The 57671-nt window shown below is 60.7% G+C and carries 42 protein-coding genes (1 of these 42 only partly in view); 35 read left to right on the forward strand and 7 right to left on the reverse strand.

Features of this window, described 5'->3' with window-relative positions; genetic code table 11:
- Positions 1-46: 46 nt before the first annotated feature.
- Positions 47-1282: a phenylacetate--CoA ligase family protein gene (locus ACOYJL_RS00505; protein WP_433568235.1), complete on the forward strand. Its 1236-nt coding sequence runs from the start codon at positions 47-49 to the stop codon at positions 1280-1282.
- A gap of 155 nt (positions 1283-1437) precedes the next feature.
- Complete coding sequence (locus tag ACOYJL_RS00510) at positions 1438-2289, forward strand: DUF368 domain-containing protein (RefSeq protein WP_433568236.1); 852 nt, start codon at positions 1438-1440, stop codon at positions 2287-2289.
- Between the two features lie 58 nt (positions 2290-2347).
- Here the strand turns inward: ACOYJL_RS00510 and ACOYJL_RS00515 are convergent, their stop codons facing one another.
- Complete coding sequence (locus tag ACOYJL_RS00515) at positions 2348-3919, reverse strand: PucR family transcriptional regulator (RefSeq protein ID WP_433568237.1); 1572 nt, start codon at positions 3917-3919, stop codon at positions 2348-2350.
- Between the two features lie 697 nt (positions 3920-4616).
- Positions 4617-6191: a PucR family transcriptional regulator gene (locus ACOYJL_RS00520; protein WP_433568238.1), complete on the reverse strand. Its 1575-nt coding sequence runs from the start codon at positions 6189-6191 to the stop codon at positions 4617-4619.
- 346 nt (positions 6192-6537) lie between these two features.
- On the opposite strand from ACOYJL_RS00520, the gene ACOYJL_RS00525 reads away from it, so the two are divergent.
- The 3 genes from ACOYJL_RS00525 (at position 6538) to ACOYJL_RS00535 (ending at position 11995) form a co-directional block, all read left to right on the forward strand.
- Entirely contained in the window at positions 6538-7962 is a 1425-nt protein-coding gene (locus tag ACOYJL_RS00525; RefSeq protein WP_433568239.1) for a hypothetical protein, read from the forward strand.
- A 19-nt stretch (positions 7963-7981) separates the two neighbouring features.
- On the forward strand, positions 7982-9184 hold the full coding sequence (locus ACOYJL_RS00530) for an MFS transporter (RefSeq protein WP_433568240.1): 1203 nt from the start codon (positions 7982-7984) through the stop codon (positions 9182-9184).
- A gap of 1302 nt (positions 9185-10486) precedes the next feature.
- Positions 10487-11995, forward strand: a complete 1509-nt coding sequence (locus ACOYJL_RS00535) for a B12-binding domain-containing radical SAM protein (protein WP_433568241.1) — start codon at positions 10487-10489, stop codon at positions 11993-11995.
- A gap of 91 nt (positions 11996-12086) precedes the next feature.
- On the opposite strand, the gene ACOYJL_RS00540 is transcribed toward ACOYJL_RS00535, so the two are convergent.
- Complete coding sequence (locus tag ACOYJL_RS00540) at positions 12087-12827, reverse strand: UTRA domain-containing protein (protein ID WP_433568242.1); 741 nt, start codon at positions 12825-12827, stop codon at positions 12087-12089.
- Positions 12828-13177: 350 nt separating this feature from the next.
- On the opposite strand from ACOYJL_RS00540, the gene ACOYJL_RS00545 reads away from it, so the two are divergent.
- The 18 genes from ACOYJL_RS00545 to ACOYJL_RS00630 all read left to right on the forward strand — a co-directional run bounded on the left by ACOYJL_RS00545 (position 13178) and on the right by ACOYJL_RS00630 (position 38658).
- Positions 13178-14509, forward strand: a complete 1332-nt coding sequence (locus ACOYJL_RS00545; RefSeq protein ID WP_433568243.1) for a 6-phospho-alpha-glucosidase — start codon at positions 13178-13180, stop codon at positions 14507-14509.
- Between the two features lie 176 nt (positions 14510-14685).
- Positions 14686-16149 (forward strand): PTS transporter subunit EIIC, encoded by a 1464-nt coding sequence (locus tag ACOYJL_RS00550; protein ID WP_433568244.1) that lies wholly within the window; start codon positions 14686-14688, stop codon positions 16147-16149.
- Between the two features lie 122 nt (positions 16150-16271).
- On the forward strand, positions 16272-17735 hold the full coding sequence (locus tag ACOYJL_RS00555; protein ID WP_433568245.1) for a serine hydrolase domain-containing protein: 1464 nt from the start codon (positions 16272-16274) through the stop codon (positions 17733-17735).
- A 149-nt stretch (positions 17736-17884) separates the two neighbouring features.
- Positions 17885-20701, forward strand: coding sequence for an FAD-dependent oxidoreductase (locus ACOYJL_RS00560; RefSeq protein WP_433568246.1), 2817 nt, complete (start codon positions 17885-17887; stop codon positions 20699-20701).
- A gap of 247 nt (positions 20702-20948) precedes the next feature.
- Complete coding sequence (locus ACOYJL_RS00565) at positions 20949-21380, forward strand: zinc ribbon domain-containing protein (protein ID WP_433568247.1); 432 nt, start codon at positions 20949-20951, stop codon at positions 21378-21380.
- Positions 21381-21920: 540 nt separating this feature from the next.
- A complete protein-coding gene (locus ACOYJL_RS00570) occupies positions 21921-22856 on the forward strand; it encodes a LysR family transcriptional regulator (RefSeq protein ID WP_433568248.1) in 936 nt (311 codons plus the stop codon).
- A gap of 192 nt (positions 22857-23048) precedes the next feature.
- Positions 23049-24509, forward strand: a complete 1461-nt coding sequence (locus ACOYJL_RS00575; protein ID WP_433568249.1) for a hypothetical protein — start codon at positions 23049-23051, stop codon at positions 24507-24509.
- A 405-nt stretch (positions 24510-24914) separates the two neighbouring features.
- Positions 24915-25781, forward strand: a complete 867-nt coding sequence (locus ACOYJL_RS00580; RefSeq protein ID WP_433568250.1) for a LysR family transcriptional regulator — start codon at positions 24915-24917, stop codon at positions 25779-25781.
- Between the two features lie 153 nt (positions 25782-25934).
- Positions 25935-27344 carry a hypothetical protein gene (locus tag ACOYJL_RS00585; protein ID WP_433568251.1) on the forward strand — a complete coding sequence of 470 codons (1410 nt, stop codon included), beginning with the start codon at positions 25935-25937 and terminating at the stop codon, positions 27342-27344.
- A gap of 381 nt (positions 27345-27725) precedes the next feature.
- A complete protein-coding gene (locus ACOYJL_RS00590) occupies positions 27726-28595 on the forward strand; it encodes a LysR family transcriptional regulator (RefSeq protein WP_433568252.1) in 870 nt (289 codons plus the stop codon).
- Positions 28596-28777: 182 nt separating this feature from the next.
- Positions 28778-30118 carry a hypothetical protein gene (locus ACOYJL_RS00595; RefSeq protein WP_433568253.1) on the forward strand — a complete coding sequence of 447 codons (1341 nt, stop codon included), beginning with the start codon at positions 28778-28780 and terminating at the stop codon, positions 30116-30118.
- An 826-nt stretch (positions 30119-30944) separates the two neighbouring features.
- Entirely contained in the window at positions 30945-32618 is a 1674-nt protein-coding gene (locus ACOYJL_RS00600) for a formate--tetrahydrofolate ligase (RefSeq protein ID WP_433568254.1), read from the forward strand.
- 207 nt (positions 32619-32825) lie between these two features.
- Positions 32826-33461, forward strand: a complete 636-nt coding sequence (locus ACOYJL_RS00605; RefSeq protein ID WP_433568255.1) for a cyclodeaminase/cyclohydrolase family protein — start codon at positions 32826-32828, stop codon at positions 33459-33461.
- Between the two features lie 2 nt (positions 33462-33463).
- A complete protein-coding gene (locus ACOYJL_RS00610) occupies positions 33464-34318 on the forward strand; it encodes a bifunctional 5,10-methylenetetrahydrofolate dehydrogenase/5,10-methenyltetrahydrofolate cyclohydrolase (RefSeq protein ID WP_433568256.1) in 855 nt (284 codons plus the stop codon).
- A complete protein-coding gene (locus tag ACOYJL_RS00615) occupies positions 34315-35130 on the forward strand; it encodes a formate/nitrite transporter family protein (protein ID WP_433568257.1) in 816 nt (271 codons plus the stop codon). The genes ACOYJL_RS00610 and ACOYJL_RS00615 overlap by 4 nt, the downstream gene beginning before the upstream one ends.
- 38 nt (positions 35131-35168) lie before the next feature.
- Positions 35169-35756, forward strand: coding sequence for a GTP cyclohydrolase I FolE (gene folE / locus ACOYJL_RS00620; RefSeq protein WP_433568394.1), 588 nt, complete (start codon positions 35169-35171; stop codon positions 35754-35756).
- A 732-nt stretch (positions 35757-36488) separates the two neighbouring features.
- The gene (locus ACOYJL_RS00625) at positions 36489-37862 is read left to right on the forward strand and encodes a hypothetical protein (protein WP_433568258.1); all 1374 of its coding nucleotides are present in this window, start codon (positions 36489-36491) and stop codon (positions 37860-37862) included.
- Between the two features lie 31 nt (positions 37863-37893).
- A complete protein-coding gene (locus ACOYJL_RS00630; protein WP_433568259.1) occupies positions 37894-38658 on the forward strand; it encodes a hypothetical protein in 765 nt (254 codons plus the stop codon).
- Positions 38659-38716: 58 nt separating this feature from the next.
- Here the strand turns inward: ACOYJL_RS00630 and ACOYJL_RS00635 are convergent, their stop codons facing one another.
- On the reverse strand, positions 38717-39817 hold the full coding sequence (locus tag ACOYJL_RS00635; RefSeq protein ID WP_433568260.1) for a lipocalin-like domain-containing protein: 1101 nt from the start codon (positions 39815-39817) through the stop codon (positions 38717-38719).
- Between the two features lie 162 nt (positions 39818-39979).
- Between ACOYJL_RS00635 and ACOYJL_RS00640 the strand changes: the two genes are divergently transcribed.
- Complete coding sequence (locus tag ACOYJL_RS00640) at positions 39980-40564, forward strand: TetR/AcrR family transcriptional regulator (protein WP_433568261.1); 585 nt, start codon at positions 39980-39982, stop codon at positions 40562-40564.
- 81 nt (positions 40565-40645) lie between these two features.
- Here the strand turns inward: ACOYJL_RS00640 and ACOYJL_RS00645 are convergent, their stop codons facing one another.
- Positions 40646-42313, reverse strand: a complete 1668-nt coding sequence (locus ACOYJL_RS00645; RefSeq protein ID WP_433568262.1) for a PucR family transcriptional regulator — start codon at positions 42311-42313, stop codon at positions 40646-40648.
- Positions 42314-42481: 168 nt separating this feature from the next.
- Between ACOYJL_RS00645 and ACOYJL_RS00650 the strand changes: the two genes are divergently transcribed.
- The 11 genes from ACOYJL_RS00650 to ACOYJL_RS00700 all read left to right on the forward strand — a co-directional run bounded on the left by ACOYJL_RS00650 (position 42482) and on the right by ACOYJL_RS00700 (position 55572).
- Positions 42482-43885 carry a hypothetical protein gene (locus tag ACOYJL_RS00650; protein WP_433568263.1) on the forward strand — a complete coding sequence of 468 codons (1404 nt, stop codon included), beginning with the start codon at positions 42482-42484 and terminating at the stop codon, positions 43883-43885.
- A gap of 753 nt (positions 43886-44638) precedes the next feature.
- Positions 44639-45928: a PucR family transcriptional regulator gene (locus ACOYJL_RS00655; protein ID WP_433568264.1), complete on the forward strand. Its 1290-nt coding sequence runs from the start codon at positions 44639-44641 to the stop codon at positions 45926-45928.
- Between the two features lie 188 nt (positions 45929-46116).
- The gene (locus ACOYJL_RS00660; RefSeq protein WP_433568265.1) at positions 46117-47553 is read left to right on the forward strand and encodes a hypothetical protein; all 1437 of its coding nucleotides are present in this window, start codon (positions 46117-46119) and stop codon (positions 47551-47553) included.
- A gap of 58 nt (positions 47554-47611) precedes the next feature.
- A complete protein-coding gene (locus ACOYJL_RS00665) occupies positions 47612-49015 on the forward strand; it encodes a hypothetical protein (RefSeq protein WP_433568266.1) in 1404 nt (467 codons plus the stop codon).
- Positions 49016-49268: 253 nt separating this feature from the next.
- Entirely contained in the window at positions 49269-50024 is a 756-nt protein-coding gene (locus ACOYJL_RS00670; RefSeq protein ID WP_433568267.1) for a response regulator transcription factor, read from the forward strand.
- 22 nt (positions 50025-50046) lie between these two features.
- The gene (locus ACOYJL_RS00675; RefSeq protein WP_433568268.1) at positions 50047-51717 is read left to right on the forward strand and encodes an Hsp60 family chaperonin; all 1671 of its coding nucleotides are present in this window, start codon (positions 50047-50049) and stop codon (positions 51715-51717) included.
- Positions 51714-52148, forward strand: coding sequence for a hypothetical protein (locus ACOYJL_RS00680; protein ID WP_433568269.1), 435 nt, complete (start codon positions 51714-51716; stop codon positions 52146-52148). Before ACOYJL_RS00675 ends, ACOYJL_RS00680 begins: the two co-directional genes overlap by 4 nt.
- Before the next feature lie 209 nt (positions 52149-52357).
- Positions 52358-53260 carry an SDR family NAD(P)-dependent oxidoreductase gene (locus ACOYJL_RS00685; RefSeq protein ID WP_433568270.1) on the forward strand — a complete coding sequence of 301 codons (903 nt, stop codon included), beginning with the start codon at positions 52358-52360 and terminating at the stop codon, positions 53258-53260.
- 83 nt (positions 53261-53343) lie between these two features.
- Positions 53344-53559 (forward strand): hypothetical protein, encoded by a 216-nt coding sequence (locus ACOYJL_RS00690; protein ID WP_433568271.1) that lies wholly within the window; start codon positions 53344-53346, stop codon positions 53557-53559.
- 50 nt (positions 53560-53609) lie between these two features.
- Positions 53610-54491: a 3-methyl-2-oxobutanoate hydroxymethyltransferase gene (locus ACOYJL_RS00695; protein ID WP_433568272.1), complete on the forward strand. Its 882-nt coding sequence runs from the start codon at positions 53610-53612 to the stop codon at positions 54489-54491.
- A 73-nt stretch (positions 54492-54564) separates the two neighbouring features.
- Complete coding sequence (locus tag ACOYJL_RS00700) at positions 54565-55572, forward strand: SDR family NAD(P)-dependent oxidoreductase (RefSeq protein WP_433568273.1); 1008 nt, start codon at positions 54565-54567, stop codon at positions 55570-55572.
- A 181-nt stretch (positions 55573-55753) separates the two neighbouring features.
- Here ACOYJL_RS00700 and ACOYJL_RS00705 read toward each other — a convergent pair whose 3' ends face one another.
- Together ACOYJL_RS00705 and ACOYJL_RS00710 are read right to left on the reverse strand one after the other, a co-directional pair.
- Positions 55754-57121 carry a hypothetical protein gene (locus ACOYJL_RS00705; protein ID WP_433568274.1) on the reverse strand — a complete coding sequence of 456 codons (1368 nt, stop codon included), beginning with the start codon at positions 57119-57121 and terminating at the stop codon, positions 55754-55756.
- 85 nt (positions 57122-57206) lie between these two features.
- On the reverse strand, positions 57207-57671 hold the 3' end of the coding sequence (locus ACOYJL_RS00710; protein ID WP_433568275.1) for an MFS transporter. It continues 720 nt past the right edge of the window; the window shows 465 of its 1185 coding nt (coding positions 721-1185); its start codon lies beyond the right edge, outside the window — the gene reads right to left on this strand; it ends in the stop codon at positions 57207-57209.

Consider the following 57671-nt stretch of genomic DNA (forward strand, 5'->3'; position numbering starts at 1 on the left):
CGCCCGCCCACGACGCCTTTGAACGAAAACACAGAAAGGGGTTCCCATGCAGATCTCAGACCAGCAGCTTGAGCTTGTCAACCGCCAGATCGAGCGCCTTCGCGCCTCGAACAACTTCTACGGCCAGCGCCTGAAGGAGGCTGGCATCACGGGCGTCTCCTCCAAGGAGGAGTTCCTGAAGCTGCCCTTCTCGCAGAAGCAGGACCTGCGCGATGCCTACCCGCTGGGCCTTGCCGCCGTGCCCGAGGAGAAGATCGTGCGCATCCACTCGTCGTCGGGCACCACGGGCACCCCGGTCATCGTTCCCTACACCGCCAAGGACGTGGAGGACTGGGCGGAGCAGTTCAAGCGCTGCTACGAGTTCGCCGGCGTCACCAACCGCGACCGCATCCAGATAACGCCCGGCTATGGCCTGTGGACCGCGGGCATCGGATTTCAGGCTGGCGCCGAGCGCCTGGGCGCCATGGCCATCCCGATGGGTCCTGGCAACACCGAGAAGCAGCTGCAGTTCATGGTGGACATGCAGTCGACGGTCATCTGCGCCACGTCCAGCTACGCGCTGCTTCTGGCTGAGGCCGTCGAGGCGCGCGGCCTTCGCGACAAGATCGCGCTCAAGCATGGCGTGATCGGCTCCGAGCGCTGGGGGGCGAAGATTCGCAAGCGCATCGAGGACGGCCTTGGCATAGACACCTACGACATTTACGGCCTGACCGAGGTCTACGGGCCGGGCATTGGCATCAGCTGCAAGTACGACTGCGGCATGCACATCTGGGACGACTACATCTACCTCGAGATCGTTGACCCAAAGACCGGGGACCCCGTCCCTGACGGCGAGTGGGGCGAGATCTGCATCACCACGCTGGTCAAGGAGGGCGCGCCGCTGATCCGCTTCCGCACGCATGACCTGTCGCGCATCATCCCCGGCGAGTGCGAGTGCGGCTCGAAGTACCCGCGCATAGACACCATCCAGGGCCGCTCGGACGACATGTTCAAGATCCATGGCGTGAACGTGTTTCCCAAGCAGATCGAGGAGGTGCTGGCCCTCTACCCGCAGCTCTCGAGCGAGTACCAGATTCGCCTGTCTCACCTCGAGGGCAAGGACACCATGCGCATCTACGTGGAGACTGACGGCACGCAGGACTGGGCGGACCTCTCCGAGGAGGTCGCGCACGAGGTCAAGAACCGCATCGGATTCACGCCGATGGTCAAGATCGTGGAGCTCGGCGTGCTCCCAAGAAGCGAGAAGAAGACCAAGCGCGTGATCGACGAGCGCTACGAGTAGGGCGCTCTAGAGCGTGCGATGCGGGGACCGCCTCATGGCGGCCCCCGCTCTTTTTGTGCGTACAAATAGCGAAGATGCCGCGACCATAGATTGTCTTTAGGCTTGCGGGGCAGAATTCAAATCGTTGGCAAATAGCTCGCGGACAGGATTCTGAATTGGAAGCAACAAAGAACAATAACTCGCTCAAGCATGACCTGATCCTTGCGGTGCAGGGAGCGATCGTCGGCGTCGGAGCCATCCTTCCAGGCGTGAGCGGCGGAGTCATGCTTGTTGCGTTTGGCATCTACGACCCGCTGATGGAGCTCCTCTCCCATCCCAAAGAGGCAATCAGGAAGCACGGGCGCATGTTCGTGCCCTTTGTGATCGGCTGGGTCTTGGGGTTTGTGCTTTTGGCCAATGCCGTGGAGCTCCTCTTTGAGACGTCCTCCGCAGTCGCGCTGATGCTCTTTGCTGGTCTCATCTGCGGCACCGTGCCGGCCCTTCTGAAGAAGTCCGAGCTCGCAGACAAGACGCAGGGCCGCACTGTCGGCTGGACGCCTTTGGTGCTCACGCTTGCGGGAGCGTATCTGTTCTTCTCGGTGCTCTCTAACTCTACCGGCGGCTCCATCCAGCCGAACACGTGGTGGTATCTCTTCTGCGGCCTCGTGTGGGGCCTCTCCATGGTGGTGCCTGGCCTGAGCTCGTCGTCGATCCTGATCTTCATGGGCCTCTATGAGCCGATGACCGCGGGCATCGCGCGACTTGACTTTGGCGTCATCCTCCCCTTGGTCATCGGCCTGGTCATCACGGTCGCGGCCACGGCTCGCTACGTGAACGGCCTGCTCCAGAGCAACTACGCGCTGGCTTCTCGCATCGTGCTTGGCTTCATGCTGGCGTCCACGCTGCTCATCTTCCCGACGTCGTTTCCCGACGCGCTCACGCTGGTCATCTCGCTTGCCTGCTTTGCTGGAGGCTTCGTGGTTGCCTATCGCATGGACCAGGCCGAGGAGCGTGACGGCATAGCGTAGGCAGGAGGAGCCGCAGGGCAGCTCCGCGGCCCCAAGCGTATTGACGCTCTGATTCGCCCTACTGCTCGCCCTTCTCGAGGAGCATCTGGCACGAGAACAGAAGCCTGAACTGCTCCTCCTCGCTCATGTGCGCCATGTCGAGACCGAGGTCGGCCTGCAGCGTCTTGATGCGATACTCAAAGGTGTTGCGGTTCACGAAGAGCGCGCGGGCCGTCTGCGTCACGTTCTCGCCGTGGAGGATGAACGAGGAAAGGCACGCGAGCGCGTCGCGGGCGTCGTCTCTGCGGGCGCAGCGGAGCGCTGCGGGATGGCAGGTCACGCCCAGCGGCTGCGCCTGCTCGACAAGTGCCAGGATGTAGCTTCTGAACGTGTCGGAGAAGAGCGCTATTCCCTTTGAGCTGCGCTTTGCTTCGCTGAGGGCGATGAGCGCCTGACGATATGCCGCGCGAGCGTCTGGCAGCTCGAACTCGTCGCTGATGCCGCATGGCACCTCAAGCGAGTGCTCGTCCTCAAGCTGATTTCTTAGGGCGAGAAGGTCGTCTCGAGAGCTTTCGCCCAGGTGCTTTGCCATCACCAGAAAGCCTTCGAAGGCGATTACGATGGCGTCGCGGTGCGATATTCTCATCTGCTCGGCGTAGGCTCCGCCGTCCTTTTGGTCCGTCTCCTTGGGAAGCGGCATGACTACCATGCAGAATTGGTCGCTGACGCTCCATCCGCGGTCGTTCATGTGGTGCTGCAGCACGAGCGACTCCATCTCGTCTCCGGAAAGCAGCAGCCGCAGGCTGTTGACCAGCGGGTCTTCCAAGTCTTGCGTGGTGAGCAGCGCCACCAGCGCCTGCTGCAGGCGGTCGCGGATGTGCATGGCGATCCCCAGCTGCGCGGGTCCGAGCGTACGCGTGAAGTCAACGAGCGAGATGGTGCCAATGACTTCGCCTTTGTGGCGAATGGTGAGCGCCATGTGCCTTACCCCGCGGGGGTGCGTGCTCACTACGATCACCGGCTCGCCCGACTCGTCGTGGATGCCGCGCGACCAGGCGTCGCGCTCCTTTGGCGTGAAGTAGCTCAGAAGCGGCAGGCAGCGCTGCTTGAGGACGCCGGCCCAGATAGTCTGCTGATAGCCATCGGGGAGCGTTCCTGCGTAGGCGATGAGCTTGGACGACCGGTTGCAGAGCGCGAAGGGGTTGTCCAGCCCGATCTCGGCGATGTCGAGAATCTTTTGCAGGGGGGACTTGTCCGCCATGGCGCATAGGAGCCTGTTGTCCCATGCGTCCAGGCGCTTCCGCACACCGAGAATTGCGTTTGCCAGCTCGGCTACGCCGCCCTTGCATGCGACGGCAAGGACCTCGGGGGCCTCGGCTGAGCTGGCAGATTCAGCAGCGAGCGCAAGGTCTTGCTCAGGCGGGCAAGCGATTGCCAGCGCGCAACTCTCGGGAAGGGCGACGGAGCGCAGGCCGTCGATGCGGCTTTGGTCAATGAGGACGAGCTCGCCCGGCGCGCCCGTCCCAGCTGCCTCTCCAAGGAAAATGTGCATTCCCGTGAGCGTGAGATGCGTCTCTAGCTCGCCTGCCGTTGCCACGTCCCTGCCTGCCCGCTCCAGCTCCTGAGCGAGCAGCGCGACGGAGAATTCCATGTTGTCCTGCCTTCGTAGTATTTTCTGAGATATTGCACGCCGAAGAACCATGATAGGCAATGCCGCGCTGTTTGTGGCGTCGTTCGGGACGGAATAAATCACCAATCAGCTTCAGGAGGCTTTGAGCTCTCTACGTAGCAGAGCTGCAGCCCCACACTACGCGCCCGTGCCAACTTCAGCGACTTCTGCGGCATCAGAAGTCGCAGAACCTGGCAGGCCGAGCATCAGAAGTCGCTGAAGTTGGCAATTCCGGCATCAGAACTCGCACAACCTGGCAGCGCCCGGCATCAGAAGTCGCAGAACCTGGCAGCGACAGCACGCTTCTCGTTGTGTGGGCATCAAAAGTCGCGCAAGTTGTCAAGTCGAGCATCACAACTCGCGCAAGTTGACAGGCAAGGGATCGCGCTGCCAGGTTGCGCGACTTTTGCGACATCAGAAGTCGCGCAAGTCGGCAATCCGGGCATCAGAACTCGCGCAAGTTGACAGGCAAGGGATCGCGCTGCCAGGTTGCGCGACTTTTGCGACATCAGAAGTCGCACAACTTGGCAGGTCGAGCATCAGAAGTCGCGCAACCTGGCAAAACGGGCATCAGAGGTCGCGTAACTTGGCAGCGCCCGGCATCAGAAGTCGCGCAACCTGGCATCGGGCGCGACGCGCCGCACCGCACGGAAAGGCGCCTATCGCACGGGCGCTTACGCTAGCTCTCCAGGCTTACCTCCATCAGCAGGCGGCAGGAGAGCGCAAGGCGCAAGAGCTCGTCCTCGCCCATCGAGTCCATGTCCAGGCCCCAGACCTTGCGGATGGCCCCCATGCGGTATTCGAGGGTATTCCGGTGCATATAGAGCGCCCGCGCCGCCCGAGAGACGTTGCACCCGTTCATGACATAGGCAAAGATGCAGCTCAGAAGCTCGTCCCCTCGGTCGCTTTGGGAAATCCGTAGCGCGGTTGGGTCCATCGTCACCCCAAGCGGCAAGTTCTGCTCCATCTGGTGCAGAAGGGTCGGGTAGAACATTTCCTCAAAGGTCGACACGCCGCCGCGCCCGTTGCCGCCGCCCTCGCGAACGGCAATTCTCGCTTGCCGCCATGCGTCGCGCGCGCGGAGAAATTCGAAGTCCTCGCTGACGCCGCACGGGATGTCCTTGTCGAGCCGCTGGCGTAGGGTCTCGATGAGCTTGTCGCGAGACTGCGTCGGCTCGCTCTGTTCGAGATGCACGAGCGCCACAAGGTACCCGTCGTGCTCGATGACCACGGGGTCTGGCAGCAGCATCTCGGCCTCTGCCTGGTATGGACCGCTATACGGGGTCTTTCCCTGCTTCTGGGGAAGCTGCGCAACTATCAGGCAATAGCGGTCGTCGATGTGCCAGCCTTTGCGCTCCAGCTGGTAAACGGCTATGTGCTCCTCAACGTCGTCGCCCATGATCAGCAGCCGCAGCGTGTGTCCGATGGGGGAGCGGTGGTGCCGTCCGGCGATGGCGGTGCGGAAGACCTCTGCCAGGCGGTCGCGCAGGTGCATGGCGAGAGAGATCTGCGAGCAGCTGAAAGGGGCGTCGAGGTCAACTTGCGCAATGGTTCCCAGAATTTGGCTGCCCTCGCAGATGCTCAGAGACAGATTCTCGTGCTCCGGCGCCCGCTTCGGACGGATGATTGTGGGCTCGACGGCGTCGCCGATCTTTGCGGTAATTTGTGCGCGCTCGCTGGCGCTGTAGTAGCCGACGGGGGCGCGGCCCTCGTCGAGCACGTCCTCCCAAATGGTTCCCTGGTAGTTTCCGGAAATGTCGCCTGCATATGACATGAGGCCGCTCGTCTCGTCGAAGACGGCGACGGGGTTAGCCAGAGGACGAACGCCAATCTCGAGAATATCTTGCAACGGCCGGCGGGCGATGATGGCGTCGACCAGCTGGAGGTCCCAGGAGTCAAGCCGCTCCTTCTGGCCCAAGAGCACGTTGGCGAGCTCATTTGCGCCTTCGGGGAATCGCACTGCCAGCACGTCGGCATGCTCTCTTCCTGCCGAGAAGAGCGAGTCTGCCAAAGCGTCGAGATCCTCGTCTGCCGAGCAGGCAACTGCAATGGGCACGCCTGCGCTTGCGAGCTTCGTGGCGTCGGGTTTCTCGCATGCCCAAAGAACGTCTTTGCGAATGTCCGCCGATGGCTCGTTGCCGCCCCAAAGGCGAACCCCGGCCAGATTCAGCGAGTGCCCTGCCGGCGACCGCCATGCAGCCGTCGTCTTGTCGTTCTCAAGCCCCTCAGCCAACACCGCAACGCTCGTATTCATCGAGTCCGTCCTGCCTTCCGTTGCTGTCACAACGACCTTCAAGAGAGATTGCGCCTTGCTTTTAGACTACAACGATGCCGAACTTCGGCTGGCCACCAAGCTGCAGACGGACCCCCTTATTCCGAGGGGAGCAATTGCTTGAACGACTTTGCGCCAGCTCATCAAAGCCGCGAGCAAGCCCGGAGGGAGTCTCCCCCAAGGTCGCAGGCCCTTCTCGCCATTGTGAAAAAGTGCCCAAAAAGCCGACAAGACCACGCCGACTTTTACCTATCGCGAAACGCTGCCGGACGACAGACTGCAATCAAGGAGACGGGCCCCGGAAGGGGGCACTATGAGAGGAGCAACTATGGCAGATCAAGAAATGAACATGGCGCTCGCGAACGCAACGCTGCTGATGCAGCCGGCACCTGGCGTGTACGTTCCCTTCGAGTACGATGGGCTGCCGGTTGAGAGCACGGCATACCGCACCTCGGCGATGATCAACGTGTCGCTGATGACCAGCCCCATCTACGACATCGTCGGTCCCGACGCGTGTGCATTCCTTCAGTCCATCTGCGTGAACGACTTCACCAAGCTCAAGTACACTGGCCTGCGCCACGCCGTCATCTGCAACGACAAGGGCCAGATCCTCTCCGACGGCGTCGTGATCCGCATCGCCGAGGACCGCTATCGCACCTACTGGCTGAATCCGCCAATCCAGTACCTGTGCGAGAACTCGGACCTCGACGTCCATGGCGAGGACATGTCCGGCACCGAGTTCTTCATCCAGGTCCAGGGCGAGAAGAGCCTCGAGATCCTTGAGGAGGCGTTCCAGGCTGACCTGCACGACATCAAGTTTGCCAAGCACCGCATCCAGGACGTCGAGGGTACGCCGGTGCAGGTCATCCACCTTGGCATGACCGGGAACCTTGCCTACGAGGTCCACGGTCCCATTGCCGACTACACCAAGATCTACAACAAGATTTGGGCCGCCGGACAGAAGTTTGGCGCAAAGCAGCAGGGACAGCATTGCTACTGCCTGTTCAACCACACCGAGGCGGGATTCCCGAACATCAACCTTCACTATCCGCTGCCTTGGTTTGAGAGTGGCGAAGGCCTTGCCAAGTGGTGCATGGAGCATCCTGGCCTTTCCTGCAACAACATGGGCCGCAGGCTCAACGGGTCGGTTGGAGACGACCTTCAGACCCGCTTTGTCACTCCTTATGACACCGGCCTTGGGTTCCTCGTGAAGTTCAACCACGACTTCATGGGCCGCGAGGCGCTCGAGAAGATCGCGAAAAACCAGACGCGCAACGTCTGCACGCTCGAGTGGGATCCCGAGTCAGTTGGGAAGGTATTCGCAGCGATGAATACCGCAGGCAACAACGTTGAGGACATCTCCGATCCCACCGACTGCCACTTCGTCTACAACTTCGCCAACCAGTGCTTTGAGTATCGCGCCGACAAGGTGCTGGACGAGACCGGCAGGATGGTTGGAATCTCAAGCGGGCGCATCCACTCCTACAGCTATGGAACCATGATCTCGCTTGGCTTCATCGACCCTGCCTGCATCCAGGAGGGCCGCGAGCTCACGCTGGTCTGGGGCACGCCCGGCACCGACCAGATGGACGTCAAGGTGCGCGTTGCTCGCTACCCGTACAACAAGGATTTGGTGCGCAACGAGGACCGCGACGTCTCCGAGATTCCGACGCTTGGCCATGGCCGCATGGTGGAGCAGGGCTCTGGCGACGGCTCCGACTGGAGCGAGTGGTACAAGGCCAACAACCAGTAGGCTCCAAGGGGTGACGTTAGTGGAAGACACTCGTAGAAAACGCTATGCGGGGATGGCCCTTGCGGCAATCTGCATCGGATATCTTGCTCCTAATTATGCGCAGTACCAGCTTTCTCCGCTTGCTGGCAGCTTGATGGAAGAGCTGTCAATCTCGGCGAGCCAGTTCTCCTCGCTCTTCACGGCTCCGATGATCCCGGCGATCTTTCTGTCCCTTGTGGCTGGGATCTTGGTCGACAAGCACAATCCGCGCCTGGTAGTTGGCATCGCGTTCGTGATTTCTACCATCGGCGCGGCGCTCAACTTGGCTGGCAACAGCTACGGGACGCTCTTTCTGGGATTTGCGCTTACGGGAGTTGCCGCTGCGTTCTTGAACTCCTGTGGCGCCAAGCTTCTGGGCTCGTGGTATCCGCCCGAGCAGCTGTCGTCCAAGCTGGGAATTGGGTTTGCATTCTCCACGCTTGCCATGACCGTGGCTCTGGCGACAACTGCGTACTTCCCCAATCGTCACTCCGCATTCGCCGTCGCGCTCGTGGTCTTTGTGGCCTCGACGATCGGATGGTTTGCGCTCTACAGGAACCCGGAGCCCGTTGCCGACTCCGGATCCAGCGCACCTGCGGCTGGCGAGAAGGGCGAGCAGCCTGGGCTCGGAGCCCTTCTCAAGCGCGTCATGTCAAGCAGCGGCGTTTGGCTTGTCGGCCTCGCTCTGTTCTGCGTGATGGGGGCAAACGTCGTGATGAGCTCGTTTGTCCCGACGATTCTGCAGTCCCGCGGCATAGACGCCGTCGCTTCTGGCTACTATTCCAGCGCGTATACTATCGGCAACCTTGTTAGCTGCATTGTTGTACCGATGGTCGCGCAAAAGGCGGGAACCAAGCGTACCGTGCTCGTGCTCGATGTTTGCGCATTTCTCTTGGTTGCGTTTGGGTGGATGGCACCTGACGGGTTCCTCCTGGCTGCAGCGCTGTTTCTGGCCGGATTCTTTCTGGGCGGGAACATGCCGATTCTCCAGTCAGTTCCCATCAAGCTGGCTGGCATTGGCCCCGAGCTGGCTGGCACGGCGGGCGGCCTCGTCGCGACCGTCGAACTTCTCGGAGCGGTTTTTCTCCCTAGCTACGTATTGATACCTGCAGCTGGTGGCAACCTCGCGACCGCGTTCGTGCTTGCAGGCGTCTGCATGCTCGTCTCGTGCGCGCTCACGCGTCCGCTGCCCAAGGAGGTATAGCGCTTCAGTCGTTGCGTTTCGGTTTTTCTGTCTGGCTTTGAGCGCCGGCTCCTCGAATGGGGTGCCGGCGCTCTGCACAACGGCTTGCCCGTGGTCCCTGCCAACTTTTGCGACTTTTGCAGCATCAGAGGTCGCGCAACCTGGCAGGTCTGGCATCAGAGGTCGCAGAACCTGGCAAAACGGGCATCAAAGGTCGCATAACTTGGCAGGCTCGAGCATCAGAAGTCGCAGAACCTGGCAGCGGGGCCGCCGCCCGGCGTTGACCGGGCATCAGAAGTCGCAGAACCTGGCAGTGGGGCCGCCGCCCGGCGTTGACCGGGCATCAGAGGTCGCAGAACCTGGCAGTGGGGCCGCCGCCCGGCGCTGACCGGGCATCAGAGGTCGCGAAACCTGCCAAAGAGCGCTTCTCGTCTCCGTTGTGTGGGACATTCCCTGAATTGTCCTGCTCGTCGTGTGGGGGTGCAGGGAGTTTGCGCAGATTACAAAGCTCATCGTGTGGACCTATGCGGCTCTTCTCGGTTGCATTCCCCATCGTGTGGGACCAAGACGAATGCTACTTTTTACGTGCCATTTTTCTACCTGCGGGTTTGCCGAGCTCCTCTTGGCAAGCTGCCGTTGCGGGGGCGGAAATCCCCACACAACGCGAAAGGCGGCCGACGCTCTCCCTCGCAATCCGCACATTGAGGCTCGAGTCGCAAAGAAACTGCAGGCAGGCGGTCTGGTCGAGAAGTGCGACCCACACGATGGGCATATCAATTCATTGCCAGCCCCACACAACGCGCCGCTGCCAGGTTGTGCGACTCTTCGGCATCAGAGGTCGCGCAACCTAGCAGCGTTCATGGTGCATAGGCACTTTCAGGGCAAACAAATACCGAAAAATATGTACAAAACAGTACTCTACACATTAAATGTATACAAGTATCAACAATTAGCTATTATACTGTCAAATAATCTACAATTATGACAATATGCAAAATTATGGCATTCATTTGGTAGAATTCGCCACATACTTTTCTCTGTGAGTGCAGGGAAGGTCCCGTCCCTGTAGGTGGTCACCGTGAGTGTGTGCAGCCAGCCCAGACGAGCGCCCCCGACGAGCGCGCGAGTGGCCAGCCCGGTGGAGGGCGACCGTCTCTTGCTGGAGGGAGTGTCCGGGAATATCGCCCCCTGAGGTCGAAGGCGTTGGCCCCTCTAGGTGATCGTCCTTACCGCCGGACCTCCCTGCACAGGCTCAATACTTTGCCGGCGGCGAGTCCAGCAACAAGCAGCCAGGCATCGCGAGTAACGTTCGAAGGGGAAGTCATGTTCGTAACGTTTATCACTCCTGCGGCTTGGCTCCGCAGGCTCAAGGTGTATCAGTACGGCGCGCAGGTCTATGGAACGCCCGACTCGATCACGGGTCCGCTGATCCTTGCGGGAATTGTGAAGCGCGCCGGTCACCACGTGGAGGCCTACGAGGAGCTCAATGGCAGCTTCGACTACGACCGGTTGCTCGAGAAGACCGACGTCTTGTGCCTCTACACCATGACCTCCAACGCGCCACGCGCCTACGAGCTGGCAGACCTGTTTCACGAGAAGGGTCACGCACGCGTGCTGATTGGCGGCATGCACGCAAGCGCGGTTCCGGAAGAGGCGCTTGCCCATGCTGACCAGGTCATGGTTGGCGAGGGCGAAAACACCATCCTCGACGTCGTCGAGGGGCGCCTCACCGACCCAATCGTCAAGTGCCGTCCCGTCTGCGACCTCGATTCCGTGCCGTGGCCCGACTACTCAGTGCTCAAGACTCCGGTCAAGGCCGCGAACATCATGACCAGCCGCGGCTGCCCGTATCGCTGCAGCTTCTGCACCACCAGCCGCATGTTCGCGCCCTACCGCCGCCGCTCCGTTGACTCCGTGATTGCAGAGATCAAGCACTATCACCGCATGGGCTTTGAGTACATGAACTTCGAGGACGACAACTTCACGGCTGACAAGGAGCGCGCCAAGGAGATCTGCCGTCGCATCATCGACGAGAACCTGCAGTTCAAGGAGACGTTCTTCTTCGGGCGCACCGACATGGCAAATGATCCCGAGCTTCTCGACCTTCTTGCAAAGGCTCACCTCAACTGGGTGCTCATCGGCATAGAGTCGCTCAACCAAGAGTCTCTCGACACCATCGACAAGCACCAGAGCGTCGAAGACATCCGACGCGCCGGCGAGGCGTGCCGCGAGCATGGCATCCAGCTGATTGCGAGCATTGTGCTCGGCATCGACACCGACACGCACGAGGACATCATGCGCGCCGTCCAGTTCGCAAAGGACATCGATGCCAGCAAGCTGCAGCCGGCCGTCCTTACGCCGTTCCCGGGAACGCCCGTCTACGAGCAGTATGAGCGCGAGGGACGCATGCTCAACGAGAAGGAAGAGGACTGGGAGGTGTTCGACATGATGAACGCCACCTTCCAGCCCAAGCACATGAGCCCGTGGGACTTGGAGATGACGTTCTTCGACGCCGCCAACAAGTTCTACGACCGCAAGAGCGCCTTCAGGATGGGAAAGCTCTTCGGCTGGCGCTTCGGCGTTACTCGCTATGTGCTTGGGATTCTCGCCCGCCTTGGTCGAGCAGCTACGTGGGAAGCGGGCGTTCTTGCCCCCAGCAGCTGGTACGGCAAGCTTCGCAACGCAAAGTGGATGTTTGGGGACGAGAAGGACGAGCGCAAGCGCCAGCGCCAAGTGCTCGGCGACGACTGGATGCGCGCATTCCAGGCCACGGTCGCGCTGATGCTGCCGGTTCTGGTTGCCGTCGGCGCACATGGGCGCAACAGCAAATAGCGTATTGAAGAAGGTCGCTAGCACCTGCCGAAATGGCGCCTGCCTGGATGACCGCGCCGGCGGTCTTTCCGAGCGGGCGCCGCTTCAGTGCCTATGGCATTGGCTTGCGCGTGGCGGTGTCGCGGAAATGGAAGATCTTCGGTATGTAGCGGCTCTCGACGTACTCTATCTGCTCGCCGTTTGAGCTGTATGTGTAGCTGCGCATGACGGCGAAGAAGTCGGGGCATTCGTCGCCAAAGAGGTCTCGGTCGCGGTCGGTGGCCGCCTCCACGGTCACCTGTCGCTGGGCGATGGAGATCGTGATCCCGAGGTCCTGCTCGATGTAGCGGAACAGCGAGGACGTTGCCACCTTCTCGTCGATGCCCGGAATCTCCGAGGTGGGGAAGAGGTGACGGTCGCTCGCCACCCGATGGCCATCGAGAAAGCGCAACAGGTGCACGCGCGTGAGGTCCTCGCCCTTCGGGAGCCCCGACTCCCATGAGACGTCCTCAGTGCACTCGATGTGGTCGAGCAGCACGACCTGCGCCGATGGCGTGGCGCCAATCGCGCGTGCCGACTCCGAAAACGACTGGATGCCGCTTACCGTGAACGCGTCCTCGCTTGCGGGAGAGATCTTCGAGTCCCAGATCACGCGCACGCCGCGCCCCTTTATCGCCTGAACCAGGCCTTCGTTAGCGAGAAGGGACGTGGCCTTGCGGACGGTCATCCTTGAGCAGCCAAAGCTTGAGGTCAGCTCCTGCTCGGATGGCAGGAACGTACCCTTTGGATAAACGCCGGAGACAATGCGATTCTTGAGCTCGGAATAGATGTTTCCAAACAAAACCCGTGCCATGTGTTGTCTCCAATATCATCGCTGCTTGATGCTGCCGCATTGGTCGCACTTACTTCTATGCTAGCGATATTCCCAAGCTATAGCGACTAACGAAAAATCAATAGAAGTTAATAAATGTGGCAGTCAGTGGCGTTGGCCTCTTTATTGCGTTTCTCGGTCAGAAGCCCCGCAATCTACCGTTGGCAGCCAAAAACCTACCGTTCGCGTCACTTTACAGACATATCTAGACAAGTACCTTATAGTGTCTGTCGGCAGCAATGATGTCTAGACAGCAAGGCAAGCCAAGGCATTCGCCGAGTCGAGCCTTTACTGGCCATGCAAGTTTGGACCACACATTTCGGGAGGGAAAGATGTCAAAGCAGAGTTACGCAGTGACCATTGCGGGCGGAGGAAGCACCTACACTCCAGGCGTCGTGCTGATGCTCATTGCTGATCGGGAGAAGTTCCCCATCAACAGGATCTGCCTGTATGACAACGATGCCAAGCGTCAGGAGACCATTGCCCGCGCTTGCGAGATCTACGTCCGCGAGAACGCCCCCGAGGTCAAGTTCGAGTACACCACCGACCCCGAGACCGCATTCACCGGCATCGACTTCGTCCTGGCGCAGATTCGCGTCGGCAAGTACGAGATGCGCGACAAGGACGAGAAGATCCCTCTGAAGTATGGGGTCCTTGGGCAGGAGACCTGCGGGCCTGGCGGCATCGCTTACGGCCTGCGCTCCATCGGCGGCGTCCTCGAGATCCTCGACTACATGGAGAAGTACAGTCCCAACGCGTGGATGCTGAACTACTCGAACCCCGCGGCCATCGTCGCCGAGGCTACGCGTCGCCTGCGTCCCAGCTCCAAGATCATCAACATCTGCGACATGCCTATCGCCCTCATGGACATCATGGCCAACATGTGCGGCCTGCACGACCACAAGGACCTCGTCTACGGCTACTACGGGCTCAACCACTTTGGCTGGTGGTGGAAGGTCGAGGACAAGGCAGGCCATGATCTTATGCCCACCATCAAGGAGCACATGGCCAAGAACGGCTATGCCAGCGAAAACGCTGACATGCAGTTTATCGATGCCTCTTGGGATGCGACGTTCCGCAAGGCCAAGGACGTCTACGCGGTTGACCCCAACACGATCCCCAACACCTACCTCAAGTACTACCTGTACTCCGACTACGTGGTCGCCCACACCGACCCCAAGCACACCCGCACCGACGAGGTTCGCGAGGGCCGCGAGAAGAACGTGTTTGGCACTGCTCGCCAGATCATCGAGAAGGGCACCGCTGAGGGCTTTGGCCTGAAGGCCGACGAGCACTCCGAGTACATAGTCGACCTTGCCATGGCTCTTGCCGAGAACACGCACGAGCGCTTCATGCTGATCGTGCCGAACCATGGCGCCGTTGAGAACTTTGACCCCACGGCGATGGTCGAGATTCCTTGCATCGTGGGCTCTGACGGCTACGAGAAGATTTGCCAGGGAACCATCCCGCAGTTCCAGAAGGGCATGATGGAGCAGCAGGTCTCCGTCGAGAAGCTCGCGGTCTCCGCGTGGATTGACCACTCCTACCAGGAGCTTTGGCAGGCGCTCACGCTCTCGAAGACCGTGCCCTCGGCCTCTGTGGCCAAGCAGATCCTGGACGATCTCATCGAAGCCAACAAGGACTTCTGGCCCGAGCTTCACTAGGCGCAACGACGCTCCGTAGATATTCCCCCGTATCCTGCGGCGCGCTTGCGAGGCGCTCGCGGCATTGTCTGATCGCGTGCCGCGAGCGCAATGTCATGCAACGTAACCATCCCGAGATGGAGACAACCTTGGCATTGGAACGGCGGCTCGGGACGCCGCGTTTTAGGAGGGTAAGCATGAGCGAGGAAAAGACGCTTGCCAACAGGAAGCTGGCAGACAATGTCGTCGAGCTCGTTGGCGGACCGTCTAATATCGTGAGCGCGACTCACTGCATGACGAGGCTCCGCTTGAAGCTTGTTGACGACACCAAGGCCGACACCGCCGCTATCGAGAAGCTGCCCGGCGTCATCCAGGTCATCAATGCAAACGGTCAGTACCAGGTCGTCGTAGGCATGAACGCAATCGAGGACGTCTATGACGAGGCGGTCAAGGTGTCTGGCGCCGAGGCCGGCGGCGAGGTCACGCTTGACGGCAAGCCCGTCGAGAAGCAAAACGCGGTTTCAAAGCTCATCGATCTCATCTCCGGCATCATCGCCCCTATCCTGGCAGTGCTCTGCGCGGCAGGCATGATCAAGGGCATTCTCACTATCGCGGTCTTCCTCGGGTGGATGTCTGACACAGACGGCCTGTATCAGATTCTTTACGCCGCTGGCGACGGCTTCTTCTACTTCCTGCCCATCATCTTGGGCTACACGTCAGCCAAGAAGTTCCACTGCAGCGAGTTCATCGGCATGACGCTCGGCATCGCGCTTACGTACCCGACCATGGTCAACATCACCTCTGGCGAAGTTTTGGGCACTGTTTTTGCCGGCACGCCGTTTGCCATGAACTATTACACGACGCTGCTCGGGATTCCTGTCATCATGCCGTCTTCCGGCTACACCAGCTCCGTCATCCCCATCATCTTGGCCGTCTGGGTTGCCGCCAAGCTCGAGCACTACTTCCGTGCCCACTTCAACGAGTACGTCAAGTTCTTCTTCGTGCCGTTCTGCGTTCTTGTCATCACCGTGCCCCTGACCTACCTGGTCATCGGACCTATCGCCACGATCATCACCAACGCGCTCAGCCTGCTCTTCAACTCGCTCTATAACATCCCGGTCGTTGGCGGCGCAATCGGCGGCGCAGTGCTGACCGCCATCTGGCAGCCCATGGTCGTCTTTGGCTTCCACTGGTCTGTCATCGCCCTGATGCTCATGAACATCGGCTCCCAGGGCTACGACGTCATTATGGCCCCGTACATGGTCTGCTCGTTCGCGCAGGTCTTCGCAGTGCTCGCCATCATCCTCAAGACCAAGGACACCTCCCTCAAGGAGCTGGCAATCCCCGCCTTCATCACGGGCTTCTTCTTCGGCATCACCGAGCCCTGCATCTACGGCGTCACGCTTCCGCGAAAGAAGCCGTTCTGGATCAGCTGCATCGCGTCGGTACCTGGCGGTCTGTTCATCGGCCTTATGGGCACGCGCATGTTCGAGTTCACCGGCGGCGCCTTCTGCGCGCTGCCCGGCTTCGTGGACCCGTCTGGTGCCATGGGTGCTAGCTGCGTGGTCTACGTGCTGATTGGCATTGCCATCTCCTCCGTGATCTCGTTCGTGGCAACATTTGCTACGTACAAGGACGAGACGGTGGCACAGAAGGCATAAAATAGCTCGCCAAGTTGGATTGGATGAGCGTTGGGCGCCTCGCGTTATTGGGTGTGGGGCGCCCCTTTTGTTAGGATTGCACGTAGCCTCCTTGGGATGGGGGCAAGTAAGAGGTGTGGGACATGGCACAGGTTGTTTTTGACAAGGCGCTTGGCGAGGCGTATCTCGCGCGGCTTCGCGAGCGTGGGGTTGAGACGCGCTCTTTGGTGGTTCGCCAGAACGGGCAGGTGGTGTTTGAGCATGCAACGGCTCCGTTTGAGCTCGACCACGTTCACCCGCTCTTCTCGGTGACCAAGTCGTTCACGTCCGTCGCAGTGGGCATGCTCGCCGAAGAGGGCGTGCTCGACATTCAGAAGCCTTGGATCAGCTGGTTCCCCGAGTACGAGAAGGACGTCGCGGACCCGCGCTTCGACGAGGTCACGGTCAGAAACCTCTTGACCATGACCATGGGGCAGGACATGGAGCCCCTTGTGGCAGATGACGACGACTGGGCCCGCGGAGTGGTCGGAAAGGGCCTTGCTCACGACCCCGGCGAGGTCTTCTTCTATGACTCCATGTGCTCCCATCTGCTATCCATGCTGGTACAGCGCGTAAGCGGCAAGACGCTTTCGGAGTTTGTGTCCGAGCGCGTCTTTGAGCCTTTGGGAATCACGCGCTGGTGGTGGGAGAAGGACCGCCACGGCCACAACACGGGAGGCTTCGGCCTGCACCTCGCGACCCCTGACCTGGCGCGCTTTGGCCAGTGCCTTCTCGATGGGGGCGCATGGCAGGGCAAGCAAGTGATCCCTGCCCATTGGGTGTCCGAGGCCACGCGTCGCCAGGTCGAGACTGCCCCGTCGTATCCAAAGACCGCTACCGAGGACAGAAACGGCTATGGCTACCAGTTCTGGATGTGCGCAGGCGGTGGCTTCAGATGCGCCGGGCTGTTTGGGCAGCTGTGCTACGTGCGGCCAGAGGACGGTCTGGTGGTTGCGGCGTCAAGCTCGACTACCGGAAGCAAGGCGTTGCTCGACCCGCTCTACGAGGTTCTGGACGAGGCGAGGGCTGGCGCTGCCGCGCCGGTCGACAAGGAAAAGCCCGGCACGCTTGACGTGGTGCCCACGGTCCCTGGCGCTGGGGAGTCGCCTTACCAGGCTCGCGTGCTGGGCACGCACGCGCTGGCGCAAAACCCATACGGGTTCGACGCGCTCGAGGTTTCGCAGGTGCCTGCCTCTGTAGACGATGGCGGCGCGCAGGGGCTCAAGCTGGTGCTCTCTCGCGGAAACGAGCGCTTTGGCGTCACGGCCGGTCATGGCGTGTGGGAGGGCCTTCCAGAGGGGGAGGGCGTTCAGCCTATCGGCGAGCTCTTCCCGTTCATTACGCATTCCTCTGAGGTTGACGAGGCGCCCGGCTGGGACAAGCGGACAGCCTTTGGCTCATTTGCATGGGTCTCGCCGACCACCCTTGCCATGCAGTCGCGCGAGCTCGACCAGACCCGTCGAGTGAGCGCGACCATTGCCGTAGACGGAAACCACCTCGTCTGCATCGTGAGCGTCGAGGGCGTCATCCCGGCAGGCGGCATTAGCTCCTTCTTGCTTCTCGCCTGATTGCCCTGCCCGCCCCGCTTGGGCCCTCTGACCCTAAGCGGGGTGGGCAGCACGCTTGCCCGATTCGTTTCTTCTCTGCGGTATCCGCTCGCCTATGCTGATGCCAATGCGCGTCGGCTCTGACCGGCGCATTACCGAAGGGAGAGGGCATGTACGACAAGATGTTTGAGCCTGGGAAAATCGGGTCGGTCGAGCTGAGAAACCGCCTGGTCATGGAGCCCATGGGAGTGGGGCTTGCCAACCTAGACGGCACGCCCACCGACGAGATGATCCGCTACTACGAGCTGCGCGCGGCTGGCGGCGCGGGACTGGTGATTCCCGAGATCTGCCGTGTGGACGACGAGACGGGCGTGGGCGAGCTGCGCCAGATCTCCGTCACTCGTGACCGCAACGTCCCTGCGCTCTCGCGCCTGGCCGAAGCCATCCATCGTCATGGGTCCAAGACCTTCCTGCAGCTCCATCACCCCGGCCGCGAGACGCCCAACGTCCTTCTCGGCGGAAAGCCCGTCGTCTCGGCGTCGGCCATCCCGTGCAAGAAGACCCAGGCCAAGACTCGCGCGCTCACAACCGAAGAGGTCCAGCACATAGTTCAAGAGTTTATCGAGGGCGCCGTCCGTGCCGAGAAGGCGGGCTTTGACGGCGTCGAGCTGCACTGCGCTCATGGCTACCTGCTGCAGCAGTTCCTCTCGCCCTACACCAACAAGCGTACCGACCAGTACGGAGGCAGCTTCGAGAACCGCCTGCGCATCGTGACCGAGATCATCGCCGGCATCCGCGAGCGCTGCTCGGAGGGCTTCGCGCTTGGCTGCCGAGTTTCTGTGGAGGAGTTCCTCGACAAGACTGGCGTGACGGAGGACTACATCCACATCGCCGACGGCGTCAAGATCTGCATGGCCTTCGAGAAGGCCGGCGTCGACTTCATCGACGTGTCGGTCGGCCTCTACGAGACGGGCATCACGTGCGTCGAGCCCGTGAGCTACCCCGAGGGCTGGCGCCATGACCTCATCCGCGCCGTGAAGGAGCACGTCGGCGTCCCCGTCATCGCCGTCTCTGCCTATCGCGGCCCCGACGTGCCCGAGTCGTTCCTCGAGGAGGGCACCATCGACTTTGTCGGCCTTGGGCGCGCGTGGCTTGCGGACCCCGAGTGGGGAAACAAGGTGCAGCAGGGCCGCGTGCCCGAGCTGCGCAAGTGCATCAGCTGCCTTCGTTGCTTCGAGTCGCTTGAGCAGAACGCCGAGAAGTGCATGCCCCTCGAGTGCGCGGTCAACCCCGAGTGCGCCCACGAGCTGCGCTACGGCGAGCTGCCCGTCGACACCGGCCACCATCGCGTAGTCGTTGTTGGCGGAGGCCCCGGCGGCTGCCAGGCGGCCGAGACCGCGGCGCGCCGCGGCTGCAAGGTGACCCTTCTCGAGCAGGCAGGCCGCCTTGGCGGTCAGGTCCTTCTCGCCGAGCGTCCCCCCAAGAAGGAGAAGATGGACTTTGTCCCGCGCTACTTCGAGACGACGCTGCCCAAGCTTGGCGTGGACGTGCGCTTGGGGGAGAAGGCCACGGTCGACTCCGTTATGGCGCTCAAGCCCGATGCCGTCATCTGCGCCACGGGCGGAAGCCCCATCGTGCCGGCCTCGATTCCTGGCGTTAGCGGCGAAAACGTGATCTGCGTGCCCGAAGCGCTCGCGCGCGAGAGCTACGAGGGGCAGCGCGTCGTTGTCGTTGGAGCCGGCATGACCGGCCTCGAGACCGCCGAGTACATCGCCGACAAGGGCGCCGCCTCCGTCACCGTGGTCGACATGGTGAAGACCCCTGCCCCTGGCACCAACCAGACCAACCTCGTTGACCTCATGGGGCGCCTGCGCGCGCAGAGCGTGGCGCTCTCTTTGGGCGAGAAGCTCGTCGAGGTGGGGGCGCAGGGAATCACGGTCGAGGCCGTGGAGGGAGGTGCGCGCTCCGAGATGCCCGCCGACCTGGTGGTGCTCTCGCTGGGCAACCGCCCCGCGACCGAGCTTGCCGACCAGCTCCGCCAGCGCGGCGTTACGGTCAAGCTCGTGGGCTCTGCCGTTCGCGACGGCAACATCGCGCCTGCCACGCGTGGTGGCTACGAGGCTGCGCGCTCGCTCTTCTCGGTGCCGGCTGAAGGTTCCAGCTTCCGCATGAGCGACGCCGACCTTGAGAAGTTTGGCGCGCCATCCGTAATGGCGGACCAGCGCGGCCTGTATCTTGCCTATACTACCGACCCCGCTGCAATCGAGCGTATCCTGCCCGCGCCGCTCAAGCCCTTCTCGATGCCGGTGGTCACGCTTTCTGTGAACCACATCCTGCACCCATCGTTCACCGATGACTACTACGAGGCGATTCTTGGCGTGTACTGCTATATGGGCGAGCAGCTTGGGCAATACACGATGTCGCTTCTTCTGGGCGGAAGCGGTGCGGAGATGGCGACGCAGCTTGGTCGCGACAACGGCTCGATGCCCAAGAAGCTGGGAGCCGAGTTCTCCATTCGCAAGGACGGCACCAAGCTGATCGTCGACCTTGCCCGCCGCGGGCATCGCCTAGTGCACGTGGGTGCCGACCTCGGCGAGTACAACAGCCCGCTCTGCCATCTGATCTTCCAGTCTCCGGCGGCCGGAAAGACCACTAAAGGCTGCGGCTTCTACTATCACTTCGACCGTCCGGTTTTCCCGGAAGGGGGAGCCAAGCTCGACGGCGGCTCAATCAACGCGGCGCTCGTGCAGTACGACTACCACCAGTGGCTGCCCGGCTATGTCACCGACATCCAGATGGCGTCCAGCCCCGACGACCCGTGGGGCGAGCTGCCCGTGCTCTCGATTCTTGGCTGCGCGTACTCTGACCTCGACCTGACGGTGCTGGGGGAGAGGAAGCTCGCCGACGTCGACGCCAACGCTGCGTTCCCGTATGTCTTCGCCGGATGGTACGACCGCACGACGCTTGGGGAGGTTGGTCGAGTCTAGGAGCACTTCCGGGTTTCGAGCGCTCTTGCTTTTTAGGGCGGTCGCCCAGTGGCGACCGCCCAGCTCATTGTTAGCGACTGACAGCCCCTCTCGTTTTCTTCTTTATGGTGAAAGTGATGAGGTGGGGAAGGGTTCTGCAAAACGGAGCAATTGCCGTTATCGTCTGATACAATCGATGAGATTGAAATCGCCGCGTGAAGGCAGAGCCCCGCGGGGCTTACGTTTCGGCAGATGAGGAAGTGCCCCTATGTCAGATCTTATTGACCAAATACTCACGCCCGAGGTCAGGATGGTTCTGTACCTGATCGTCGTTTGCATTGTGATGCTTTATGTCCTTTCAATCGTCTACGTCATTCGTGACGCGCAGCGTCGTGGCGCCGAGCCGTGGTGGATGTGGGCCATCATTTCTGTGATTCCTGTGGTCGGTCTTCTGGCCTACGTCATCCTGCGCCCCAGCTCCTACCTCATTGACCGCGAGGAGCAGGATTTGGACATCGCGCTTCGTGAGCACCAGCTCTCGCATTACGGCATCTGCCCCAAGTGCGGCGCTCCGATTGATCGCGACTTCGTTGTTTGCCCCATCTGCAACACCCAGGTAAGAAACGTCTGCCCCACCTGCCATCGACCCCTGAATGCAGACTGGAAGGTCTGCCCTTACTGCCGCACCCGCATCCAGTAGACGCGTCCATAATTTGATTGACTCGGGCCCCGCCTCACGGCGGGGCCTTTCTTTTCTGCCGCAAGCGTATTCGCCCCGTCTTTACTTTCTCTGGGGCGATTTCAGAGGAATTAGGATCCGCGCAGACGTGTCCCCTGCAATATTTATTGAGGGGTCGTTGCAGTTGAGCGAGTTATGTATGGGTTTTCCAAGCGCCAGCACTGCCCGGAGCCCGCGCCGGCGTCCGAGGACGGCGCGCAACAGGCATTTTCCTATCTGTTTCGGGGCAACTTTGGCGACTAGGCTCCAAAACCTATACATAACTCGCTCAACTGCAACGATTGGCCAGCAGAGTTGCAGCGAGACCTTGGCTCATTCTTCTGCAAGCATCTTCCGAGGGATTTCCAACATCCTTTTGTCAAGAGAAGAGGTCGGCGCCCCCATTGACCGAGGGGCGCGCTCGCATCCAAATCGGGCGGCGGCGAGGCATCTGGCGACTTTTTGTGGGTATGCTGAATCTAGCCAGTTGGATGCGTCTTTCGATTACGGGGGCGAGTCTCGGTGGATTCTCGGTTCCTTTACTTTGACCTGTTCCAAGTGCAGCTGTTCCTCGTCGCCAGCGAATGCCGCAGCTTCACCAAGACTTCCCAGATAATGAATACGTCGCAGTCGACCGTTAGCAAGTCGATCTCTTCGCTCGAGAAAGCGCTGGGCTTCCCGCTGTTTTTGCGCGAAAAGGGCAAGCTGTCCCTCACTTCGCAGGGGGAGCTTCTTGCGCATGATTGGAGCGACCTTATCCTTAAGGTCGAGCAGTCGATAGATCGTGCGGCGTCGCTTGACGAGAGCCAGGAGCTGGGCGTCATTGTCGGCGAGCCCGATTCCATGAAGACCGACAAAGACTACCTTCCTGCCATCGAGCAGTACAGGAAAGGTCACCAAAACGTCTCGCTGTCATTTGTCGAGCGGCCGATTGGCGAGCTCGTCGATCATCTGATGATGGACGACCTCGACGTTGTTTTTACGATTGATTACGAGCTCCCCACCATTAGGCGCCTTGGGCTTTCGTGGGCGCCTGTCTCGGATAGCCCCTACATCCAGGTCACGATGCACTCAGACAATCCCCTGGCCAGGCGCGAGAGCATCACGTTTGATGACCTGCGCGATGAGGAGTTCATTGTCCCCAATCCGGTTGCCAATCAGAGCTACGTCGATCTCCTGGAGTCCCTTTGCCACGAGCATGGCTTTGCCCCTCGAATTGGGAAGACGGTTCCGAACTTTCGCTCGGTCGTTTCAACAATACTCAGGACGCACCATGGCGTCCTGCTGGCAAATCGTTTCATTTATGATGCAAACAGTGCGCAGCTGAAGAGCTTCTCGATGAAAGACACCTATAGCCGACTCATAGTTGTTTGGAAGCCCGATTCCAAGCGGCCGCAGATAGAAGAGCTTTGCCGCTGCATCGCGAAAGGCTATAAGCCCGCTATCTCAAAGGCATAGAGACCACCGGCAAACCTGCGTAGGCCTGCCATCATGCCGCTTGCCGAAGGAAGACGAGCGTCTCTGCCGCTTTGCGCCCGCGAGCTGCGCTCATTCAAAAAGGGAATGGACGCATGCCGCTTCTTCGCTTGCCCCCTCCTCGATAACGCCCAGAAAATGAAGGCAGAACGAGACCCGGGATCTCGGAGCACCATGCAAGTAATCTTCGATTTGATGGAGGCATCCATGGGCCATTATCGTGAGCTTGCCGAGCAGTACGCGAAGAACGCGCCGTCGCTCTTCTCGAGCCCCGTCGTTCCGTACGATCCTTTGAACGCGCGCAACCTCGTGCACTTCTGCACGTATGCCGAAAACCCTTACGAGGGAGGCGTCCAGCCGTGCGAGTACACAGGCTGGCGCGACGAGGAGGTCTCGTGGCACAAGACGTGCTACATCCATACGGGCTTGAATCCCTCGCCGACCTATAAGTTCTGGGGACCCGACTGCACCAAGTTCCTCAAGAAGTACTTTGCGAACACCTTTGAGGATGGGTTTCCCGTGGGCAAGGCTAAGCATGGCATCATGTGCGACGAGGAGGGTCGCGTCATGATGGACGGCATGCTGCTCAAGACCGCCGAGAACGAGTGCACCTGCTATTGGCTCGATCCGTGGGTCGAGTACTGCGTGGACCACTGCGGTATGGACGTCCAAGGCGAGAACCTCACCGAGCAGGTGTTTCTCTTTCAGCTGGGAGGCCCCACCTCCCTGCAGATCGTCGAGGCCGCGACCGGCGAGAACTTGCACGACATCAAGTTTATCCATCACCGCATGAGCTCCATCGACGGCTGCCCTGTCCGCATCCTGCGCATGGGCATGGCCGGATCGCTCGCATATGAGATCCATGGCAGGATCGAGGACTCGCACAAGGTGTGGAATAAGGTCTGGGAGGCCGGCAAGAAGTACGGCCTGCGCCATCTGGGCATCACCGCCTACAACATGACCCACTGGGAGAACGGCTTCCCTCAGGCATACATCGACTTCCTGTTCCCGTGGTGCGAGAACCCCGGCTTCTACGAGTGGCTCAAGAAGACTGGCAAGGGCGGCATGATTCGCGCTGGCAAGGAGATGCCCGAGATTGCGCTCTCCGGCTCCATGGGAAAGGACATCTACAAGCGCTATCGCAACCCGATCGAGCTCGGCTGGGGCAGGACCGTCAACTACGACCATGACTTCCTGGGCAAGGAGGCGCTCGAGAAGATTCGGGACAACAACCCGCGCAAGATGGTCACGCTTGAGTGGGACGTCGAGGACGTGCTCGACGTCGTTCGCAGCCAGTTCCAGACCGAGCAGGAGCCCTATGCCGACATCTCGAATCCCGACGACTTCTCCTATGGCTTCCCGACCTACCATGCCGACATGGTCGTCAACGAAAACGGAGACGAGATCGGCATGAGCACCGGGCGCATGCTGTCCTACGTCTATCGTTCAATGATTTCGATTGCCTCTGTCGAGCAGGAGTACGCCGAGATTGGCAAGGACGTCTACGTGGTCTGGGGAGAGCCGGGGACGCGCCAGAAGAGGATTCATGCAAAGATTGCCCGCTGGCCGTACTTTGATACCGACCGCAACCAGAAGGTGGACCTGAGCCAGATTCCGCAGGGGACCATGGACTAACTGTTATCGAAAGCGGTCATTGTCGGGCGCCCCAGCCTTGGTGCTGGGGCGCCCCTTTGCAGGTCGAAGGTCCCATGACGAAAGAGGCATTTTTCTCCCGACCGAAAGGGGCGCTGCAACTTTTTTGCGCTCTCGTTGCATTTGAGCAAGTTATGTATGGATTCCGCGGACCAAGGCTCCTCCTAGAGTCTCTAGCGGCGTCCCTCCCGTGGCAGTCAGCAGGCATTTTTCCTCTTTTCGGAAACGACCTCAGTGCCGTGGCTCCAAAACCCATACATAACTCGCTCAACTGCAACTCGGTCGAAGAATATTTGCGTCGTGGTCTCCGATGTCGTCCTAGGGAGACGTCTCGACCGGATTTATCATCAAGTTTCGAGCATTCGAGGGAAGGTCAAGGGAGTGACCATGGACATCCAGATGATGCGAGAGTTCGTGCGCCTGGCGGAGACGCTTAACTTCACAAGGACGGCAAAGGAGCTTTACGTCACACAGCCAACGCTCAGCAGACACATCACCCTCATCGAGCAGGAGCTTGGCTCTACGCTGCTCGTTCGATCCACGCATGAGGTCAAGCTCACCGAGATTGGCGAGATAGTGTATCGACACCTCAAGGACGTTATCGCCACCTATGACGAGATGAACGACGAGGTGAGCGCGGCGAAGCTTGGCGCGAGCGGCTCCTTTACCCTCGGCTTTCTCTACTATGGCGGCATGAGCTACATGCGCGAGGGGCTCGATCGATTCGTCGAGTCCTATCCAAACGTAAACATCAACTTCTTGTCGCAGCAGCCCTATCAGGTCTTCGGCTCTCTTCTTGATGGCACCATCGACGTTGGGCTCGCTTTCAAATCGGACAAGCTTGATGAGCATGCCTGGGACTTCGTTCCCATTCACGACTGTAGCCTCTATGCCTTTTGCCGCTCAGACGACTCCCTCGCGAGCAAGGCTAGCCTGGATTTCTCCGATCTTGAGGGCCATGTGCTTGTCCTCACGCAAGTTGACGATTGGTATAACGACGTCATCAGCAGCATCGTCGAAAGCCAGGGAGTGCACATGGTTCCCAAAAGAGCCTGTTTGCAGATCGACCTCTTCCCCATGGCGGTTGTGGACACGGGCGGCGTTTTGATTTCGACCGGTCATATGCCCTGCGAGCCCTCGAGCGGCATCACGATGGTGCCGCTGCGGCACGCTCCGGGGCTTCTCACCATGGGCTTCTATCGCCGGCACGACAATCCGAAGCCGTCCGTGGAGAACTTTCTCCGCCAGTGGTAGGCAGACCCTCGCCATATGCTTCGAAACGATGTCGTCTACCTGCGATAACTTACTCTATGAATAGAGATATCGAGAGCTTCGATTTCACTTGCTTGAGCTCTGATTCGATGATGGTGGCAAGGAAAGTCCATCGTCTAGCGAAGGAGCGCAACTATGGATGACAAGTTCCGCGAGATTGCCCAGCAAGACCCGATGTCCTTTACTAACAGCCCGATCGTTCCGGTAGAGCCTCTTGGCGCCATGATGCACATGACGCACTACTGCTCGTACGCTGCGGGAGCCGCGGTGGCCGGCGTGCAGCCCTTCGAGTACACGGGCTGGCGCGACGAGGAGCAGTCCTGGCACAAGACCTGCTACATTCACACCAACCTCAACCCGTCGCCTACCTATCACTTCTGGGGACCGGACGCGGTGAAGCTGCTCAAGCAGTATTGTGCCAACTCGTTTGACATCCCGTTCCCGGTGGGCAAGGGCAAGCACGCCATCTTCTGTGATGAGCAGGGTCGCATCATGATTGACGGCATGCTGCTCAAGATAGGGGAGGACGACTTCATCGGCTACTGGATCTCCCCTTGGATTAACTATCTTGTGGAGACGAGCGACCTTGACGTCCACGGCGAGGACCTTACCGGTAAGGTCTTCCTCTTCCAGCTCGGCGGACCGAAGTCCTTGGAGATCGTCGAGGCTGCCAGCGGCGACAACCTGCACGACATCAAGTTCATCCATCACCGCATGACCAAGATCGCCGGACGCGACGTCCGCATCCTGCGCATGGGCATGGCTGGGTCTCTCGCCTATGAGGTCCACGGCAAGGTGGAGGACGCCATCCCCGTCTTCAACCAGATCATCAAGGCCGGCAAGAAGTACGGTCTGCGCCGCCTGGGCACGCCCGCCTACAACATGACCCACTGGGAGAACGGTTTCCCGCAGGCCTACCTCGACTTCCCGCTTCCTTGGTTCGAGCATGAGGGCTTTGCCAAGTGGCTGCGCGAGCGCAACCTCGGCACCCTGTGCGACCCCCAGATTGCTGGTCCCACCGCCTGGGGCTCGATGCCCAAGGACTTCAAGGTCCGCTACCGCAACCCCATCGAGCTCGGCTGGGGCAAGACGGTCAACTATGACCACGACTTCCTGGGCAAGGAGGCGCTCGAGAAGATTCGCGACACCAACTCTCGCGTCATGGTGACCCTCGAGTGGAACAAGGAAGACCTCGTTGACATTTACCGCTCTCAGCTTGAGGACGAGGATCCCTACATGGAGATGAAGCCCGACGACATCTCTTGGGACAAGCCCTATCACGCAGACCGCGTCGAGGACGCAAACGGCAACCTCATCGGCATCAGCACCGGCAGGATGTACGCATGGTTCTATCGCCAGATGATCAGCCTCTGCTCCATCGAGCAGGAGTTTGCCAAGGAAGGAACTGAGGTCTATGTAATCTGGGGCAACGAGGGCATGCGCCAGAAGCGCGTCCGCGCGACCGTGGCGCGCTACCCCTACTTCAACACCGACCGCAACCAGAAGGTGGACATCAACGCTATCCCGCGTGGCACGATGGACTAGCCAATCGGAATGTCCCCCGCTCGGCGCCCCCGGTCTTATCCGGGGGCGCTTTTTCATGTCAATAGCCGATTATTGCCACTTGTGTTGCCGACTGTGCAACTCCTGGGATCAATGGTTGCAGTTGAGCGAGTTATGTATGGGTTTGGAGCCTAGTCGCCAAAGTTGCCCCGGAAGAGGAGGGAAAAATGCCTGTTGGGCGCCGTCCTTAGGCGGTGGCGCGGGCTCCGGGCTGCTCCGGCGCTTGGAAAATCCATACATAACTTGCTCAACTGCAACGATTGGTCTGCAGAGTTGCGGCGAGAGCCGCGAGACCATCTGCAACGCCTCCCCGCTCGGGCTATCATCAGGTGAGGTTCGGTCCTTTCGCGGATTGGAGGGGCAATGGACATCCAGATGATGCGCGAGTTCGTGCGCTTGGCGGAGACTCTCAACTTCACGAGGACCGCCAAGGAGTTCTACATTGCGCAGCCCACCCTCAGCCGTCATCTTTCAGCCATAGAGTCCGAGCTCGGCTCCACGCTTCTTCTGCGCTCGACGCACGAGGTCGAGCTCACCGAAGCAGGGAAGGCCGCCTACCGCCATCTCAAGGGAATCGTCGAGAGCTACGACGAGATGGAGCGCGAGGTGGCCGCCGTTACCGCTGGCGCAACAGGTTCGTTCACGCTTGGCTTTCTCTACTATGGTGGCATGAGCTATATGCGCGACGGGCTCGAACGCTTCTCGGCTGCCTACCCAAACGTGAAGATCCGCTTCCTCTCTCAGCAGCCCTATCAGGTCTTCGAGTCGCTTGAGAACGGTGAAGAGGATGTCGGGCTTGCCTTCTATACCCCCGACATGGACGAGAAGAAATGGGAGTTCGTGCCCGTTCATAATTGCAAGCTTTATGCCTTCTGCCGTGACGATGACCCTCTAGCCGAAAAGACCATCGCAGACTTCTCGGACCTCGAGGGAAGAGACGTCGTCCTCACCGAAGTCGACGAATGGTACAACCGCGGTATCGTTTCGGTGCTTGAGCTCGAGGGCGTCGATGCGCATCCGATAAAGGCATGCAACCAGATTGACCTCTTCCAGTCAGCGGTGGCTGACACCCACGGGGTTCTCCTCATGACGGGGCACCTTCCCTGCGAGCCGGGAAGCGGAATCGCGATCGTTCCTCTTCGCCACGGACGCGGGCGCTTTCAGATGGGCTTCTATAGCAAGCGGACGGAACGCGACGTCTGTGTAGAGAACTTTCTTCGCCAGTGGCGATAGGGCTCCGGCGTCTTATGCATCGCAATGCAGCCGGTGCATGATTTCAGACGGAGACGTCATTACGCAGGACGAGAAATGCGGTCTAAGCTGTTGCCAAACAGGGATCGTGGCCACGTCACCCTTCTACTAAATGTCGAGCTATGCCAAGCGCTAGCTTGCGTCATTCATAGGGAGGACGAACCATGTTTGCTCCAGACGGCAACATCTGCAAAGACGCCGCTCTTCTGCTGAACCTGCACGGGCACGGGTACCTTCCATTCGTTTATACCGGTCCGAAGGACGAGCTTCTGGCCTGCCGGAAGACCGCTTGGCTGGGCACGTTCCTCAACATCAGCCCGGTCTACGACGTCTCTGGTCCCGACCTGGTGAAGCTGCTGAACAAGGTCACCGTGAACCGCGACTACGCCAAGCTCAAGGTCGGCAAGTCGCGCCATGCGATCTTCTGCGACGACAAGGGTCGCATGCTTGCCGACGGTGTCCTCATGCGCCTTTCCGAGACCCACTATCGCAGCTATTGGCTGGCGCCCGTGCTCGCGTACTACGTTGAGGTCGCCGCCAAGGAGTGGGGGATGGGCGTGACTGGCAAATGGGTCACCGACGACTTCTTCCTGCAGATCGACGGCCCCAAGTCGCTCGAGATCATGGAGCACGCGTGCCATGAGGACCTGCACGACCTCAAGTTCGCGCAGAACAAGGCCGTCGAGATCGCCGGCGTCCCCTGTACGATTCACCGCCTGGGCATGAGCGGCGCGCTCGCCTATGAGATGCACGGCCCCTCCGACAAGGTCGAGGACGTCTTTGGCGCCATCGTCGAGGCGGGGGAGCCCTACGGTCTTCGGAAGCTGGGCTTCAGCAACTACTGTCACAACCACACGCAGGGCGGCTATCCCAACCAGTGGATCCACTTCTGGTATCCGACCGCCTCGAACGGCGAGGGCATGAAGAAGTACTGCACCGAGCACGACGTGGGCTATCCCAAGGCGACGCGCTACCCGTTCTTCGGCAGCGCGGCAGACGACCCCGAGAACGCCTTCGTCACCCCTTACGACGTGGGGTGGGACTACCTCATCAACTGGGACCACGACTTCATTGGCAAGGAAGCTCTGGCGGCCATCGACAAGAACCCACCGCGCAAGCCCGTCACGCTGGAGTGGAACCTCGAGGACGTGGGACGCGCCTATGCTGACCTGCTTGCCAACCCCGCCTGGCACCCGGTGGACGACATCACTTCGACGGGCGATGGCGGCGAGTCGCCGTTCGTGATGAGCAAGGTCATGAAGGCCGGCGAGATGGTTGGCGTCGCAACTGGCCGCTCCAAGGACTTCTATCACAACAAGATGATTTCGCTTTGCTGGCTCAAGCGCGACCTTGCGGTCGATGGCACCGAGGTCGAGGTCGTCTGGGGTACCAACCCCGCGGCTCAGGTGACGATCCGCGCGACGGTCGCGCCGTTCCCGTACTACAGCGGCGAGTACCGCAACGAGAACTTTGACGTTGAGAAGATTCCGCACTACGAGGGATAAGCAGCTAGCTTTCTGGCTTGGCGCCCCTCCGAGCACCCGCTCGAGGGGCGCCTCTCTCTTGTCGCGACAAGCATTGGGAGCGCTTTCGTGATAGCCATCGTGATCATCGCAACCTTTTGCGGCAACCGTTGCAGTTGAGCGAGTTATGTATAGGTTTTTCGCGTCATGGTGCCGGGGGCGTTGCCGACCTGAAGGGAAAATGCCTGTTGACCGCCACGGACGGGGCGTCGCCAGAGATTCCGGGTGGAACCTTGACCCGTGAAATCCATACATAACTTGCTCAACTGCAACCATTGGTCTAAAGAATTGCATCAATGCTTCTGCGTTGCGGGCGGGAAGCCCATTTTTCAAGGCTTGTGGTTGGAGCATGTTCGAGTTGAGCGGATAGAGTCCGCAGAGTCTGTCGCACTGCGAACATTGCCGCCGTCGGGGCTGAGCGATGACGGCATGCATCTTTTCGTAAAGCGAGGCTGATTAGCCGCCTGTTCGCTATTCGCAAAATGCATGTTGCGTTTCGAAAGACGAATTTCATTTTTGATGGCCGCCCGCGTAAGCTTGTCTTAGTCAGTTCATGCGAGGGCGGCCGCAAACCTCCTGTCATTTGTTCCGAATTTCTTGGCAGGCTTTGGGCGGTTCTCACATGTTCGCGGAACGAGACGCTTTCTAGAATGGGGAGCGTAACGTTGAGGGCGGTGAGTGGAAACATGCCAGTTATTGGGTATGTCGGCCAGCAATTCCGTGCTCTAGCATGAGTTTTCGAAGGTCAAAGATTCAGGGTTTCGGTTTCAAAGGGACGAGAAGGACCACAAGAAAAGGAGATTCTGCAATGGCAAAGTCAGACATCGAAATTGCACAGGAAGCCGAGGAGCGAGCGCTCCCCATCGCCGACGTCGCCAAGAAGGCCGGCCTCACGCCCGATATGCTCGTTCCGTATGGCTACGACAAGGCCAAGGTCGACATCAACTCGCTTAAGGACAAGCCCGCCAAGGCCAAGCTGGTCCTCGTGACTGCAATCAACCCGACGCCTGCCGGCGAAGGCAAGACCACCACGTCCGTCGGCCTGTCCGACGCCCTGTGGGCGATCGGCAAGAAGACGATGCTCTGCCTGCGCGAGCCCTCACTCGGTCCCGTCTTCGGCATCAAGGGCGGCGCTGCCGGCGGCGGCTATGCCCAGGTCATCCCGATGGAGGACATTAACCTTCACTTCACCGGCGACTTCCACGCCATCGGCGCTGCCAACAACCTCTGCGCCGCCATGCTCGACAACCACATCAAGCAGGGCAACGCCTTGAACATCGACCCGCGCCGCATCGTCTGGAAGCGCGTCGTCGACATGAACGACCGCCAGCTCCGTTCCGTCGTCGACGGCCTTGGCGGCGTCGCCAACGGCATGCCGCGCCAGGACGGCTTTGACATCACTGTCGCCTCCGAGGTCATGGCCTGCTTCTGCCTGGCCACTGACCTCATGGACCTCAAGGCGCGCCTGTCTCGCATGGTCATCGCCTACACCTACGACAGAAAGCCGGTTACCGTCGCCGACATCCACGCCGAGGGCGCTATGACCGCACTTCTCAAGGACGCCATCAAGCCTAACCTGGTCCAGACCCTCGAGGGAAACCCCGCCTTCGTCCACGGCGGCCCGTTCGCCAACATCGCCCACGGCTGCAACTCCGTCGAGGCCACCAGCACGGCCATGAAGCTCGCCGACTACGTCGTCACCGAGGCTGGCTTCGGCGCTGACCTTGGCGCCGAGAAGTTCGTCGACATCAAGTGCCGCGCGCTGGGCACCCAGCCTTCCGCCGTCGTCCTCGTCGCGACCGTCCGCGCCCTCAAGTACAACGGCGGCGTCGCCAAGGCCGACCTCACCAAGGAGAACCTCGAGGCCGTCGAGAAGGGCCTGCCCAACCTGCTCCGCCACGTCTCGAACATCAAGGACGTCTGGGGTCTTCCTGTCGTCGTCGCCATCAACGCGTTCCCGACCGACACCGAGGCGGAGCTCAAGCTCGTCGAGGACAAGTGCCACGAGCTCGGCGTCAACGTCGTTCTCTCCGAGGTGTGGGCGAAGGGCTCCGAGGGCGGCAAGGCGCTGGCCGAGGAGGTCGTGCGCCTCTGCGAGCAGCCGTCCAAGATGAGCTACACCTATGAGCTCGACCAGCCGCTCGAGGCCAAGATCGAGGCCATCGCCAAGCGCATCTATCACGCCGACGGCGTCGACTACACGCCCGCTGCCAAGAAGCAGCTTAAGCAGCTCGAGGACCTCGGCTATGGGAACCTGCCGATCTGCATGGCCAAGACCCAGTACTCCTTCACCGACGACCAGCACAAGCTGGGCGCTCCCGAGGGCTTCCGCATCACGGTCCGCAACGTCAAGGTCTCCGCTGGCGCCGGTTTCGTCGTGGCGCTCACGGGCGACATCATGACGATGCCGGGTCTCCCCAAGGTGCCTGCCGCCGAGAAGATCGACGTCACGCCTGAGGGCAAGATCGTCGGACTGTTCTAGTCAGTCTGACCTGAGGGGCTCCCGGCGCTTCCCTCGAGGCGTGCGCTGCGCGAAAACGCCTCTTCGGAAGTGCCGGGAGCCCGAGGGCAACGTGGTAGGAACAGGTGCGGAGAAATCAAGCCTTAGTTGAGAATCTCCTCGGTGGGCACCTTGGGTGACCACCGGGCGGAACTACCTTTTTTCTTTTTCTGTGAGGGGGACGTGGTCGTGGCGGATACGAAACTGATGGATGAGTCGGGCACAGAGTTTGCGGCCGACCTTGCCGCGAAGAAGTCGGTGCCTGGAGGCGGCGGCGCTGCTGCCTACGTTGGCGCACTTGCCGCGGCACTCTGTTCGATGGTCGGCAACTTCACTACGGGAAAGAAGCGCTACGCCGCCTACGAGGACGACGTCAAGCGCATGATGGACGAGGCAGAGAAGGTCCGCGTGCGTCTCGTCGAGCTCGTGGACGAGGATGCCGCGGCGTTCTATCCGCTCTCGAAGGCCTATTCGATTCCCAAGGAGGACCCGACGCGCGCCGAGGTCCTGGAGCGCGAGACCAAGAACGCCTGCCAGGGACCCGTCGAGATGATGCGCCAAATCTGCAAGGCGATCGAGCTTCTCGAGGAAATGGGCGAGAAGGGCTCGCGGATGCTCCTTTCCGACGTTGGCTGCGGCGCGCTCTTTGCTCGCGCCGCGCTTGAGGCCGCAAGCCTCAACGTGTTCGTCAACACCAAGAGCCTGAAGGACCGCCCCTACGCCGAGAGCCTCGAGGCAGAGTGCGACCGCATGCTCGACGAGTATATCCCGCGTGCCGAGGCCGTCGAGACTAAGGTCATGGACCACATCCGGGGAAGGAAGTAGCAATGGCAGAGCTTCTTAAGGGCGCGCCTGTCGCAAAGGCGCTGACCCAGAAGGTGGCCGAGCGCTCTTCTGCGCTGGTCGAGAAGGGCGTCACGCCCAAGCTGGCAATCCTTCGCGTGGGCGAGCGCGAGGACGACCTCTCCTATGAGCGAGGCGCCACCAAGCGCGCCGAGAAGGCTGGCGTCGCCATCGAGAAGATCGTTCTTCCTGCCGACTGCACGCAGGATCAGCTCATGGACGCAATCAAGCACATCAACTCTGACAGCTCGATTCACGGATGCCTCATGTTTCGTCCGCTGCCAAAGACGCTTGACGAGGCGGCTGCCTGCGCGGCGCTTGACCCCGCCAAGGACGTCGACGGCATCACGGAGGGCTCGCTTTACGGAGTCTTCGCGAACCGTCCCGTCGGCTTCCCGCCTTGCACGGCTGAGGCCGTCGTTGCCCTTCTCGAGCACTACGGCTACGAGCTTCGCGGCGCTGACGTTACCGTCGTCGGTCGCTCGCTCGTGATCGGCAAGCCCGTCTCGATGATGCTCCAGGCGAAGAACGCGACCGTCACGATGTGCCATACCAAGACGCGCGACCTCGCGGCCCATTGCAAGGCAGCTGACATAGTGGTTGCAGCAGCGGGCCATGCCAAGACCGTGGGAGCCGACGCGCTGCGCGAGGGCCAAGTCGTCATTGACGTGGGCATCAACTGGGACGCGGAGGCCGGCAAGCTCGTCGGAGACGTCGATTTTGACGCCGCTGAGCCCATCGTATCTGCTATCACCCCGGTTCCTGGCGGCGTTGGGTCCGTGACGACCGCCATTCTCTGCAAGCATGTCGTTGACGCAGCCGAGAGGACGCTCGCATGAGTTCCGCCACGATCACGGCAACGCTCAGCCCCGCGCAAATCGAGAAGAAGTCGGAGGACGTAGCCGTTTCCAAGACCACCTCGAGCAACGCTTCTGCGTTTGCGCTGGCACTTCTCGCGGGAGCGTTCATCGGCATTGGCGCCACGTTCATGCTGGTTGTGAAGGCGGATTCGTCGCTGCCGTTTGCGGTGTCCACGCTGCTGGGCGGGTTCTCGTTTCTCGTTGGGCTCTTTTTGGTGCTCGCCGCAGGCGCCGAGCTCTTTACGGGCGACTGCCTCATGGTGATGGGACCGCTCTCCGGCAAGGTTTCGTGGGGTCGCGTGGTGCCGCGCATGGCACTTGTCTATGTGGGAAACCTGTGCGGCAGCCTGCTTATGGCGCTTCTCGTTTTGGGCGCTGGCACCGCGGGGCTCAACGGCGGCGCTCTTGGCCAGGCGGCCGTCTCCGTCGCCACGGGGAAAGTCTCGATGGGGTGGTGGACCATCTTCTTCCGCGGCATCTTGTGCAACATGCTGGTATGCCTAGCGGTCTGGATTGGCAACTCTGCCACCTCGGTCACCGATCGCTTCTTTGCGGCGCTCATGCCCATCATGGCGTTCATCAGCTGTGGGTTCGAGCACTGCGTGGCAAACATGTTCTTCTTGCCTTACGCTTGCATGCTTGAGGCTGCTGGAGTTGCCTCTGGCAGCGTGAACGTTGGGGGAGTTCTGTACAATCTTTCCGCCTCGACGGCTGGGAACATCGTTGGCGGTATGGTGCTGGTTGGCGTCGCCTACTGGGTGGCGTACGGAAGGGCCAGCAAGAAGGGATAGCCATGGCTTCCGAGGATGAGAACAGGATTTATGACCCCATGACGGACGTCACCTATGGCGACATCGACAAGCCGCGCCTTGAGGCAGCCGTCCGCGAGCTCCTTTACGCAATTGGCGAGGACCCCGACCGACCTGGCCTTCAGGGCACTCCCGACCGCGTAGCGCGCGCGTTTGCCGAGGTCACGGCTGGTTATCACGAGGATCCTGCCGCTCATCTGCGCAAGCAGTTCCAGGAGGACCACAACCAGGACATGGTCATCGTGCGCGACATCCCGTTCTCAAGCCTGTGCGAGCACCACATTCTGCCTTTCGTCGGCAAGGCGAACGTGGCCTACATTCCCAGGGCAGGAAGGATCACCGGTCTTTCCAAGATTGCGCGCTGCGTCACTGGCTACGCCCATCGGCTGCAGCTTCAGGAGCGCCTGACCACGGAGGTTGCCGACGCGCTCGTGCGCGAGCTCGACCCGCTTGGCGTGCTTGTCGTGATCGAGGCCGAGCATACGTGCATGACCATCCGCGGGATACGCGCAGCAGGGGCGAAGACCGTCACGTCTGCCGTCCGCGGCGTCCTCAAGGACGACCCGCGCACTCGCGCCGAGGCGCTCGACCTCTTGGGGCTCAAGTAGGGCATCCGCGTTGTCGAGCGGGTTTCCGCTTGAGTTTTTGTCCTCTCCTTCGCAAGCCCCGTGTCGCGATGGTTTCTCGAAGCCTTCGTGGCAGGGGGCTTGTCGTCTCTGCGGTTTGATTCTTTGCAGGCGGAAGGGAAGGGCTCTATTGTGTGGGGCTAGCGCAGAAATGGCTTAGGCTGACGTGTGGAGTCTGTCTACGTTTTCGCAGCTTGAGGGGTGCGTTGTGTGGGAGCTCGCAGCTCTTTTCGGCCTTCCGTCCTATTGTGTGGGGCTGCGTTGAATGTTATCCGCTCAGTGCCACTTCTCTACCTGCGGTTTTGTTGGCTGCCGCTTGCAGGTCACTTGCGGTGGGAGCGAAAATCCCCACACAATGGTTGGGGCAGCGGGAGCTTCTAGCCTTGACCTGCACGATGGGGGAGCGGCTATGGAGAAACTGCAGGTAGAAGGGCTGCTCGAGAAATGCCCCCACATAATTGCCCGGCGCATTTCTTTGGAAGTCCCACACAACGCGTTTCTGCCAAGCTCTGCGACTTTTGCAGCATCAGAGGTCGCGCAACCTGGCAGCGGAGAGCATCAGAGGTCGCGCAACCTGGCAGCGGAGAGCATCAGAGGTCGCGCAACCTGGCAACGGAGAGCAACAGAGGTCGCGCAACCTGGCAATGCGTGCGGCATGCCCATTATCTGGGCATCAGAGGCCGCACTACTTGGAAGGGGAAGGGGAGCCACACCATGAACAAGGACATCTTCAACGGGCAGTTCAAGTACAGTCCGTACCTGCCTTTTGACGCAAGCCGAAACCCGCTCTATTCCGGGGACTTCTCGACGGCCGACCAAGGCGGCTTGCAGCCCTTGGCGTATAGCGGCTGGCGCGACGAAGAGACAACGTGGCATGATAGCTGCTTCGTCTTCGCCGGGCTGAACCCGACGCTCACGTATCGGCTGTCTGGTCCGGATTCCCGTCGATTCTTGAGCGAGAACTTCACCAACCGCTTTGACAACCTGACTCCTGGCGGCTCGCGCCACGCGCTCATGGTGAACGAGGACGGCCTTTTGATGAGCGACGTCGTCGTGATGTGCCTTGCCGACGACGAGTTCGTGATGAATGGTCCCATCCAGTACCTTGACTGGCGCCTGCGCCACGGCAGCTACGACGCGACGGGGGAGGACATCACGGGAGACGTCTTCCTCTACCAGCTGGGAGGTCCACGCTCCCTTGAGGTGCTCGAGGCGGCAACGCAGCAAGACCTGCACGGTCTTCGCTTCTCGAAGCACTGCCCCGCAAAGATCGCGGGCCGCTCCGTCGAGGTGCTGCGCCTTTCCATGAGCGGCAAGATTGGATACGAGGTGCATGGGCGCATCGTCGACGCTCTGCCCGTCTACCAGGAGATCCTCCGTGCCGGCGCTCCGTTTGGCGCAAAGCCCATCGGCAAGCATGCCTATTGGAACGCGCATACCGAGAACGGCTACCCGCAGATCACGATTCACTTCTACTATGCCTGGGAGACTGAGCCTGACTTCTTCTCTGCGTTCATGGCCGACGGCGGCAACTATCACTGCGGTTCGAACAGCGAGCTTACCGGCAGCTTCTCCAGCGACGTTGCCGCGCGCTACGTGAACCCCTACGAGATCGGCTGGGGCATGTTCGTGAACCTTGACCACGACTTCGTAGGGCGCGACGCACTCGCTCGCATCAAGGACTCGCGCCATAACGTGATGGTGACGCTCGAGTGGAGCTCCGAGGACGTGGCTGACGTTTGGGCGTCCCAGTTGCGCGACCACGTTCCCTATGCGCCCATGGACGGCCCCGAGGACCTTCCTGAGGACGGAGTCTTTGAGTATCGCGCCGACAAGGTCCTCTGTGGCGAGAGGTGCGTTGGCCGCAGCATGGGCCGCTGCCTCAGCTGGCACTACCGTCGCATGATCTCGCTTGCGATTCTCGATCCCGACTATGCGGACAAGGGCCGCGAGCTTGAGGTCCTTTGGGGAGACCCCGAAAGCCGCCAAAAGCGCATCCGCGCTCGTGTGGCTCGCTTCCCCTACATGGATGAGGACCGCAACGAGAAGACCGACGTCAGCGGGTACCCCAGCGGACTTTCGCGGTAGTGCTGTGGGCGTCTCGGCAAGCAACAGCAATGTGCCCTGCGACAAGATCGCCTGGCTCGAGCGCGTGGAGGCAAAGAACTTCTCGTGCAACAGCTATCATGGCCTGCCTGAGGCGCCTGCCTTCTCAATAACCCCAGGCGAGCTGCCCGTCATTGTTTCCGCTCCCCATGCCGTCACGCAGTTGCGCGACGGCCGCGTGAAGCCCTCTGACGACTTCACGGGAGCCATCGCTCTTGCCTTGGCGCACGAGTCCGGATGCCACGCCATTGTCGCCTGTCGCTTTGACGCATGCGATCCCAACTGGGACCCGCTTGAGCGCTCCGCCTACAAGCGGGCGCTCGTCGCGCACGTGCGCGAGCGGGGAATCCGTGCGTGCATCGACTTGCACGGCATGGTCTCGGCGTGGCCTGCGCTCGTGGCGATTGGCACGGCGGACGGAGCTACGGTAGCCGCACGTCCCGAGCTTCGCGACCTTGCCGCGCGCATCTTTCGCGATCGGCTCGATCCGTATGTCAAGCGCTATGGCAAGCAGATCGTGGTGGACGGCGACCTTGCAGCGAGAAACCCCAACACCGTGACCCAGACCGTCGCGCGCGAGTGCGGCATCCCCTGCTTGCAGATTGAGTTGTCCACGCTGCTGCGCGTCCCGCGCTCGGTAGGCGGCATCCCAAGAGGGGAGAAGGCGCCTCCAAAGCGCTTTCTCGACCATGAGCTCAAGGCGCGCTCGCACCCCGATCCCGATGCCGTCCTTGCCGCCGTCGACGCCTTGGCAGAGCTCGTGAGAAGCTGCACGTAAGATTCTCGCCCCTCTCTGTTGGCTCGGCGGCCGCCCTTGCCGCCGAGCTGCGCTTCTCCTACATGTGGCCCTTGAACGTCTCTCCGGGATACATGAACTCGTAGATGAGCTCTCCCGAGCGCTCAATCTTCTGGCCGCCTGGAATCTCAAGGCACATCTTGCCATCGGCCAGGAAGCGTGCATACGAAAGGTTCAGATGCAGCCCCTTGACTGCAAGGCGTGCGGCAAGCGGCAGGCTTTTGACCCCCTCTGCCCTGAGCGTGCGCTTCTCCCGCAGCTCGTAGGAAAGGTGCTTCCCGGAGTCTTCGAACTCGTAGTGCACTCCTGTGGGGTAGACCTTGCCGGACGCCTCCTTCTCTTCGAACTCGCCGAGAACGTCGCAGTTCACGCCCTCGATGCTTTCGAAGACGACGTCTCCCCGGTTATTCTGCACGAATACTATGGGGAAGCGCTTGTAGCCGTACTCTTTCGAAGCAACCATGTCGAAGACGAGCGCCGAGTAATCCCCAAAGCTCTGACGTGCCCATACCCAGTGGTTCCATTCGTGTACGTACGAGTTGTTGCCCCACTGGTGGTCGTGGTAGCCGGTTCCGTGGACCTCACGAGTCTGACCGTCCATCGTGACAGTTCCGGAAACCTCTCCCTGCGGCACGCAGCAGAGCCAGGTGAAGTACTCATCTCCCTCAAAGCCGAAGTAGGCGCTTCCGGGTCGGTATGGCTTCGATCTGCTTGTGAGCGTGAGGTCAAGCGCAACGCCGTCCTTCTCCTCGGTCACGATGTGGTAGGTCTTGAAGTCGCCGACGAATTCGCTTCTCCCCATGTGAACGTCGCACTTGTCCGACCCGTAGCTGCACTCTTCGGGCTTGTAATCGATGCAGACCTTCTTCTCTGTTCCGTCGGGTCGGGTGAGCTGAACGGTCACTCCGGGGGCGTCCGTCGCTACGTTCGCCTTGCGGAGGCCAGCCTTTGTGAAGAACTGGGCAACCGCCTGGCTGCCATCGTCGAGGATCGAGTCGAAGTACCACCATTCCCACTGTCCCTTGCCGGTGTTGCGGTTTCGTCGGGCGTCCTCCCAGGTTTCGATGCGGTTGGGGCTCACTCCAAGGCGCTCGAAGTCCTCTGGGCGGTTGAGCAATCGAGCCGTTTTTGATGCTGCCATCACGACTTCCTTTCACGTAGACTGTTTCCGCACACGTGTCCGTTAACGGCTTCTTGTGTGCTATTGTCTTCGTGCTACCCATGCCCGCTTCGGCGGTGACGATTGGAGCGCTGTCAATCCTTGCCGCTCTGGCAGATAACGAACACTTTTGGGAAAAGTGACATGAAACGAGAAACGAGCGAGGGGCAAAAGCGGGAGGACCTCCGGGTCCGCAAGTCGATACGGTCCATTCGCGGAGCCTTTTGGGACCTCATGGCGCGAGAGGGCTTCGACGCCATGACCGTAGCCCAGATCATCAGCGAAGCGGAGATTGGCCGCTCGACGTTCTACGCGCACTACCAGGACAAGTTCGACCTTCTCGACCGCGAGGAGGCGGCGCTATTGGAGGGGCTCGAGCGGGCGGCGCTAGGAGACGGGGACGCTCTTTCGCCCTTTCATGAGCACCTCCTTCGTCTTCTTGGCTACTTTCGCGAAAACGGCAGGCACTTTGTGCTGCTTGTCCGAGATGGGGGAGACCCCTCCTTCAGGCAGAAGCTTTACGTTGCCCTGCACGACGTTGCGGAGGCACATCAAGCCGCAGCTCGGCTGGGAGTGCCCGACCGGTACCTGATTGCTGCCGCCTCTGGCATGATGACCAGCGTCATCGTGGAATGGGTGAGCTCCGGGATGCGCGAGAGCGACGAGGAACTGGCGTCAATCATCGACACGCTGGTAGGCCCAACGGCAAGCGTGCTCTCTGGGCGCTAAACGAACCTTGGCCTTGCAAGCAAAGCGACGTCCTTCGTGGCGCCTGTGGCGTCTTCACGCTTGCGAGTGTGGGGCGGAGGGCTACTCCACGAGGTTGCTCCGGGACTGGATGGCGAGCACGCAGGAAAGGGCCATGCGGAAGAGCTCGTCGTCTGAGCAGGCGGAGAGGTCGCAGCCCAAGGACCTCTCGATGGCGTCTATGTGGTATTCCAGGGTGTTGCGGTGCATGTAGAGGCGCTTCGCTGCTTGCGAGACGTTTCGGCCGCACATGAGGTACGTGAACAGGCTCTCAAGAGAATCCGTAATGTGATCTGGCTTCGCAGTGTTAATCAGGTGGATAACTGCTGGGTGCATGAACTCTCCGAGTCGGGTGTCCCCTTCAAGCTCCTGGTAGAGATGGGCGTCGAAGACCTCGTCGAAGGCGACCATGCCGGTCCAACCCACGCGCTCTCCGATGGCGAGGGCGCTGCGCGCCTGTGCGTAGGCGGATGCGGCTAGGCGGAAGTTTTCAAACGAGCTGCTGACGCCGAAGATCGCGCGCCCCTTCGGGAAGTCGGCGCAGAGCGCTTGCGAGAGGGCAGGGTCGGAGACGTCGTAGTCCTTCTCGCGCCAAACCGTGACGACGACGTCCTCGTAGGCGATGGAGATGGCCTTGGGCATTGCGCACTTCAGTGATCCGACATAGGAGTTAACCTCGACTTGCGAGCCGTTTTCGGTCGGGATGCGGAAGCACAGGCAACGGAAATCGTCCTCCTGCCGCCAGCCGATTCGGTGTAGGTGGAATCGAAGAAGCCCGTCGGTGAGCGGAGCCCCGTCGAGCACCATGCGGAGGCACCAGGGTGCCACGTCGAGTCTATGGGGCTCGTAGTGCAGAGTTTCCGCGAGGAGCTCCATGCGCCGGGCGACGTGCATGGCAATAGAGACCTGACCTTGAGTTATTGGGGACGTGACGTCAACCATTGCGATGCACCCCAGCGTGGTGCCTTCCACCTCAATGTTAACGCCAAGGTGGGTGCTGCCTTTGCCGCGGCGGGGGGTTATGAGGACGACGCTTTCTGCCGCGAGCTGACGTCTGATGTCTTCGAGCTCGTCGGTCCCGAAGAAGGACATGGGTGAGTAGCCTCGCTTGAGAACCTCGCCCCAGATCGTCGAGCGTGCGTTCTCCGGAAGATCGCCGGAATAGCCAATGAGGGCTTCCTCCTCGTCGAGGAGGGCGGCGGGGTTGTCGAGCTGCTCCTCTCCAACGTCGAGGATGGCCATGAGATCGCGGGAGCGTGCGCCTGCGAGCTGCATCCTCTCGTCCCACTCGGAGAGCTCGGCAAGAAGCGAAGAGACTCGGTTCGCTAGAGACATGGCATCGCATGGCTCGGTTGAGAAGATGACGTCTGACCCGCCTGGCACCGCTTCGAGTGCTGCGTCCAGCTCACATTTGTTGCGCCAAGCAATGGCGAGGTGGGGTGGAATCGAGCCGCGTTCGCACGAGATGACCGTCGCTGCGTCAGCCACGCACAGCGTCGTGTCCGCGTCAGCTGCGAGCAGCCCGCCCTCCGACGCGTCGGTCGAGGGTCCCATCAGGCGGACGCCGTTAAGCCCAAGCGGCTTGGAGGCGCTGTCGAGTGAGGTGATGCTGCTCTCGGACGTTGCTTTTGGCCTTTTGAGAAGACGCTCCGGCTTTGTCCTCTCCTTGCTGGGAGAATCTGCAGCTAACCGGACTAGCCGGTCCTCCAGAAGGTAGGTGTCGAAGTTCATGAGCGTCCCCTTATAAAGGTGGTAATTATTTACGAGTCTCATCCTGATTTTATGTGACAACACTCCAAGTGAGGGTTAGCCATCCATTCATACCATGGTCTCAATCCGCTGCGGCGGAACCCGGACGCAATGAGGCGGACGGTCATAGAGAGAGCGAGGCATGTGACGATGGGACGTACTGACTTTTCCGTTGACGGTGTCGCTGGCGGGGAGTTGAGTGCCAATGGTCTGATGACCAACCCTGCGATGAGGGGAGCGACCCTGTACATCGAACTCGGCAGCAACATGATGCTGCCGTATCTGTACAACGGGCTCAGGCGCGAGACGGGCGCCTACCGTAAGACCGCTTGGATAGGCACACCGCTCATGCTGAGTCCGATTTACGACGTCGTGGGACCTGACGCTTGCGCCTTCTTGCAGTCCATCTGCGTGAACGACTTCTCCAAGCTCAAGTACAAGGGGCTGCGCCATGCCATCATCTGCAACGAGAAGGGGCAGGAGCTCACTGACGGCGTCGTCATCCGCATCGCCGAGGATCGCTACCGCACCTATTGGCTCAACCCTCCCATCCAGTACTTGCTGGAGAAAAGTGGCTTCGATGTCCACGGCGAGGACATGACCGGCAAGGAGTACTTCATCCAGATCGAGGGCGAAAAGAGCTTGGAGATCCTGGAGGATGCCTTCCAGCAGGACCTTCATGACATCCGCTTTGCCAAGCGTCGTGTGGTTGACATGGACGGTCGAAAGGTCAACGTGATTCGTCTAGGCATGTGCGGCGGCCTTGCCTACGAAATTCACGGTCCCATGGAAGACTACGCTTACGTGTATGACAAGGTGTGGGAGAGCGGAGAGAAGTTCGGTGCCGAGAAGGAGGGCATGCTTGCCTACAACGAGTTCAACCACACTGAGGCAGGCTTCTCTAACATCCATCAGCACTATCCGCTTCCTTGGTTCGAGACGTCTGACGACATGACCAAGTGGATGTACGATCACCCAAGCCTGTCCATGTACAACATTAACCGCAAGCTGGTTGGCAGCTCCACAGATCTGCAGGAGCGCTTCGTGACCCCGTATGATATGGGATGGGGCTTCCTAGTAAAGTTCAACCACGACTTCATCGGTCGCGAGGCACTTGAAGCCATGGCTGACAAGCCTGCGCGTACCGCCGTGACCCTTGAGTGGAACCCCGAGGACGTGGGGAAGATCTTTGCTGCGATGAATACCCGAGGAGGTCAGGAGGTCGATGATATTTCAAAGGACTCTGACCTGGACATCGTGGGCAACAACGTCGATGGCGTGTACTACTACCGTGCCGACGAGGTCTATTCTGGTAATCGCAAGGTGGGCATTACCTCCGGTCGCATCCATACCTACAACTACAATGCGATGATTTCCATTGCCTACGTAGAGCCCGGCGTGATCAAGCTAGGTGACGAGCTTCGCATCCTGTGGGGCACGCCTGGAACCAAGCAGATGTGGGTACGTGCCAAGGTTTGTCCGTTGCCGTACAACGATGACATAGTAACCAACGATAAGTTTGACGTAGAGACCATCCCGCACCGCTTCGCTTAGTTCGGGCTTTCCCCAGCTCTTCATGTAAATAGCTGCCAACTGGGAAAGTGACCACGCTCGTCGATGCCGACACACGGCGGGCGTGGTCTTTCGCTGTCCAACTCCAAGTTGACGAGGGCGGAGCGGGAACACGCGGCAGGATAAAAGGCGCAACGCAGTCTGCGTGCAGGCTCGAATGGCAAGTAAGATGGCACAGGGTTCCTCCACTGCCGTTCCTGAACGGGGTCGCTTTGTCACGCTTCGCGCGAGGGGGTCCCGGTCCTCGTTTCTGGAGATCCTATCGACAAGAAATTATGCGCCGAACCGTCCTTAGTGCGAGTTCCGAGAGGTCGGCTGCACCAAACTGCCCTTAGTGCAGACGGTGTTTCCTGCTGCCGGCCTGATATAAAAGTTCAAAGGAATATTTTTCGACTGGCAGCTGCGGAAACGCCATTCCCGGTGCATATCCCAAGGTGCTTGCTGGCGCGCTCCGGAAGCAGGGCCTGCACTAAGGGCAGTTCGGCGCGGAGGCAGCCAGAAAATTCGCACTAGGGGCAGTTCGACGCATGTCGCTTCCTCTGGCGCCCGCCCAAGGCTCTGTTTTTGCTTGCACACTATTGCTGCAGCGTAAGCCGCGCCCATCTGTCTTGGCACATTTCACTTGTGTGGGGGCATGGGCGCTAATTAATTGAACGCTTGTCGATTTTTTGGCAAGTGCGTTAGAGGCGCTGTGTAGTCTTCCTTTTGTAGAGCATTTTGAACGGGGAGGACGTAATGGCAGTCGCAGAGGATAAGCACGATTACTTGGAAGTGACGCGTGAGAAACTGTTTTCCGCACTGCTTACAGGCAGCGTGAAGCATTTCGTTGACGTGCTGACAGATGAGCTCGCCAATCCAGTAATGGTCGCTGACCAGGGATATCGCATCGTCGCCCGTTCGGAGGACCATGGCCAGTCTCACGACTACTGGCGTCGTGTGGTGATGTCCTCTGAGTGCAACTACGACGACTACTTCGAAAACCGCACAGCCATCCAGAAAGCTTTCGCTCAGACAGCGCCCGTCATCGACCGCGCTTCGTCCTCAGATGGGGCGATCATCGAGTCTCGAATCGGCTCCGAGGCCCACATCGTAGGCTTCATGGCAGTTTTCGAATGCGAACGTCCCATCAACGCATCTGACCTTGACGTCGTCCAGCTTGCCTGCCGCTGCCTGGCGCTTCTCCTCGAGCGCGAGGCAGCCGAGCCTGAGCGTCCTTCCGAGCGGGAGGCGCTCATGCTCTATCGCCGCGCGATGCGAAAGGACGATTCGGGGCGCCTGGCGGGTCCGCGGCTCGCGGAAGCCGTCGGAGTGCGCAGGTCAGACCGCTATCTGCTCATGAAGGTATGCAGCGCCGACGAGGGGAACCCCGACCTTCCCTCGCGCCTGGTTCGCGACCGTCTGGAGCGCACAATCGGAAATTGCAGGACGTGGAAGACGCGAAGCCATGTGGTGGCGCTTTTGGGATACTCGGGCGAGGGGCCCTACGAGAGCGCCTCGGCTCGGGAGTCCCTTGACAAAATGCTCCAACAGGACGGGCTTTGCGCTGGAATGAGCTACCCCTTCTTTGACCTTGGGAACCTTCGCCACGCAAGCTACCAGGCGGGCAGAGCCCTCAGCATGGGGCGTGACACCGTAGGGACCGCAGGCAGTTACCGCTATTGCGACCTGGTGAACTCCGACATCGCCGAAATCGTCAGCGAGCGTCTTGAGATTGAGGACCTCGTCGACCCTCGGCTGATAAGGATCCTTCGCTACGATGCCGCTCACCAGACCGACTACCTGCGCTCCATTGGCGAGGTGGTTCGCCACAACGGCAACGTCTCAAAGGCCTGCCAGACACTGAACGTGCACCGGAACACGCTCGTGTATCGCCTTGACCGCGTCCGCGAGCTCTTCGATCTGGACGTGCGCGATTCCAACGAGTATTCCCTGCTGATCCCATGCCTGTCCACGCTGCTGTTCCATGCTCATGGCTCCTTTGACGAGAAGGGGCTCCGGCTGCTCTCGAGCAAGGTGGGCGAGTAGCTCGCGCTCCGTGATTCGCACATATTGAAAGACCGCCTAGCTCGGAAGATCTGCCGCTCGCTGTCGCTTCCGTCAACAGTGCACAAAGCCCGTCTCGAACTTTGGCGAGCGGCAAAGATGAACGCCGAAGCAGCCCAAACTACGCTCTTCTCGACGGCAAGAAGCCCGCCAACGAGAGGAGCTATTCCATGACAGACGCATCATTCAAGCAGAGCAGACCCATTAACCTCGACTTTGACTTTCAGGCCAAGCCCCTGATGCACTACCCGACGACCTATCCCACGTGGAACGAGCAGATTCCGCTTCAGGCGAACTGGCCGGCTCCCGGGTGCTTTGCAGAGCTGGAGTTCACCGGATGGCGCGACGAGGGAATCGCGAAGCACGAGACCGTCTCCATCTCCAACTACCTGTCGCCCGCGCCTCCGGTCCTTCGCATCACCGGTCCCGACGCTATCCGCTTCTTTGAGGACCACATGGTCAACGGCTTCAAGAAGTGGCCGATTGGTCGCGCCAAGCAGGCCATCATGTGCAACGACGACGGCAACATGATCATGCAGGGCATCCTCTACCGCCTTGGCGAGCAGGAGTTCGAGGCCCAGTGCCTGATGACGCTGCCCTACATCTACGCTCGCGACGGCGCTGACTACGACATGACGGTCGAGGACGTCACCCAAAAGCGCTTCATGATGCAGACGTCCGGCAAGAACACGCTTCCCATGTTCGAGGAGCTCTGCAAGTGCGACCTGCACGACCTCAAGTACTGCTACCTCACGAACGCCGACGTGGACGGCCGCCCCGTGCGCCTCTACCGCTTTGGCATGACTGGCTCGATTGGCTATGAAATCTCTGGCAACGTCGAGGACGCCAACTACGTCTACAAGCGCATCCTCGAGGTCGGTCAGAAGTACGGCATCCGCCGCATGGGCGCCCGCGCCTACACGATGAACCACACCCCCGGCGGCTTCCTCCAGTACGGCATGCACTACCTGAACGCCATCATGGACGACCCCGGCTACCAGGAGGCCATGCGCCAGCAGAACGCCATCGCCGGCCTAGCCATCCCCATCGTGGGCTCCTACGATGGGCCTCACCAGGGGCTCTTTGCCAACCCCATCGAGTACGGCTGCGCCAACGTCGTGAAGTTCAACCACGAGTTCCCCGGCAAGGCAGCCCTCGAGAAGATCGCCGCGAACCCCACCAAGAAGATGGTCACGCTCGAGTGGAACCCCGACGACCTGGCGGACATCTACCGCTCGCAGTTCTCCGACCGAGAGCCCTACATGCCCATGGACCTGCCGTGCGACGGCTTCGAGACGGGGACGCAGTCCCTGCACGCCGACTGGGTGCTCGACGGCGAGGGCAACCACATCGGCATCTCCACCCACAGGACCCATGACGCGTTCTTCCGCACCACGCTGTCGCTGTGCGCCATCGACATCAACTACTCCGAGGAGGGCACCGAGGTCGGCATCGTCTGGGGCACCCCGGACTACCGCCAGAAGGTCGTGCGCGCCAAGGTCACGCGCTTCCCGTACAACAACCACCTCTCCAACCGCACATTCGACATGGAGAGCGTGCCGCGCCCTGGCTATCCCGCGCCGGCTGCCCGCGATCACTTCGAGTAGAGCTCGCATCAAGCGGGTCGTTTCAATCATTGTTCAAAGACGAACGGAGGAGATTGTCATGCCAGAGGCACCTATCAAGACCGACTGGAGCAAGACGACTGTTCTCGAGATGATGAACAGCAGGCCGCAAGGCAAGTGGTGGGAGAGCCAGATGCTCACCGGCCCGGAGGAGTCCGAGCACGGCTGGTTCGAGGACGCGCAGGCCTTCCACAAGACCGCCATTCTCGGCAGCTGGAACGCGCTGGTGCGCGTCCACGTGTACGGCCCCGACGCCGAGAAGGTGCTCATGCGCTACTGCGCAAACACCTTCAAGAACTACACCGTCGGCAAGGTCAAGCACGGCATCTTCTGCAACAAGGACGGCAAGGTCATCATCAACGGCATCTTCATCCACGACGCCGAGAACTCCTACGTCTTCACCGGCGGCCCTCACGCCCTGTGGGTGAAGTACGTTGCCGACAAGAGCGGCCTTGACGTCAAGACCGAGCTTCTGCAGGAGTTCAGCTGGTCCGTCTCGGGCCCCACCTCTCTCTACATCGCCGAGAAGGCGTGCGGCGAGAGCCTGCGCGACCTTGCGTTCATGCACTACCGCTACGTCACCATCGACGGCGTCAAGTGCCGCTGCATCCGCCAGTCCATGAGCGCAGAGATTGGCTACGAGTTCCAGGGTCCCATCGAGTACAACGAGAAGGTACAAGCCGCGCTCGTCGAGGCCGGCAAGGGCTTTGGACTTGTCGAGTACGGCGGAAAGGGCGGCCTCACCCAGGAGGTCGAGTCCGGCTTCCTGCAGACCTACTGCGACTACCTTCCCGCCGTCATGAGCGAGTCCCCCGAGGACAAGGAGTTCCGCACCTGGATGGAGGACTACGTCCCCGGCTTCTACAACGCCATGATGAAGCGCTCCGGCTCCTTCGAGTACGACCGCGTCGAGGACCTCTACATGAGCCCCACCGAGATGGGCGAGGGCCGCATGTGCAAGTTCGACCATGACTACCTGGGCAAGGAGGCCCTCATGGCCGAGGCGGAGAACCCCAAGCGCGTCTGCCGCAGCCTCGTCTGGGACTCCCAGGACGTCATCGACATCTACGCGTCGCTCTTCGAGCGCGGCGAGAAGCCCTACCGCCTGATCGAGATCCCGCACTTCCCGGTGTCGTTCACCTACAGCGACAAGGTCATCGACCGCGAGAACCGCGTCATCGGTCACACCTCGCGCAACATGTACAGCCCGTGGTACCGCTGCTACTTCTGCTCAACGGTCATCGACAAGGAGTACGCCGAGCCCGGCACCCGCGTGGCCGTCGTCTATGGCGACCCCGGCGGGCGCCAGAAGGTCGTGCACGCAACCGTGGCCCCGCTTCGCTTCAAGGAGGACCACCGCAGGGACGACGTCACGGCGCTGCCGGCATATCCCGCCACTCCCGAGCAGGTCAAGGCGTTCCTCGGACGCGACTGGGGCTTCTGATAGGCCCTGGCTTCTCACAATCCAGCTATTGCCCATTCGAGAAAGGTAGACCGGCGACCGCTTTCTGACGCAATGCAGCTCGCGCTGCTCGGGAGGCGGTCGCCCCTCTTGCCTTTGAACTGCGCCCGAAGTTCATCGACGTACGCAACTATGCCTAAAAATAGGTATATGCGTCTTCAAACTGGAAGATAGGATGGAAGTCTGACATCGGGGATTCGTTCGGCGACCTTAGCCGTTGGGAGAAGTCGATGACATGCAGACAGCCCTTCCTTGGGAGAAAATCAGCGATTGCTTGTTGGCTTGCGGGGAGGTGCGCAATCCATATCGCTTCAGCGTCAAGGTGCTCGAGGAAATGCACTCGCTCGTGCGCTTTGACGGAGGAGTCGTGCTTATGCTCGACGGCAATCGCAACGTCGTGAGAAGCTATTTCAGCAACATTCCCAAGAAGATGAGCAAGCTCTACTTGGACTACTTCTCGCACGATTCCGGCGCAGCCCCCTTCTCCTTGGACATGGATGTCCGCGAGAGCAGGGCAGTGCCGACAGTCAATCTCATCAGCTGGAAGGATTTCTCCGAGAAGTCCGGGACCTTCTTCACCGACTACATTAAGCCTCTCGGCCTCAAGCAGACGATGTCGTTCTGGCTCTGCGACTTGTACGGCAACCCCGCGACCATCTTCTCGCTCGACAGAACGTCAGGAAGCCCCTATACGGTCACCGAGCTCAGGACCGTCGAGGTCACGACCATGCACTTGAACAACCTCTATAAGAACCTCTTCGTGAGGCCTGAGGGCCAGGTGCGAATCTGGGACGGAATGCGCGGGGCAGAAACGCTCTCGCCGCGCGAGAAAGAGGTGCTCGACCTCTTGTGCCAAGGCGTCAAGCCCTCCAACATCGCGCGCATTCTGTGCATCTCGCAAGGGACCACGAACAAGCACATCAGCCACATCTACCAGAAGCTCGGCGTCGGAAGTCGCCAAGAGCTGCTCGTCCGCATGCTCGGAAAATAACGTGTCGCAGGAGGCGTTGCTCATGGGTTGGTGCCATACCCTCATCGGAGACGAGTCGCGGAACTCGCTGCTAGCCGGGGTGAATGCTCTGGCAGATGCGGTGAAGGTGACGCTAGGGCCATATGGGCGGTACGTCGCCATGCACCAGAAGGCGAACGTCCGCGGCTCTGAATACTCTGACCGCGCCCGTCCGGATGCGCCCGTGCTCGTGACAAACGACGGGGTCACGGTAGCGCGCAGCATCGTCTTGCGCGACCCCGTCCAAGAGACAGGCGCCCGGCTCGTCCGAGAGGCCGCAATCAAGGCAAACGACGTTGCGGGCGACGGGACTACCACGGCCATCGTCATCGCCCAGGCGCTTCTTGCCGGTGCGCTCAGATGCGTAGCTGCAGGGGCTGACCCGATCGAGCTCCGGAGGGGCGTCGACAAGGCGGGAGCTTGGGTTCAGGATTCGTTGCGCGCCGATGCGACGCCAGTGACCGACGCCTCCGACCTTGCGCGCGTCGCAACCGTCTCGTGCCGTGACGAGAAGATTGGCGCCATGGTAGGCGACGCGTTCGAGAAGGTCGGCCGCGAGGGGGTTGTCGCAGTCGACGATTGGCAGCGGGCTGACACCGCGCTCGAGGTAGCCGAGGGCATCGTTATCGACCGCGGGCTGCTCTCGCCCCATCTGGCTACGGATTCCTCTGGCATGAAAGCAGAGCTCAGCGACCCCTACATCTTGCTTACCGACAAGAAGCTCGAGAATCCTCAGGAGATCATCCCAGCGCTCATATGCGCCGCCGAGGATGGCCGCGACATGCTCGTCGTCTGCGACGGGGTCGGCGACGAGGTCCTTGGGCTTCTCGTAGAGAACAAGCGCCAGGGGGACATGAACGTTGCCTGCGTTCTTGCCCCTGGATACGGAGAGGGCAGACGCTGGCGGATGCAGGATATCGCCGTCCAGACCGGAGCCACCTACATGACCGAAGAGCAGGGCGTCGCGCTTCGCGACGTGACGCGCGAGGAGCTGGGGGCGGCCGAGCGCGTGCGCGTGCAAGGCAAGCGCACAACTATCTTTGGCGGCAAGGGTGACCCTGCGGCAATCGCCGAGCGCGTGAAGGAGCTGCGCTATCTTGCGAACAATACCGACTACGAGTTCAATCGCAAGCGCCACGCAGAGCGCCTCGCGCGCTTCGTCTCAGGTATCGCCACCATCAAGGTTGGAGGCACGACCGAGGCGGAGCAGCGCCAGCGGCAGATGCTCGTAGAAGACGCAACGAACGCTGCGCGCTCAGCCCTGGATGGTGGGATCTTGCCCGGCGGCGGCGCGGCCTTGGTGCATGCCGTGGCATCCGTCGAGCATGGGGTGGGCGAGCTGGTCGGCGACGAGCGCACAGGCGCGCGCATCGCGCTCGACGCCTGCTTGGAGCCGCAGCGCCAGATCGTGCGCAACGCGGGGCGCATCGCTGGCGTCGTCGAGCACCGCGTGCGCGAGCTCGGCCCGCGCTATGGCTACGATGCGAGCACCGCAAGCTACGTCGACATGATCCAAAGGGGCATCATCGACCCGCTCAAGGTGACGCTTGCGGCGCAGGGGTCGGCCTTCTCCGTCGCATCAACCGTACTTGGGGTAGAAGCCGGCGTGGTTTCGGGAGACCAGGTCGACGCGAGCATCAAGCAGCTGATCGAGAGGCGGGTGCATTGCTCATGACGCGAGAAGAGGCATGGCATGGCTTTGTCGAGAACTACGACATCGAGGTGCCCCCGGAGGTCATCGAGAGCGAGCGCAGCTTCATTGAGCTTGACCTTCGCCATCGCATGCAATACGACCGGCTTTCAGGCGGAGATGCGCACGTCTTCCCCTCGCGGGAGCTTGCCGAGCAAGAGGAGGCGCTTGAGCGCGCGGCGCTCTTCGAGGCGAAGGAGCCTCTCGTGCTGCGCGCCTTGCAAGATCGGCTCCATCTGAGTGCGTCAAAAGAGGAACTTGCGGCTAAGGCCGAGGAGATGGCAAGGGTCACGGGGACCACGGTGGATGCCGTCCGCAAGTTCTTCGGGGACGACCTATCTATGCTCTCTCGCGAAGTCATAACTCAGAAGCTCGTCGATTGGGCAGTCGAACAATCGGACGCCTCTGGTTGCTGAGGCCAACCAAGCCGATTATCGAGGGCTTCCCAAGAGATTGGAGAGCTCTTCTCGCATGTTTTCAATAATAAAAAGTTATTGCATTTTCGATACCTAAATATGCGTACCTTAAATGCCAACTTCTGCGAATTGTTCCTCCAAATTGCCGTCCATAAACTCGAGTCAGACGCGTTGGAAAAGCGCTGGCATTGGGCAAAGGAGGAGCAGCTATGGACAAGGAAACCCTGTTCGAAATGTCTGCGAGCGGGCTTGAGGACGTAGCCCCCATGAAAGAGGTCATCGACCTCAACGGCAAGGTTGCTGTCGTCTCGGGAAGCGTCGGCCTTGCGCTTTATGTCATCAATCGTCTGGCAGAGGCGGGCGCGAAGGTCGTCTTTGGCTCTCGCACGCAGGAGTGGGGCGACATGGCGATTGACGCGCTGAAGGAGCGCGGCTATGAGGACGTCGCCTTCAAGCAAACGGACGTGACTAAGATCGAGGACTGCCGCGCGCTCGTCGACTTTGCCGAGCAGACCTTTGGCTCCGTCGACATCGTTGTGCCGGTGGCGGCAACCTGGGAGGCGCGCGCCTTCCTCGACGTGGACGAGGAGCTCTACGACCGCATCGTTGACACTGACCAAAAGGGCCAATACTTCCTCATCCAGGCAGCCGCCCGTTCGATGGTGAAGGCCAAGCACGGCGGAAAGGTCGTGACCATCGCGTCCGTCGCCTATCGCGGCGAGGACATGGCGAACCTCGCAATGATGACTCCCTACAACACTGCCAAGGCCGGCGTCGTGGGCATGACTCTCGGCATTGCCAAGGAGCTCAAGCAGTACGGCATCAACGTCAACTGCGTTGCCCCTGGCGGCATGATCACGCCGGGAGCAATCGAGAACTGCACGGGCACCGTGGAGCGCTATGGGCAGCAGTGGCAGGCTGACCAGATGGCTGGCGGCGGCATCACTCCTGTTGCAACCTCTCCCGACGACGTTGCTCGCGTTGTCCTGATCATGTGCACGGGCGTCTCCGACTTCATGTACGGAAAGACAATCGACGTCGACGGCGGGGCCGGTCTCAGCTTCCAGGCCAAGCCTTGGAGTTACGAGATTGAGGGCGGACTTCACGCCTAGGCATTCCCAAGGGCTTTGCTCGCCGAAGGCAAGGCGAGAGATGCAAGCAATGTAGTGGTTCACAGACAGAAGGAGGATTAGCAATGGCTATCAGCAGCGAGAGCAAGCTTAGCGAGATTCTCGAGGACGAGCGCGCCGTCGCGATCATCGACGAGTACGTCCCGGGCTTCGTGAGCAACCCCGAGCTCGGGCCCGTGAAGGGAATGAAGATGAAGACCCTGCTCAAGTTCCCGCAGACCGGTCTCAGCAAGGACGTTGTCAATGAGATCTGCAGCCGCCTTGACGCGCTGGACGCGTAAGGACGCTGGCTCTGACGGAGGCAAGATAGCAACCCTGAAAGGAACAACTCATGGCAGACAATGAGCATGCTAACATCAAGATGTCAACTGCATCGAAGAGCAGGAAGAACCTCGCGTACCTTCAGAAGATGAAGGACAACGGCGAGAAGATTGTCCAGATGTGCCCCGCCGAGCTAGGGCCCTTCTTCGCAATGGCCGCCGAGATGGTCGGCTGCGACATCTGCCGCATCCCGCAGATGCTCAGCATGCGTACCGCCTACAACACCGAGGACGAGCTTCTGTGCTGCGGCTACACGATTCGCAAGTTCCGCGAGTACACCAAGATCATTCACATCAACTTCTATATGCCTGTCGCGACCTACGCGACCAAGGACAACGCCGTCCGTTATGGCGCAGAGTGGGTCTTCGACGGCGCCGACTCGATGCTTCCGATGGGCATCACTAATGACGTCCTGAAGCACATGAGCGACAATTACGTCCCGACCTACGGTCACATCGGCGCCATCTCTGGCTGGCAGACCAACGCCACTGGCTACAAGCGCGTCGGCAAGACCGCAGAGGACGCCTTCCGCATCTTCATGTGGGGCTACGAGTACCAGGAGAACGGCATGGGTGGCATGACCATCGAGCTCACGCCGAAGGAGGTCAGCCAGGCAATCGCCGAGAAGCTGCGCGTGCCCGTGGTCTCCATCGCCGGCGGCGCTCCCTGCGACGGCTCCGAGATGGTCGACATGGACACCTTCGGAGTCATGCCGAAGCCCGCGTCGCACTCCAAGTCCTATGCGCAGCTGCTTCCGTTCCTGTGCGAGGCCTATATGGGCTGGCTCGAGGACGTTCGAGAGGGCAACTACCCCGAGGAGAAGCACGGCTATCACATGGATCCTCAGGAGCTCGAGAAGTTCAAGGACATGATGGACAAGTTCGAGGGCTAGTACCCGTTGCGCCGCAGGGGCTTCACTGCTTCTGCGGCGCGCGACAAGAGCCGTAAGGAAGGCGGAGGCAGTGATGGCAGATCAGGAGCAAGTAAGTCAGAAGCCAAGTTCCGACGACCTCGACAAGATGTCGCGCGGGCAGTGGAACAAGGTTCGTCAGATGCCCAATCCCGACGACCTCGCGAGGATGACCTTGGGGCAGTGCAAGCCGCTCGAAGAGGTCTTCGTCAAGGGGCTCGAGGGCAAGGTGGCCATCGTGACGGCCGGAGCTACCGGTCTTGGCTACAACATCGTCAACCGTCTCGCCGAGGCGGGCGCAAAGGTCGTCATCGCCTCTCACAGCGATAAGCACGGTCAGAAGGCCGTCGAGGACTTCAAGGCCCTCGGCTATGAGGTCAGCTTCTGCCTGACTGACGTCACCAAGGTCGCCGACTGCTATGGCGCAGTCGACTTTGCGGTCAAGACCTATGGCGGCATCGACATCCTTGTTACCTCCGCTGGCGTTTGGGACGAGATTGCGTTTCTCGACCTCGACGAGGCCATCTACGATCACGTCCTGGACCTTGACCTGAAGGGCACCTACTTCATTGCCCAGGCTGCGGCGCGCTGGATGGTTGCCAACAAGAGGCCAGGACGCATGGTCTTCGTCTCGAGCGCGGCGCACGCTGGCGAGGGCCTTCGTGGTGCGGTCATGAACACCTACTATCAGGCCGCAAAGGGCGGGGTCGTCTCGCTCACCACGGGCGCCGCGGCCGAGCTCAAGCAGTACGGCATCCACGTGAACTGCGTCGCCCCTGGTGGCATGTTCACCTATGGCGCCCTCTATAACGGCAGGGAGAATGCCAAGAAGTACGGCGATGAGTACGCCGCCTTCAAGGCGCAGCGTCGCAAAGAAGACCCCATGCCCGTCGCATTCAACCCCGATCAGGTTGCGCTCGTTTGCTATGCCCTCTGCACGCCGATGAGCGATTTCATGGATGGCGTCACGATTGACGTCAATGGCGGCTCGCTGCTGAACGCCCAGATGAGGCCGTTCAGTTATTCCGTCGAGGGCTGCATTCCCGGGCCGAGCAAAGAGTAGAGTTCTCTCTTCTCTCAAGGCGCGCCTCTAGCCGTGGGGGCAACGTGTGAAGAAGCACGCGTTGCCCGTTCTTCTCAATGAGATGCATGTCGAAAAACGTTGGGGCATGCGCAAGCCGGGCGGAAGGCACGATTCCTTCCGCCCGGCTCAGGGCTGTCGGCCCAGTCTTGATCTGGCGAAGCTACTGCTTCTTGTAGTGAGGCACCTGCTCCACGTCAAAGCTGTTGTTGCGGTCGACGTTGAAGTAGGGGAGACGAGCGACCTTCGCGCGAATCTTCTTCTGGGGATGGCCAATCTCGCCCCAGGTGATGTAGAGCTCCGTGCCCTCGGTCGCGTACTCCTTCTTGAGGGTGCAGAGGGAGATCATCTTCTTGTAGTAGTAGGTGTAGACGCGCCCGGTTGAGATGCCTACGAGGTTGCCCTCGGCGTCGCGCACCTCGTCGGCGTTGAGCGGGTCGCTCGAGGTGACGGTCTCGTAGTAGGGCAGGTCGGGCGTGTCGTAGGTGACGTCGCGGAAGAGCGAGGCGAACAGGTCGATGACGTCCTCGTCGTTCCACTCGAGGGTGACGGTCGTCCTCGGCTGCTCCTCATAGGCCTTCTCGAGCGCGGCGCGGCCCTGGAAGTCATGGTCGAACTTCACGCGGCTGCCCCAACCGTTGTCGTAGGGGGTGACGTACACGAGGTCCTGGTCCTCGGGCTTCAGGCTGCCCTTGATGACCTGCGCCGGCTCCTGCGGGACGCCCATCCAGTCGCAGAACTCCTTGTCCTTGTGCCAAGGATAGGCGTAGTGATAGTAGAACTGCGGGAATCCGTTCTCGGTGTGGTTGCAGTAGTTATATGCCTGCCAGCCAAGTCGACGGATGCCGTAGGGCTTGCCGACCTCGTAGAGCTTCGTGTAGACGTCCTGTGCGTCCTCCATGTGCCCGTGGACCTCGTAGGAGAGCGTGCCCGCCATGCCCATGCGCAGGATGCGGACCTTGTGCCCTGCAATCGTCGCGGTGCGGAACTTCATGAACTTGAGGTCGTGGAGGTCCTCCTCGCAGGCGTTCTCGACGATCTCCAGGGAGCGCGGGCCGCCAAGCTGGAACATGAAGACCTTGCCCGAGTCGTTCTCGAAGGTGAAGTCGAGCTTGCCCTGCTCCTTGCTTGCGCAGAAGTCGACGGCCGGGCTGATGAAGAAGGTCTCGAAGCGCTGCTCGTCGGTCCGAAGCATCACGCCGTCGCCAATGATCTGCCCGTCGTTGTTGCAGATGATGCCGTGACGGCCCGAACCAACGCGGAACTTCTCGAAGCCGTTGACGAAGTACTTCTTCAGGAAGGTCACAGAGTCGGGGCCGGAGATAACGGCGTGCAGGCAGGGGGCCAGCACGGCGCCGAGGTAGCAGGTCTTCTTCCAAGACATCGTCTCGTCCTTCCAGCCCGTGAACGTCCACGGGGAGAGGTAGATGTCATTGACGGAAGGATCCGAGTAGGCTCGGTAGAGCGCCACGTTCTCATCGAACGGGATGTAGTCCGGATTGACGAATTTCGTGGTCTTGTCGTTTGGCATTGCAGTTCCTCCTTGTTGTCAAGAATTTCCCATCAATATCAACAGCGACTTGCTATGCGTTCGGCTCTTCATGAGCCGCTTTCGCCTAAGAGGCGGCCTCTGACGCCGAGGCCTTGGGCGGAGAGACGAGCGTGATGACGCCACACAGAGCGCTGACGACGACCCCGATGGGCAGGATGCTGCTTATCGTCGAGCTCCCCGTAATCATCTGGAGCAGGGTCGTGACGTAGGTCGAGGCGAACATGCACAGGCCAGCGACCGCCAGGCCCACGCTCACGGACGTGTTGACGAACGACTGAGGCACCACGGTCGTGAGGTCCATCGTGAAGGCCGTGTAGATGAAGCCCCATGCAGCTCCGATGAGAAACGTCGCGATCATTGATCCAGCAACGCTTGGGAAGAGGTACAGGATCAAGATTGACGCTGCAAGAGCGAGGCAGCCGACGCCGAAGCTCCGCTCCTGGATGCGCTTGAAGATCCCCCCGAACAGAAACGAGATCACAAAGCCGCCGAGCGTCCCGAGCGATGAGAGCGTGCCCGCAAGCATCTC

The sequence above is a fragment of the Tractidigestivibacter sp. genome, assembly GCF_050946515.1.
GTDB lineage: Bacteria > Actinomycetota > Coriobacteriia > Coriobacteriales > Atopobiaceae > Tractidigestivibacter.

Excerpts from the sequence above, each read along its gene's own strand:
- ACOYJL_RS00685 (WP_433568270.1), top strand. The coding sequence starts at position 52,358 with ATGGACAAGGAAACCCTGTTCGAAATGTCTGCGAGCGGGCTTGAGGAC.
- ACOYJL_RS00645 (WP_433568262.1), bottom strand. The coding sequence starts at position 42,313 with ATGAACTTCGACACCTACCTTCTGGAGGACCGGCTAGTCCGGTTAGCT.
- ACOYJL_RS00535 (WP_433568241.1), top strand. The coding sequence starts at position 10,487 with ATGTTCGTAACGTTTATCACTCCTGCGGCTTGGCTCCGCAGGCTCAAG.
- ACOYJL_RS00680 (WP_433568269.1), top strand. The coding sequence starts at position 51,714 with ATGACGCGAGAAGAGGCATGGCATGGCTTTGTCGAGAACTACGACATC.
- ACOYJL_RS00550 (WP_433568244.1), top strand. The coding sequence starts at position 14,686 with ATGAGCGAGGAAAAGACGCTTGCCAACAGGAAGCTGGCAGACAATGTC.
- ACOYJL_RS00640 (WP_433568261.1), top strand. The coding sequence starts at position 39,980 with ATGAAACGAGAAACGAGCGAGGGGCAAAAGCGGGAGGACCTCCGGGTC.
- ACOYJL_RS00575 (WP_433568249.1), top strand. The coding sequence starts at position 23,049 with ATGCAAGTAATCTTCGATTTGATGGAGGCATCCATGGGCCATTATCGT.
- ACOYJL_RS00595 (WP_433568253.1), top strand. The coding sequence starts at position 28,778 with ATGTTTGCTCCAGACGGCAACATCTGCAAAGACGCCGCTCTTCTGCTG.
- ACOYJL_RS00505 (WP_433568235.1), top strand. The coding sequence starts at position 47 with ATGCAGATCTCAGACCAGCAGCTTGAGCTTGTCAACCGCCAGATCGAG.
- ACOYJL_RS00705 (WP_433568274.1), bottom strand. The coding sequence starts at position 57,121 with ATGCCAAACGACAAGACCACGAAATTCGTCAATCCGGACTACATCCCG.
- ACOYJL_RS00600 (WP_433568254.1), top strand. The coding sequence starts at position 30,945 with ATGGCAAAGTCAGACATCGAAATTGCACAGGAAGCCGAGGAGCGAGCG.
- ACOYJL_RS00625 (WP_433568258.1), top strand. The coding sequence starts at position 36,489 with ATGAACAAGGACATCTTCAACGGGCAGTTCAAGTACAGTCCGTACCTG.
- ACOYJL_RS00580 (WP_433568250.1), top strand. The coding sequence starts at position 24,915 with ATGGACATCCAGATGATGCGAGAGTTCGTGCGCCTGGCGGAGACGCTT.
- ACOYJL_RS00615 (WP_433568257.1), top strand. The coding sequence starts at position 34,315 with ATGAGTTCCGCCACGATCACGGCAACGCTCAGCCCCGCGCAAATCGAG.
- ACOYJL_RS00590 (WP_433568252.1), top strand. The coding sequence starts at position 27,726 with ATGGACATCCAGATGATGCGCGAGTTCGTGCGCTTGGCGGAGACTCTC.
- ACOYJL_RS00560 (WP_433568246.1), top strand. The coding sequence starts at position 17,885 with ATGTACGACAAGATGTTTGAGCCTGGGAAAATCGGGTCGGTCGAGCTG.
- ACOYJL_RS00690 (WP_433568271.1), top strand. The coding sequence starts at position 53,344 with ATGGCTATCAGCAGCGAGAGCAAGCTTAGCGAGATTCTCGAGGACGAG.
- ACOYJL_RS00555 (WP_433568245.1), top strand. The coding sequence starts at position 16,272 with ATGGCACAGGTTGTTTTTGACAAGGCGCTTGGCGAGGCGTATCTCGCG.
- ACOYJL_RS00675 (WP_433568268.1), top strand. The coding sequence starts at position 50,047 with ATGGGTTGGTGCCATACCCTCATCGGAGACGAGTCGCGGAACTCGCTG.
- ACOYJL_RS00700 (WP_433568273.1), top strand. The coding sequence starts at position 54,565 with ATGGCAGATCAGGAGCAAGTAAGTCAGAAGCCAAGTTCCGACGACCTC.
- ACOYJL_RS00610 (WP_433568256.1), top strand. The coding sequence starts at position 33,464 with ATGGCAGAGCTTCTTAAGGGCGCGCCTGTCGCAAAGGCGCTGACCCAG.
- ACOYJL_RS00515 (WP_433568237.1), bottom strand. The coding sequence starts at position 3,919 with ATGGAATTCTCCGTCGCGCTGCTCGCTCAGGAGCTGGAGCGGGCAGGC.
- ACOYJL_RS00635 (WP_433568260.1), bottom strand. The coding sequence starts at position 39,817 with ATGGCAGCATCAAAAACGGCTCGATTGCTCAACCGCCCAGAGGACTTC.
- ACOYJL_RS00520 (WP_433568238.1), bottom strand. The coding sequence starts at position 6,191 with ATGAATACGAGCGTTGCGGTGTTGGCTGAGGGGCTTGAGAACGACAAG.
- folE (WP_433568394.1), top strand. The coding sequence starts at position 35,169 with ATGACGGACGTCACCTATGGCGACATCGACAAGCCGCGCCTTGAGGCA.
- ACOYJL_RS00670 (WP_433568267.1), top strand. The coding sequence starts at position 49,269 with ATGCAGACAGCCCTTCCTTGGGAGAAAATCAGCGATTGCTTGTTGGCT.
- ACOYJL_RS00565 (WP_433568247.1), top strand. The coding sequence starts at position 20,949 with ATGTCAGATCTTATTGACCAAATACTCACGCCCGAGGTCAGGATGGTT.
- ACOYJL_RS00665 (WP_433568266.1), top strand. The coding sequence starts at position 47,612 with ATGCCAGAGGCACCTATCAAGACCGACTGGAGCAAGACGACTGTTCTC.
- ACOYJL_RS00660 (WP_433568265.1), top strand. The coding sequence starts at position 46,117 with ATGACAGACGCATCATTCAAGCAGAGCAGACCCATTAACCTCGACTTT.
- ACOYJL_RS00650 (WP_433568263.1), top strand. The coding sequence starts at position 42,482 with ATGGGACGTACTGACTTTTCCGTTGACGGTGTCGCTGGCGGGGAGTTG.
- ACOYJL_RS00655 (WP_433568264.1), top strand. The coding sequence starts at position 44,639 with ATGGCAGTCGCAGAGGATAAGCACGATTACTTGGAAGTGACGCGTGAG.
- ACOYJL_RS00540 (WP_433568242.1), bottom strand. The coding sequence starts at position 12,827 with ATGGCACGGGTTTTGTTTGGAAACATCTATTCCGAGCTCAAGAATCGC.
- ACOYJL_RS00545 (WP_433568243.1), top strand. The coding sequence starts at position 13,178 with ATGTCAAAGCAGAGTTACGCAGTGACCATTGCGGGCGGAGGAAGCACC.
- ACOYJL_RS00695 (WP_433568272.1), top strand. The coding sequence starts at position 53,610 with ATGGCAGACAATGAGCATGCTAACATCAAGATGTCAACTGCATCGAAG.
- ACOYJL_RS00585 (WP_433568251.1), top strand. The coding sequence starts at position 25,935 with ATGGATGACAAGTTCCGCGAGATTGCCCAGCAAGACCCGATGTCCTTT.
- ACOYJL_RS00525 (WP_433568239.1), top strand. The coding sequence starts at position 6,538 with ATGGCAGATCAAGAAATGAACATGGCGCTCGCGAACGCAACGCTGCTG.